The sequence below is a fragment of the Thermophilibacter sp. genome (assembly GCF_966187215.1).
The window spans coordinates 1-50,344 of sequence record NZ_CBIFYV010000072.1 but is presented as its reverse complement, the minus strand read 5'-3'; the positions used below and the strand labels follow the sequence as shown (position 1 = coordinate 50,344).

At 69.2% G+C, this 50,344-nt stretch carries 44 protein-coding genes and 6 tRNA genes; 8 read left to right on the top strand and 42 right to left on the bottom strand.

Annotated elements, in window-relative coordinates; translation table 11 throughout:
• Nucleotides 1-102: 102 nt before the first annotated feature.
• From purN to purE, 6 genes are all read right to left on the bottom strand, one after another.
• Nucleotides 103-735 (bottom strand): phosphoribosylglycinamide formyltransferase, encoded by a 633-nt coding sequence (gene purN, locus ACWTSU_RS06175; RefSeq protein WP_455138996.1) that lies wholly within the window; start codon nt 733-735, stop codon nt 103-105.
• A complete protein-coding gene (gene purM, locus ACWTSU_RS06170) occupies nt 725-1,804 on the bottom strand; it encodes a phosphoribosylformylglycinamidine cyclo-ligase (RefSeq protein ID WP_455138995.1) in 1,080 nt (359 codons plus the stop codon). Before purM ends, purN begins: the two co-directional genes overlap by 11 nt.
• A gap of 238 nt (nt 1,805-2,042) precedes the next feature.
• Nucleotides 2,043-3,011 (bottom strand): hypothetical protein, encoded by a 969-nt coding sequence (locus tag ACWTSU_RS06165; protein WP_455138994.1) that lies wholly within the window; start codon nt 3,009-3,011, stop codon nt 2,043-2,045.
• 378 nt (nt 3,012-3,389) lie between these two features.
• The gene (purF, locus tag ACWTSU_RS06160; protein ID WP_455138993.1) at nt 3,390-4,889 is read right to left on the bottom strand and encodes an amidophosphoribosyltransferase; all 1,500 of its coding nucleotides are present in this window, start codon (nt 4,887-4,889) and stop codon (nt 3,390-3,392) included.
• Nucleotides 4,890-4,900: 11 nt separating this feature from the next.
• The gene (locus tag ACWTSU_RS06155) at nt 4,901-6,001 is read right to left on the bottom strand and encodes a sortase domain-containing protein (RefSeq protein WP_455138992.1); all 1,101 of its coding nucleotides are present in this window, start codon (nt 5,999-6,001) and stop codon (nt 4,901-4,903) included.
• Between the two features lie 36 nt (nt 6,002-6,037).
• Nucleotides 6,038-6,499, bottom strand: coding sequence for a 5-(carboxyamino)imidazole ribonucleotide mutase (purE, locus tag ACWTSU_RS06150; protein ID WP_455138991.1), 462 nt, complete (start codon nt 6,497-6,499; stop codon nt 6,038-6,040).
• Nucleotides 6,500-6,694: 195 nt separating this feature from the next.
• Between purE and ACWTSU_RS06145 the strand changes: the two genes are divergently transcribed.
• A complete protein-coding gene (locus ACWTSU_RS06145) occupies nt 6,695-7,576 on the top strand; it encodes a PfkB family carbohydrate kinase (protein WP_455138990.1) in 882 nt (293 codons plus the stop codon).
• A 63-nt stretch (nt 7,577-7,639) separates the two neighbouring features.
• On the opposite strand, the gene ACWTSU_RS06140 is transcribed toward ACWTSU_RS06145, so the two are convergent.
• The 17 genes from ACWTSU_RS06140 to purH all read right to left on the bottom strand — a co-directional run bounded on the left by ACWTSU_RS06140 (nt 7,640) and on the right by purH (nt 25,042).
• A complete protein-coding gene (locus tag ACWTSU_RS06140; protein ID WP_455138989.1) occupies nt 7,640-9,016 on the bottom strand; it encodes a DUF6273 domain-containing protein in 1,377 nt (458 codons plus the stop codon).
• A gap of 73 nt (nt 9,017-9,089) precedes the next feature.
• Complete coding sequence (locus tag ACWTSU_RS06135) at nt 9,090-9,890, bottom strand: hypothetical protein (RefSeq protein ID WP_455138988.1); 801 nt, start codon at nt 9,888-9,890, stop codon at nt 9,090-9,092.
• Nucleotides 9,891-9,974: 84 nt separating this feature from the next.
• Nucleotides 9,975-11,774, bottom strand: a complete 1,800-nt coding sequence (locus ACWTSU_RS06130; protein ID WP_455138987.1) for an ABC transporter ATP-binding protein — start codon at nt 11,772-11,774, stop codon at nt 9,975-9,977.
• A 217-nt stretch (nt 11,775-11,991) separates the two neighbouring features.
• Nucleotides 11,992-12,672, bottom strand: coding sequence for a hypothetical protein (locus tag ACWTSU_RS06125; RefSeq protein WP_455138986.1), 681 nt, complete (start codon nt 12,670-12,672; stop codon nt 11,992-11,994).
• 93 nt (nt 12,673-12,765) lie between these two features.
• Nucleotides 12,766-13,518 carry an NUDIX domain-containing protein gene (locus ACWTSU_RS06120; protein ID WP_455138985.1) on the bottom strand — a complete coding sequence of 251 codons (753 nt, stop codon included), beginning with the start codon at nt 13,516-13,518 and terminating at the stop codon, nt 12,766-12,768.
• Between the two features lie 17 nt (nt 13,519-13,535).
• On the bottom strand, nt 13,536-13,958 hold the full coding sequence (locus tag ACWTSU_RS06115) for an HI0074 family nucleotidyltransferase substrate-binding subunit (RefSeq protein WP_455138984.1): 423 nt from the start codon (nt 13,956-13,958) through the stop codon (nt 13,536-13,538).
• Nucleotides 13,945-14,238 (bottom strand): nucleotidyltransferase family protein, encoded by a 294-nt coding sequence (locus ACWTSU_RS06110; protein ID WP_455138983.1) that lies wholly within the window; start codon nt 14,236-14,238, stop codon nt 13,945-13,947. Before ACWTSU_RS06110 ends, ACWTSU_RS06115 begins: the two co-directional genes overlap by 14 nt.
• A 52-nt stretch (nt 14,239-14,290) precedes the next feature.
• Nucleotides 14,291-15,586: an ATP-binding protein gene (locus tag ACWTSU_RS06105; protein WP_455138982.1), complete on the bottom strand. Its 1,296-nt coding sequence runs from the start codon at nt 15,584-15,586 to the stop codon at nt 14,291-14,293.
• A 231-nt stretch (nt 15,587-15,817) separates the two neighbouring features.
• Nucleotides 15,818-17,104: a phosphoribosylamine--glycine ligase gene (gene purD, locus ACWTSU_RS06100; protein ID WP_455138981.1), complete on the bottom strand. Its 1,287-nt coding sequence runs from the start codon at nt 17,102-17,104 to the stop codon at nt 15,818-15,820.
• Between the two features lie 52 nt (nt 17,105-17,156).
• A complete protein-coding gene (locus ACWTSU_RS06095; RefSeq protein WP_455138980.1) occupies nt 17,157-18,437 on the bottom strand; it encodes an adenylosuccinate synthase in 1,281 nt (426 codons plus the stop codon).
• 63 nt (nt 18,438-18,500) lie between these two features.
• Entirely contained in the window at nt 18,501-19,883 is a 1,383-nt protein-coding gene (gene dnaB / locus ACWTSU_RS06090) for a replicative DNA helicase (RefSeq protein WP_455138979.1), read from the bottom strand.
• A gap of 461 nt (nt 19,884-20,344) precedes the next feature.
• Entirely contained in the window at nt 20,345-20,875 is a 531-nt protein-coding gene (gene rplI, locus ACWTSU_RS06085; protein ID WP_455138978.1) for a 50S ribosomal protein L9, read from the bottom strand.
• A 35-nt stretch (nt 20,876-20,910) separates the two neighbouring features.
• The gene (locus ACWTSU_RS06080; protein WP_455138977.1) at nt 20,911-21,912 is read right to left on the bottom strand and encodes a hypothetical protein; all 1,002 of its coding nucleotides are present in this window, start codon (nt 21,910-21,912) and stop codon (nt 20,911-20,913) included.
• 30 nt (nt 21,913-21,942) lie between these two features.
• Complete coding sequence (gene rpsR, locus ACWTSU_RS06075; protein WP_455138976.1) at nt 21,943-22,215, bottom strand: 30S ribosomal protein S18; 273 nt, start codon at nt 22,213-22,215, stop codon at nt 21,943-21,945.
• Between the two features lie 42 nt (nt 22,216-22,257).
• Nucleotides 22,258-22,767: a single-stranded DNA-binding protein gene (locus ACWTSU_RS06070; RefSeq protein WP_455138975.1), complete on the bottom strand. Its 510-nt coding sequence runs from the start codon at nt 22,765-22,767 to the stop codon at nt 22,258-22,260.
• 45 nt (nt 22,768-22,812) lie between these two features.
• Nucleotides 22,813-23,103 carry a 30S ribosomal protein S6 gene (gene rpsF, locus ACWTSU_RS06065; RefSeq protein ID WP_455138974.1) on the bottom strand — a complete coding sequence of 97 codons (291 nt, stop codon included), beginning with the start codon at nt 23,101-23,103 and terminating at the stop codon, nt 22,813-22,815.
• A gap of 295 nt (nt 23,104-23,398) precedes the next feature.
• Nucleotides 23,399-25,042, bottom strand: a complete 1,644-nt coding sequence (gene purH, locus ACWTSU_RS06060; RefSeq protein ID WP_455138973.1) for a bifunctional phosphoribosylaminoimidazolecarboxamide formyltransferase/IMP cyclohydrolase — start codon at nt 25,040-25,042, stop codon at nt 23,399-23,401.
• Between the two features lie 80 nt (nt 25,043-25,122).
• Here purH and ACWTSU_RS06055 point away from each other — a divergent pair, with 80 nt between their 5' ends.
• The 4 genes from ACWTSU_RS06055 to ACWTSU_RS06040 all read left to right on the top strand — a co-directional run bounded on the left by ACWTSU_RS06055 (nt 25,123) and on the right by ACWTSU_RS06040 (nt 27,483).
• Nucleotides 25,123-25,773 (top strand): hypothetical protein, encoded by a 651-nt coding sequence (locus tag ACWTSU_RS06055; protein ID WP_455138972.1) that lies wholly within the window; start codon nt 25,123-25,125, stop codon nt 25,771-25,773.
• A 164-nt stretch (nt 25,774-25,937) separates the two neighbouring features.
• Nucleotides 25,938-26,909 (top strand): tRNA glutamyl-Q(34) synthetase GluQRS, encoded by a 972-nt coding sequence (gene gluQRS, locus ACWTSU_RS06050; protein WP_455138971.1) that lies wholly within the window; start codon nt 25,938-25,940, stop codon nt 26,907-26,909.
• Nucleotides 26,910-27,171: 262 nt separating this feature from the next.
• A tRNA-Ser gene (locus ACWTSU_RS06045) sits at nt 27,172-27,263 on the top strand.
• Nucleotides 27,264-27,406: 143 nt separating this feature from the next.
• Nucleotides 27,407-27,483: transfer RNA gene (locus tag ACWTSU_RS06040), tRNA-Arg, on the top strand.
• A 372-nt stretch (nt 27,484-27,855) separates the two neighbouring features.
• Here ACWTSU_RS06040 and deoC read toward each other — a convergent pair.
• The 3 genes from deoC to serS all read right to left on the bottom strand — a co-directional run bounded on the left by deoC (nt 27,856) and on the right by serS (nt 30,300).
• The gene (gene deoC, locus ACWTSU_RS06035) at nt 27,856-28,557 is read right to left on the bottom strand and encodes a deoxyribose-phosphate aldolase (protein ID WP_455138970.1); all 702 of its coding nucleotides are present in this window, start codon (nt 28,555-28,557) and stop codon (nt 27,856-27,858) included.
• Nucleotides 28,558-28,565: 8 nt separating this feature from the next.
• Nucleotides 28,566-28,910: a hypothetical protein gene (locus tag ACWTSU_RS06030; protein ID WP_455138969.1), complete on the bottom strand. Its 345-nt coding sequence runs from the start codon at nt 28,908-28,910 to the stop codon at nt 28,566-28,568.
• A 106-nt stretch (nt 28,911-29,016) separates the two neighbouring features.
• Nucleotides 29,017-30,300 (bottom strand): serine--tRNA ligase, encoded by a 1,284-nt coding sequence (gene serS / locus ACWTSU_RS06025; RefSeq protein ID WP_455138968.1) that lies wholly within the window; start codon nt 30,298-30,300, stop codon nt 29,017-29,019.
• 102 nt (nt 30,301-30,402) lie between these two features.
• Here serS and ACWTSU_RS06020 point away from each other — a divergent pair, with 102 nt between their 5' ends.
• Nucleotides 30,403-30,597 (top strand): DUF6724 family protein, encoded by a 195-nt coding sequence (locus ACWTSU_RS06020; protein ID WP_455138967.1) that lies wholly within the window; start codon nt 30,403-30,405, stop codon nt 30,595-30,597.
• A 308-nt stretch (nt 30,598-30,905) separates the two neighbouring features.
• Nucleotides 30,906-32,036 carry a hypothetical protein gene (locus tag ACWTSU_RS06015; protein ID WP_455138966.1) on the top strand — a complete coding sequence of 377 codons (1,131 nt, stop codon included), beginning with the start codon at nt 30,906-30,908 and terminating at the stop codon, nt 32,034-32,036.
• 287 nt (nt 32,037-32,323) lie between these two features.
• Here the strand turns inward: ACWTSU_RS06015 and pknB are convergent, their stop codons facing one another.
• The 6 genes from pknB to ACWTSU_RS05985 all read right to left on the bottom strand — a co-directional run bounded on the left by pknB (nt 32,324) and on the right by ACWTSU_RS05985 (nt 41,884).
• Nucleotides 32,324-34,288 carry a Stk1 family PASTA domain-containing Ser/Thr kinase gene (gene pknB / locus ACWTSU_RS06010; protein ID WP_455138965.1) on the bottom strand — a complete coding sequence of 655 codons (1,965 nt, stop codon included), beginning with the start codon at nt 34,286-34,288 and terminating at the stop codon, nt 32,324-32,326.
• A gap of 97 nt (nt 34,289-34,385) precedes the next feature.
• Nucleotides 34,386-37,301, bottom strand: a complete 2,916-nt coding sequence (locus ACWTSU_RS06005; protein WP_455138997.1) for an FtsW/RodA/SpoVE family cell cycle protein — start codon at nt 37,299-37,301, stop codon at nt 34,386-34,388.
• 50 nt (nt 37,302-37,351) lie between these two features.
• Nucleotides 37,352-38,635: a Stp1/IreP family PP2C-type Ser/Thr phosphatase gene (locus ACWTSU_RS06000; protein ID WP_455138964.1), complete on the bottom strand. Its 1,284-nt coding sequence runs from the start codon at nt 38,633-38,635 to the stop codon at nt 37,352-37,354.
• Nucleotides 38,632-39,045 (bottom strand): FHA domain-containing protein, encoded by a 414-nt coding sequence (locus ACWTSU_RS05995; protein ID WP_455138963.1) that lies wholly within the window; start codon nt 39,043-39,045, stop codon nt 38,632-38,634. The genes ACWTSU_RS06000 and ACWTSU_RS05995 overlap by 4 nt, the downstream gene beginning before the upstream one ends.
• A complete protein-coding gene (locus ACWTSU_RS05990; protein WP_455138962.1) occupies nt 39,042-40,121 on the bottom strand; it encodes an FhaA domain-containing protein in 1,080 nt (359 codons plus the stop codon). Before ACWTSU_RS05990 ends, ACWTSU_RS05995 begins: the two co-directional genes overlap by 4 nt.
• 5 nt (nt 40,122-40,126) lie before the next feature.
• Entirely contained in the window at nt 40,127-41,884 is a 1,758-nt protein-coding gene (locus ACWTSU_RS05985) for a serine/threonine-protein kinase (RefSeq protein WP_455138961.1), read from the bottom strand.
• A 120-nt stretch (nt 41,885-42,004) separates the two neighbouring features.
• Between ACWTSU_RS05985 and ACWTSU_RS05980 the strand changes: the two genes are divergently transcribed.
• Nucleotides 42,005-42,091, top strand: a tRNA-Leu gene (locus ACWTSU_RS05980).
• Between the two features lie 366 nt (nt 42,092-42,457).
• Here the strand turns inward: ACWTSU_RS05980 and ACWTSU_RS05975 are convergent.
• The 10 genes from ACWTSU_RS05975 to ACWTSU_RS05930 all read right to left on the bottom strand — a co-directional run bounded on the left by ACWTSU_RS05975 (nt 42,458) and on the right by ACWTSU_RS05930 (nt 50,083).
• Nucleotides 42,458-42,533: transfer RNA gene (locus ACWTSU_RS05975), tRNA-Arg, on the bottom strand.
• 102 nt (nt 42,534-42,635) lie between these two features.
• Nucleotides 42,636-43,298, bottom strand: a complete 663-nt coding sequence (locus ACWTSU_RS05970) for an APC family permease (protein ID WP_455138960.1) — start codon at nt 43,296-43,298, stop codon at nt 42,636-42,638.
• Nucleotides 43,299-43,306: 8 nt separating this feature from the next.
• The gene (locus ACWTSU_RS05965; protein ID WP_455138959.1) at nt 43,307-44,188 is read right to left on the bottom strand and encodes a phosphoribosylaminoimidazolesuccinocarboxamide synthase; all 882 of its coding nucleotides are present in this window, start codon (nt 44,186-44,188) and stop codon (nt 43,307-43,309) included.
• 96 nt (nt 44,189-44,284) lie between these two features.
• Complete coding sequence (locus ACWTSU_RS05960; RefSeq protein ID WP_455138958.1) at nt 44,285-45,814, bottom strand: ATP-binding protein; 1,530 nt, start codon at nt 45,812-45,814, stop codon at nt 44,285-44,287.
• 9 nt (nt 45,815-45,823) lie between these two features.
• Nucleotides 45,824-46,546 (bottom strand): response regulator, encoded by a 723-nt coding sequence (locus ACWTSU_RS05955; protein WP_455138957.1) that lies wholly within the window; start codon nt 46,544-46,546, stop codon nt 45,824-45,826.
• An 84-nt stretch (nt 46,547-46,630) separates the two neighbouring features.
• Nucleotides 46,631-47,833 carry a Tat pathway signal protein gene (locus tag ACWTSU_RS05950; protein WP_455138956.1) on the bottom strand — a complete coding sequence of 401 codons (1,203 nt, stop codon included), beginning with the start codon at nt 47,831-47,833 and terminating at the stop codon, nt 46,631-46,633.
• 1 nt (nt 47,834) lies between these two features.
• Nucleotides 47,835-48,101 (bottom strand): TIGR03905 family TSCPD domain-containing protein, encoded by a 267-nt coding sequence (locus ACWTSU_RS05945; protein WP_455137043.1) that lies wholly within the window; start codon nt 48,099-48,101, stop codon nt 47,835-47,837.
• 80 nt (nt 48,102-48,181) lie between these two features.
• Nucleotides 48,182-49,528, bottom strand: coding sequence for an adenylosuccinate lyase (gene purB / locus ACWTSU_RS05940; RefSeq protein WP_455138955.1), 1,347 nt, complete (start codon nt 49,526-49,528; stop codon nt 48,182-48,184).
• 317 nt (nt 49,529-49,845) lie between these two features.
• Nucleotides 49,846-49,921, bottom strand: a tRNA-Ala gene (locus ACWTSU_RS05935).
• 85 nt (nt 49,922-50,006) lie between these two features.
• Nucleotides 50,007-50,083: transfer RNA gene (locus ACWTSU_RS05930), tRNA-Ile, on the bottom strand.
• Nucleotides 50,084-50,344: the final 261 nt, after the last annotated feature.

The following is a 50,344-nucleotide window of genomic DNA, read 5'->3' as shown; positions in this document are numbered from 1 at the left end:
GAAGGGTTTGCTTGGGGTCGCGATGTTGCCCACTGAGGCAGCGCCCCGGGCTCCCGCGCGGTCATCTTGGCCCGCTTCGAGCGGACTGATGAGCCGGGCGGCCTACGCCGCGTCTATCGCCACGGTGCCGTTGTCGCGCACGTGGACGCGGCCGGCGGCGAGAAGCCCCACGACCTCGGGATAGAGCTCGTGCTCGATCTCGTGGATGCGCGCCTCGAGCTCGTCGAGCGTCCAGGCCTCCTCGATGGGCAGCGCGCGCTGCGCGATGATGGGGCCCGCGTCGTAGTCCGCGTTGGCGAAGTGGACCGTCACGCCCGTGACCTTGACGCCGCGCGCGTAGGCGTCGGCGATGGCGTGCGCGCCCGGGAAGCTCGGGAGCAGCGCCGGGTGCAGGTTCACCACGCGGTTGGGGAACGCGGCGAGGATCGGGTCGTGCACCTTGCGCATGTAGCCCGCCATGATGACGTAGTCCACGTCGCGGGCGCGCAGCTCGGCGGCGATGATCTCGTCCGCCTGCTCGGGGTCGGCGTAGATCTCCTTGGAGAGCGTGAGCGTCTGGAGGCCGGCGGCCTCGGCGCGCTTGAGGCCGTAGGCGCTCGGGCGCGAGCTCACCACCAGCTCGATCGTGGCGCTCAGCGAGCCGTCGGCGATGCGGTCGATGATGGCCTGCAGGTTGGTGCCGCTGCCCGAAATCAGCACGCCCAGGCGCAGAGGGGTGCGCGCGCTATCGCTCATCGTCGTACACCACCTTGCCGGTGCCGGGCACGACCTCGCCCACGGTGAACGGCGAGAAGCCCTGCTCCTCGAGGGCGGCGCGGACCGCGGCCTCGTCGGCGGGGGCGCAGACGACGGCCATGCCGACACCCATGTTGAACGTGCGGTACGCCTCGTCGAGCGTGAGGCCCGCGGCCTCGGAGACGTAGGTGATGACGGGCGGGACGTCCCACGCCGGGCCCTTCTCGCCGCCGCGATGGACGAGCGCGTCCAGGTTGTCCGGCATGGCGCGGTCGAGGTTCTCGGTGATGCCGCCGCCGGTGATGTGGGCCATCGCGTGAATGGGGGCGCCGGCGCGCAGCGCGGCCACGAGGCCGCCCGCGTAGATGGTGGTCGGGCGCATCACGGCGTCGGCCAGCGACTCGCCGCCGAGCTCGGGCAGCGGGCGCTCGAGCTCCTCGACGCTGCGGCCCTCGACGCAGACCTTGCGTACGAGCGAGTAGCCGTTGGAGTGGATGCCCGAGCTGGGCAGGCCCAGGATGACGTCGCCCTCGCGGACCTTGTCCGGGCCGATCATCTTGGGGCGGTCCACCACGCCCACCACGAAGCCCGCGAGGTCATAGTCGTCGGCGGCCATGACGCCGGGGTGCTCGGCCATCTCGCCGCCCACGAGCGCGCAGCCGGACTTGCGGCAGCCCTCGGCGATGCCGCCCACGATCTTGGCCACGTGCTCGGCGCGGAGCTTGCCGATGGCCACGTAGTCGAGGAAGAACAGCGGCTCGGCGCCCATCGGGACCACGTCGTCCACGCACATGGCGACGAGGTCCTCGCCCACGGTCTCGTGACGGTCGAGCAGCTGCGCGATCGCGAGCTTGGTGCCCACGCCGTCGGTGCCGGAGACGAGCACCGGGTCCTCCATGTCCTTGAGCGCGGCCGCCGAGAAGCACGATCCGAAGCCGCCCAGGCCACCGATGACCTCGGGGCGGTTGGTGGTCGCCACGGCCGCCTTGATCGCGTCTACGGCGCGGGCGCCCTCGGCGGTGTCGACGCCGGCGTCGGCGTAGCTCACATGTGCGCTGTTCTCGGCCATCTTGGTCCCTTCCTTGTGACGTGCGCGCCTCGTGTGCGCCCATTATATCGGGGCGTGAGGGAGCCCGTGCGCTCGGCAGCGCCGGTTTGCGCCGTGCGCTTCACAAGTTGGGCGGTTTTTGCGGCCCTCCCAAAGTAGCTCAATAATCATCGAGTCGTCTACCAGCACGTTTACATGGACGCTACGACTGGCTACTTCAAGGCTCCGTGAAAAACCGCCCAACTTGTGAAGCCCTCACTCAGAAGAGCGTACGATGCGAGTCGTTGAGCCATTCGTACAGGTCAAACTGGAGCGCGCGCTCGCGCCGATCATAGACGGGGTGCTCGCGACCAACGCGCTCTTCAAACAGCCACGTGAAGTCGTCGAACATCTGCGGGGTGCAGATTTGCCCGTGCGTTGCCGAGACGGTCTTCACGCGCATCGCCTCGAGCACGTTCCGTCGCGCCTGCGTGTGATCAAGCCGATAGCAGCCCGTGTGGAACAGCTCGCTGTCGTATTCGAGGTCACACCCGTACTCCGGCATGCAGAGATCCCCCACCAGATAGCGAGAGCCCAGAAGGCGCTGTGCGTGCTCGTCGATGTGGATGAGCTGGTTGGCGACGATGCGAATGGGCCCGCGGCCGCCAAGCTCCGGCGGCAGGCCATAGTGCATCACCAGCCGCACCTCCATCGGTGAGGCGGTCGCCTCCACCACGTAGCCGAGGGCGCAACGGGCGCGGCGAGCCCCGTAGGTCTGCGGAGGGAGCTCGTCCAGGTACCGGGCAAGTCGCTCGTATGTGAGCAGCTGCTCGCGCTTGCCCGCATAGTCCCTCCCCACCTCATCAATCGCAAACGTCGAGCAGAGGTTGCAGCCGATTTCTATGAGGTCCCACAACGGGCGACGCTGCGCCATCTGGAGAAAGGTGAGCTCGGGCGAGGCGACCAGATTGTCGCCACCAAGCCGGCGAAACGATCCCCTTGGGAGCTCGGTGGTGCAAACGTGGGTCACCACGCCGGCACAGCTGCGCTTCAAGGAGTCGTTGGGGACCACGAGATGAAGCGGCCTCTGCGGCGTTCCCCCAAGGGGGAGCCCCGCGGCGCGAACGACCCTGGAGCCCGACTCGGCCGCCCCAAACGATCCGTTCTCCGCCGGGCAAGGAGCCTCCTCGCCCGCGCGTTTCGTGAGCCAATACCGAAGCGCGGTATCAAAACCCAGGCACACTCCCATGACGCGCCCCTCCCCACGAACTCCGCTGGCGAGAGGGTAGCAAGGGCGTCTGCCACGAATCTGACACCGAACGCCCCGACGGCTTTCCGCAGGCTGGCCCAGTCCGCTCAGATGACGGCGTCAGACCAGCTCAGGCTACCTGAAGCAAAGGACGACACAAATCGTGGGGCTCCATCGCGGGAGAGCGCCCCCACGCCATTTACACGGAGAGAGCCGCCACAGACTCACAAGTTGGGCGGTTTTTCTTGGACCCCAGAAGCAGCCGGGTAAGACATCGTCGCAAACACGCTGGTAGACGACCTGACGATTATCCGGCTACTCTGGGGGCCCGTGAAAAACCGCCCAACTTGTGAAGCCCTGCGCTGGCACGGAGCGCGGCTAGTCCTGCGTGAGAGTGCGCGCCGCGTCCTCGAGCGGCATCTGGGAGGTGGGGCTCGCCTCGGCGAGGTTGTGCGGCTCGTTGCCGGGCAGGAAGCGCTCCTCCCAGTACGAGCGCGGAATCTCGACCGGGTACTCGCCCGTGAAGCAGGCGGTGCAGTAGCCCGCCTCCGGCACGCACTCGAGCAGCCCCTCGGTGGACAGGAACCCCACCGAGTCGGCCTCGATGTGCGCGCGAATCTCCTCGAGCGTCATCTTGGCGGCGATGAGCTGGTCCTGGTCGCCCGTGTCGATACCGTAGAAGCACGGCCACTTGACCATCGGCGACGCGGAGCGCACGTGCACCTCGGTGGCGCCGGCAGCCTTGAGCATGCGGACGATCTGGCGCGACGTGGTGCCGCGCACGATGGAGTCGTCGACCATGACCAGGCGCTTGCCGCGCACCACGTCGGGCAGGGCGTTGAGCTTGAGGCGCACGCCCATCTGACGCAGCTCCTGCGTGGGCTGGATGAACGTGCGCGCCACGTAGCGGTTCTTGATGAGGCCCGTGCCAAAGGGGATGCCCAGCTCCTGGGCAAAGCCCTCGGCCGCCGGCGTGCCGGAGTCCGGCACCGAGATCACCAGGTCGGCGTCGACGGGCGTCTCGCGCGCGAGCCGACGGCCCATATTGTGGCGCATCAGGTAGAACGAGGAGCCGTCCTTCACCGAGTCGGGCCGCGAGAAGTACACGTGCTCGAAGATGCAGTTGGCAGGCGACAGGCACGCGCAGCCGCGCTCGGAGCGAATGCCGTCGTCGGAGACGCGGATGATCTCGCCGGGCTCGACCTCGCGCACGAAGGTCGCGCCGGTGATGTCGAGCGCGCAGGTCTCGCTCGCCACGACCCAGCCGTCGTCGCCCAGCCGGCCGAGCACCAGCGGACGGATGCCGTGCGGGTCGCGGAACGCGTAGAGCGCGTTCTCGCGCACGAGCACCATCGCGTAGCCGCCCTCGAGCATGCGCATCGTGTGCGCGATGCCGGTGCGCAGGCGGTGGCTCTTCTGCGTGAAGTAGCCGATGAGCTTCGCGGCGACCTCGGAGTCGGTGTTGGAGCGGAAGGGCACGCCCATCTCGATGAGCTCGCGGCGCAGGTCGTCGAAGTTGACGAGCGTGCCGTTGTGGGCCAGCGCGACGATCACGTCGTTGATGGTCGAGAGGTGCGGCTGGGCCGACTCCCAGCCCTTGGCCCCCGCGGTCCCGTAGCGCACGTGGCCGCACGCCACCTTGCCGGGCATGGCCGTGAGGTCGGCGTCGGTGAAGACCTGGGTGACCAGGCCGAGGTCCTTGCGCACGAGCACGGTTCGACCGTCGCCCACCGCGATGCCGGCGGACTCCTGCCCGCGGTGCTGCAGCGCGCGCAGCGCGAAGTACGTCATGCGGGCCACGTCACGCCCCGGCGCCCATACGCCGAAGACGCCGCACTCCTCGTGGAGCTTATCGTCGCGCTCGTTGTGGTTCGTCACCTGGGGCCTCTCTACTCGGTGGTTGTCGCGGCGTCCGCCGGGGCGGAGCCGTCGCTGGCGGCCGTGCCGTTTGCCTCGTCCTTGGGCACGCAGACGAGCAGCGTGCGGCCGTTGTCGCCGTGGTCATAGTTGCAGGTGCACAGCGTCAGCACGTGGCTGGTCCGGCTGATGACGTCAGCGGCGTCCGCGCGGCTCGTGACCGCCTTGCCCAGAAGGCCGCTCAGGTAGTCGTGCAGCTCGTCGTCGGAGGCAAACGTGAAGCGGCGCGCCTCGGGGTCGCTGGCGTCGGTCTCGTAGACCAGCAGGGGCTCGAGCTCGTAGGTGGCGTCCTCGGTCACGTACCAGACCGTGCCCACGCCGTCGAACATCTCCTGGTTGGTCATGTCCGAGACGGTCTTGAACATGGTGCCGTTGCGCATGTGGTGCCCGTAGATGAGGCTCTGGCCGTCCACCATGCCGGGGGGCGTGTTGGCGTAGTCCATGAAGATCTGGCCGCCCACGGCGTAGCCGCCCTCGGCGCTCTGGTTCAGGTACTTCTCGTTGTCGGACGCCTGGTAGACGGGGAAGTTAACCACGGTGCCGGGAATCTGCACCCATCCGACGACCTCGTCGTTGATGGCCTTGAGCCCGGCCCAGTCGACCTGGGGCGGTGTGGTCCCGTTGTCCGAGACGTCGGCGAAGGAGGCCAGCTCCTCGTTGATGCGGTCCTGCTCGTGATACTGCCACTGGTTGTAGATCCACATGCCCGCGGCGGTGGCGATGAGCGCTATGCCCACCACGAACAGGAGCACCGAGACGATGCGCGCCGCGCGCTTGCGCGGGTCCCTGCTGCGGCGCCCCGAGAGGTCGTAGGGGTCGGTCTCCACGAAGCGGGAGCTGCGCCGCGAGCGACCGTCGTCGGGGCCTCCCACCGCCGGGATGTAGGCGGCGTCCGCGCGATGCGGGATGCCCGCGGCGTGCGGGTTGGACGACGGCGCGTGGTAGGACTCGTCCCCGCCGCGGCGCGTACGCACGCCGCCGTCGGAGCGACGGGCGTGCGAGCCGGCCGCCCCCCGCGCGGGACGGTGGGAGCCGGCTCTCTCGTCATCCGTTCGCCTGAAGTGCGAGGCCATGCGTCCCTCCTCGTCCGATCGGCGCCCCGGCGCGGCCTAGGCCTCGGCCATCTGGCGCTTGAGCTCCACGACCCTCTCGCGGTACTCGGGCATCGTGGCGCCGAGGATCTGCGTGGCGTAGATGGCCGCGTTCTTGGCGCCGTTGATGGCCACGCAGGCCACGGGCACGCCGGAGGGCATCTGCACCATGGAGAGCAGCGAGTCCATGCCGCCGAGGTCGGAGGTCTTCATGGGCACGCCGATGATGGGCAGCGGGGTGAAGGCCGCCACCACGCCGCCGAGGTGCGCGGCCTTGCCGGCGGCGGCGATGATCACCTTGAGGCCGCGGTCGGCCGCCGAGCCCGCCCACTCGTGGACCTTGTCGGGGTTGCGGTGCGCGCTGGCGATGACCAGCTCGTACGGGACGCCGAGCTCCTCGAGCTCCTTGGTGCACGCCTCCATGGTGGGCAGGTCGGACTTGGACCCCATGATGATTCCCACGAGCGGCTGGTCTGCCATGATGCTCCTCTCAACCAGTGCGTAACCCATTCAGTATACGCGACCTGGGTCGGAGCGGCGCGTCAACGGCGCGGCGAGAGGGACGGCGCCCAACGGCGACGACGCGCGTCCTCCACCCCGCGCACGACATCCGCAAAAGGGCTATGCTGACGGCCTGTACGCTGGTCCATCAGTCCGCGGACAAAGGAGAATCCCATGAACACAGCCAGCAATCTGCACCTGTACGAGCGGCAGGGCGCCTACCTGCCCCGCGTCGCGGCCGTCCACGACCTGTGCGGCTACGGAAAGTGCTCCCTCGGCGTGGCCATCCCCGTGCTCTCGGCGGCGGGCATCGACGTCTGCCCGATCCCCACGTCGCTCTTCTCGGCGCACACGCGCTTCCCGAAGTTCTACATGCACGACACCACGTCCATGCTGAACGACTACCTCGACGCCTGGCGCGAGGAGGGCATCGAGCTCGACGGCGTGTACTCGGGCTTCCTGGGCTCGGCTGAGCAGGTCGGCGTCATCCAGCGCCTCTACCGCGAGTACCCGGACGCCCTGCGCATCGTGGACCCCGTGATGGGCGACGGCGGGTCCAAGTACCCCACCTACACCGACGAGATGTGCGAGGCCACCAAGGGCCTCGTGGATGGGGCCGACGTCCTCACGCCCAACCTGACCGAGGCCTCGATCATCACCGGGATTCCCTACGAGGGGCAGGACGTGGACGAGGCGTACGTGCGCCGCATGGCCGACGCGCTGCTCGGGATGGGCGCGAAGTCCGTGGTCCTCAAGGGCGTGGTGCGCGGTGACGAGAGGGTCATCCGCAACTACGTGGCCGTGGCGGACGGCGACGGCTCGGTCGAGGAGGTCGCGGGCGAGCTTCTGCCCTACATGCTGCACGGGACCGGCGACCTCTTCGCGTCGGGGCTCACGGCGGCCGTCTTCGCCGGCCTCGACCTGCGCGCCGCCACCGAGTTCGCGAGCCGGCTCGTGCGCGACGCCATGCGCATCACGCCCGAACAGCCCGACTTCGAGGTGCGCGGCGTGAGCTTTGAGAGCGTCCTCGGAGACGTGACAGCCCTGCTCGCCTAGGCGGGACGGGGTCGGAGAGAGCGCGACGGGGCGGCGCGGCGGGCGACGCCCCGTCGCCGTGCGTCAGAGGCAGAACGAGACGAGCACCGCGTGGTTGGCGGTGGGACGGAAGCGCCAGCCGAGCGTGCCGTCGTCCAGGACGACGAGATAGCGTATGTCGCTCGTCCGGTCGGGGCTCCGCAGCCACCAGTTGGTTCCCGTCGCGAGGGCGCTCGTGTCCCCGCCCCAGCGAATACCCAGGTCGGAGAAGAGCTGGTACTGGCTTCCCTCCGGATCGTACGACCCGTAGAACTCGGCGCCGGGCCCGAGCGCGCCCACCACCTCGGAGTACGAGGGGATCCACAGCGTGTCGGCGGTGACCTTCTGGCCGCCCACGCTCGGGGGCGTGTTGGTGCGCTTGTCCACCTGGACGATGACGTTCGAGAGGTCCTCGGGCAGCTCGTCGACGAGCTCGCCGTTCATCCACGCCCGCAGGTCGGAGTCGACCCAGCCGGACCCGAGGTCGTCGGACGACCCCATCGGTCGCAGGAGGGAATCGTTGCCCGCGATGAGGGTGATGCCCGCCACGCCCGAGCCATCCGAGCGCTCGTCGGCCCTGAACGCCGCGACGCGCATCTCGAGGGTGGTCCCGTCGGAGAGCTCGAGCTCCTTGGTCTGCGTCCCGTCGAGCGTCCCGTCGGACGCGCAGAGGTTGTAGCGCTCCGCCACCTCGAGGCCCTCCTCGTCGGTGTCGGCCGCGGCGATGAGCGCGGAGATCTGCGACAGCTCGTCCCAGGAGTAGTCCTCGACGGCCTCGCGCACGGCCGGGCCCTCCTCGGCGGGCTCGTCCTCCTGAGCCGGCTCCTCGTCGTCCGCGGTGATGGGCGCGATGCTGCCGTCAGAGGGCTCCTGCACCCGCGGCGCCTCCCCGGCGGGAGGGGCGAACGGCCCGAACCAGCTCGTCGAGACGCTCACCAGCACGAAGATCATGGCGACCACGAACACGGCACCGGCGACGGGCACGCCCCAGGGCACCCGCGACGCGGCGATGCGCTCGCGCGCGCCCGCCAGACGCTCGCGCACGGAGCGACGGCTTACGGACGGGCGGTCGGGGCCCACCTCCGACACGTGCGCGCGGGTGGAATCCTCGTCCGGCTCGGCGCCCGTCGGGTCCTCGCCCGCGGGGTGCTCGGCCGAGTCCGGGGCGTGCCGGCGCTGCTCGGCGACCGAGGCGGCGGTCCCGGGGTGAGCCGGGCGCGACGCGACCCGCGCGGAGCGCGGCTCGATGCGCAGCGCGCGCGGGGGCGGGGCGACCGGCACCATGGGCACGGCCCCGGCCGCCATAGGGTCGAGCGGCTCCTCAAGACGGTGCGGGGCGGGAACGTCCTCAACGGGCTCGCCGCACACGAAGCAGTACCGCGCGCGCTCAGGCAGCTCCTCGCCGCACCTCTTGCACCTCATCGACGACCTCCTTCGCACTCATGCGACCTTATGAAGATAGCATGAAGCCCGGACGCCGGTGTCGTTGAGCGCGCTACTCGTCGCCCGAGCCCAGGGAGACCGGGGTGAGCGACGTCGTCACCTGGTCACGGAGTTCCGCCTGGACCTTATCGTTGATGCCCGCGATGGTGCACGAGAAGTTGACGCCCGTCGCCGACTGGGTCTTGGTCCAGACGAAGGTGACGAACGAGGTCACGTCGCCCGTGGGCTTGAGGAACCCGAAGAGCTCGGAGCGCTCCATGTCCCCGTTCTCGTTGGCATGGACGTTGACGTGGTAGACCACGGTGTTGATGTCGGGGTTGAGCAGCGCGTTGACCGCGAGCGCCGTGGCCTGGACCTGGGCGGTCGAGAAGCACTCGAGCGCCCCCGACGAGCTGGTGTCGATGACCGTGACCTCGATGCGGCCGGTGTTCTCGTCGGCCTCCTGCACCGAGAAGTCCTGCGGGAACTGCGTGAAGCCGCCGCCCCACTCCACCCCGCCGCGCAGGGCGTCGGCCACGGTGCTCACGGTTGCCTCGTCGGACAGGTTGGCGGTGTTGAAGCGCCTAATCAGGCCGAAGGCCACCTGCCCCGCCACCACGATGACGAGGAAGATCAGCACGAACGCCACCGCGGTGCGGGTGATGGTGCGGTCCACGTTGGAGCCGGAGGGGTCGTCGCCCGAGAGCGGGTCCACGTCCAGCGAGACGCCCTTCTCCCTGCGGTGCGCGCGCTGGCGGCGGGCGCGCTCCTCGTCGGAGTGGCCCGAGTGATCGACCGTCGAGAACAGCTCCTCGGCCTCCTCGGCCGTGAGCGCGCCCTTCTGCGTGCGGGCGTTCACGCGCTTCTTAGCCATGCTCTCTCTTCTCGCCGGCCCGCGGGCGAGAAGGGCCGCGGGCATGACTGACCAGCCCAGTATAGGCGAACCGCCCGGACCCTCTCAGAGCTTCTCAGGGTCTCCAGGGAGCGCGGGGGCCGCGTCGGCCGAGCCGGCCGCGTCGCCGCCGGCGAACTGCATGCGGTAGTAGCGCGCGTAGGTGCCGCCCCGGGCGAGAAGCTCCTCGTGGGTGCCGCGCTCCACCACGCGGCCGCCCTCCATGGTGACGATCTCGTCGGCGCGGCGGATCGTGGACAGGCGGTGCGCGATCACGAGCGTGGTGCGGCCGCGCGACAGCTCGGCCAGCGACGCCTGGACCGCCTGCTCGGACTCGTTGTCGAGCGCCGAGGTGGCCTCGTCGAGGATGAGAATCGGCGGGTTCTTGAGAAAGACGCGCGCGATGGCGATGCGCTGGCGCTGGCCGCCCGAGAGGTGGCTGCCGCGCTCGCCGACCTGCGTCTGGTAGCCCTCCGGCAGGCTCTCGACGAACGCGGCGATGTTGGCGCGCCGGGCCGCCTCGCGGATCTGCTCGTCCGTGGCGTCGGGCGTGCCGTAGGCGATGTTCTCGGCGATGGTGCCGTCGAAGAGGTAGACCTCCTGCTGCACCAGGCCGATGGCCTCGCGCAGGCTCCGCTGCGTGACGGAGCGCACGTCCTGGCCGTCGATGCTGACGGAGCCGGCGTCCACGTCGTAGAAGCGCGGCAGCAGGGCGCAGGTGGTGGACTTGCCGCCGCCGGAGGGGCCGACCAGGGCGACGGTGGTCCCCGGCTCGATGTCCAGGTCGAGGCCGCGGATGACCTCGTCGTCCTTCTCGCCGTCGGGCCCGGCGTAGGCGAAGTGCACGTCACGGTAGCTCACGGCGCCGCGGGTCACGGCGAGGTCGGGCGCGCCCGGGGCGTCGCGGACGTCGGGCTGGGCGTCGAGCACCTCACAGAAGCGGCGGAAGCCCGCCACGGCCTTCTGGAAGGTCTCGGTGAAGTCGAGAATCTGCTGGATGGGCGTGGTGAACAGCGAGATGTAGAGCGCGTAGGTGGCCAGGTCGATGGCCTCCATCCGGCCCTGCGCGATGAGCCAGCCGCCGCCGACCACCACCACGGTGTTGAGCGCGCCCATCATCACGGCCACGGCCGCCTGGTAGCGCCCCATCGCGCGGTACATACGGGTCTTGGAGTCGAGGTAGGCGTCGTTGGAGCGGCGGAACTTGGCGCGCTCCGCGTCCTCCGCGGCGAAGCTCTTGACCACGCGCATGCCGCCGAGCGAGTCCTCCAGGCGCGAGTTGACGCCCGAGATGCGCACGCGGTTCTCGGTGTAGACCGCGCGCATGCGCCAGTTGGCGAGGACGTTGAAGGCCACGAGCACGCACGCGATGAGCGCGAGCACGGCGGTGAGCGGGGCGTTGATCGAGCTGAGGATCACAAAGGAGCCCACGATCTCCACCGCGCCGATGATCAGGTACTCGGGCCCGTGGTGGGCGGCCTCGGAGATGTCGAAGAGGTCCGAGACCAGGCGGCTCATGAGGTCGCCCGACTTGTTGTTGTCAAAGTAGGAGAGGCTCTGGCGGCAGTAGGCGTCAAAGAGGTCCTCGCGCATGCGGCTCTCCATGCGGGCGCCCATGACGTGGCCCCAGAAGATCACGAAGTAGCGGCAGACGAAGCGCAGGGCGTACATGGCCACGAGGCCCACGGCCAGGTAGGCCAGGGCGCCCATGATGGCGCCCGCGCCCTCGGTGAACAGGCCACCCGTGAGGCTGCGCAGGATCTGCGGGAACGCGAGGTCGATGCCCGCCACGGCGAGCGCGGCCAGCGTGTCGATGACAAAGAGGTGCAGCTGGCCGCGGTAGTAGGTCAGGAATCGCTTGAGCATTGCGGCTCCGTTGGTCGGGGTCTTGGTCCGGCGCACTAGGGTAGCACGTGGGGCAGGGCGCCGGCGGGCGCCGGGCGCCGATACCGCTCTTCTCGATTAACCAGCAAAATCTGACAATCGCGATTTTCTTTCCTGCAAATATATGATTATCGAATCATTTTTTGCGGGTTGTTTGGGCAAGGAGCGAGAAGAACGCGGACGTCGGGCCGTCGTACATCTACCGGGCTTGGATCGCCGCCTGGATGGAATCTTCCTCGACCAGGTAGACCAGCACGGTGACCGTGGGGGACGTCGCGTCCTCCGACCCGTCCACCGCGACGAACCACTGGCTCGGGAACTTGTCCTCGCCGTGGTCGAGAAGCCCCACCACCTGGGCCCTGTCGGACGTATCGAACTCGTTGACGCGATCGGCGTCGAGGCCAAACGCGGAGACCGCCTCCTGGCGCAGCTCCTCCGTCGAGCCGCCAGCCGCCAAAGGCACACTTAGGGCCGCGCCCTCGGTAAGGGTTTTGAGCGCGGAGACGTACTCGCTCGGCCCCATCGAGGCTTCGTACGAGACCGTGTACTGAACGACGATTGTCCCATCCGGGAGATTGGCAAGAGAGCTCACCTCGTTCATGCGCTGATCATCGCCAGGTTGGAGACCGAGCGCCGCAGGGTCCGCGAGCACGAGAACCGTGATGTGCACCGTCTTGTCCGAGGCATCGCTCTGCCCCGGGAGCGGCGCGGCAAGCGTGCCCGTAAACTCGACGGACACGCCGCCCGTGTAGGACGCCCTGCTGCCAGTAATCGTGAACCCGGCGTCATCGAGGGTCTTCTGGAGGGTCGCGAGGTCCACGTAATACGTGCCCGGTGATATGAGGGGGACGCTTCCCACCGAGACGGGACCCGTTGGCATGTCCTCGAGCTCCGCCCAGCGGGAGTTGTCGGCCGACACCACGATGCCGGCCTTGCCGGCGAGCGCCTTCTGCGGCCGGATGCTGCCTGCGCCCTACTCCCGCGGCTCGGGCGTCAGGCGGCGCATGATGGCGTCGCACACGAGCGCGCCTACCACGGTCTTGGCATCCTCGATGCGGCCGTCGAGCACCGCGTCCACGAGCTGCTCGAGCGGCACCAGGTCCACGTTGATGAACTCGTCGGCGTCAGGGTCGGAGCGCGAGAAGGACAGGCCCGTGGCCATGTAGAGATGGATGAGCTCGTCGGTGAAGCCGTCGGAGGTCGCGATCGTGGTGAGGAACGCGATCTTCTCGGCGGACATGCCGGTCTCCTCCAGAAGCTCGCGGCCCGCGCACTCCAGCGGGTCCTCGCCCGGGGCGAGCTTGCCGGCCGGGACCTCGACGGTCACGCGGCCGAGCGCGGTGCGGTACTGGCGCACCAGGCAGATGCGGCCGTCCTCGGTGAGGGCGACGATGGCCACCGCGCCCGGGTGGCGCACCACGTCGCGGATGGCCTCGCGGCCGTCGGGCAGCGCGACGCGGAGGCGGTCCACGTTGAAGATGCGGCCGGTCCAGGCCACGTCCTCGGTGAGCGGACGCTCGGCGAGGGAGGCGTCGCGCGGGTCATCGTCGCCGAGGACAAGGTCGCGGCGCTCGGGCTCGCCCGAGACGTGGGTCGCGGCAGAGCGGTCGCCGTCGTAGGTGTAGGCGGTGACGGACGCGCGCATGTCGTCGAGGGCGGCGGCGCGGGCGTCATCGGCCGCGGCGTCCTGCTCGGCGTCCTTCTCGATGTCAGGGTCCTGGGACATGGGTGATCCTCCTTGGTCTAGTGGTCGCACGACGCGTCCGGGGCCGTCAGCAGCTCCCCGTAGCGCGCGAGCAGCCCGGCGCGCAAGCGTCCGAACTCGGGAATGTAGCGATCGATGACAGTCGCGACGAGCCGGCGGGCGGCGCTCTCGTCGTACACATGAGCGGTGTTGTTGCGATCGCGCAGCATGGAGAGCCAGGTCGCCTCGTTCATGAAGTCATAGTAGCGGTGCGCCGCCTTGATGATGTCGCGTGGGGAGCCCGTTGCGGCGACCGCGTCCCCCTCGTAGGCGAGCAGCTCCTTGAGGAGCTTCCAGCCGAGCTCAAACTGCAGGGTGAACTTGTCGATGACGCCACTTTGAACGAACTCGTTGCTCAGATCCTGCTCGGGGGCACGCATGAGCACGTCGAGCGCCGACGAGAAGTTCTCATACTTCCTCATAGAGCACCCTTCCGTCACGAGCTATATCGGCGCGCAGGGCATCACTCAAGGGCGCGTCCAGGTTAACGACGTCCAGCTCAAGCAGGGACCAGAGCTCGTTCTGGAGGCGGTCCTCCAGCGCGTCGAAGTCCGGGCAACCCTCCACGGCGAGGTCGATGTCACTTTTGGGCTGGTTGGTGCCGCGAGCGCGCGAGCCGAAGAGCATGACGCGCCGCGCGCCCGCCTCGCGCGCGAACTCCGCGATCTGCTCGTAGACCTGCTCGATGGGCACCTCGGACATGCGAACCTCCCGGCTCCCATGATAGGTCATCGGGCGCGGCGGCTTTCAGAGCCTACGCCCCCAGCGCGCGAATGGGCACCACGTACACACCATCTGGTCGGCGATACGCCGCCTCCCCGACGCCAACGAGCACGGCGAGGAACGCGGGCTCCTTGGTGCGAGACCCAGGTTTCGCGACGAGCTTCTCGCGAATACGGAGCAGACTCTTGGCGGCGGCATCGACCTTCTCCATGCTCATTTTGATCTCAAATGCCCCCCAACTCCCGTCGGCTCGTTCGATGACGGCGTCTGCCTCGAGGTCGGAGTCATCGCGGTAGTAGCGTATGGGATGCGCGGTCGCATCCGGGAGCGCGCGGGCATACACGTCGAGATCGCGCATGCAGAGGTTCTCGAACACCAAGCCAAACGTCTGCCAGTCCCTCAGAAGAGCCTCCGACGAGAGCCCCAGCAGCGCGACGGCCATGGAAGGGTCAGCGAAGTAGCGCTTGGGCTTCACCCGCATGCGCTTGGGGCTGCGCGAAGCAGGAACCCAGCCTGGCACCTCGTCAATCAAATAGGCCTTGCTCAACATGCCGAGGTAACGAGACACCTCGTTGAGCTCCGCGGGACTTGCCTCGGATGGCTTGGCATGGGCAAACACGTCCGCGGCGAGCACGGGACCCGTGGCCGCCTGACCGAGGTTACGCGCGAGCGACGTGGACAGGCGCCGGGCTATGTCCGCGTCGCCGCCCAAAGCGGGGATGCTCTGCTCGAAAACAGCGGAGAGGTACTCCCTCGTCACAACAAGTGAGTCATCGGGACCGTCCGCGACGTGCTCCGGCCAGCCCCCGCGCGCGCAGACGGCTGCCAGTGAGACGATGTCAGATGGGCACGAGACCGGACTAAATGATCCTTCGAAGAGGCCGGACAGGCTGACGGACGCGGTCGAGTCTCCGGACTCCTGCAGCGTCATGGGGTGCATGCGGATTCGGCCGATGCGGCCCGCGCCGCTGTGCGCCACCTCGTCCTTGCGTGGGGTTGACGATCCCGTGAGAATCCACTGTCCCCTCGCCCCTCCGAGCTCGTCGACGGCATGGCGAACGGTGTCCCAGACCGCTGGCACACGTTGCCACTCGTCAATCACATGGGGGGCCTCCCCCGCAAGTGGATAGGAGGGGTCAGCTTGGGTAATCGCAAGGTTTGGCCCGCGGTCCACATATGTGACGCTGCGCGCGTGGGCGAGCGAGGACCACGTCTTCCCACACCACTTTGTTCCCGAGACCTCGATGGCTCCAAATAGCCCGAGGTAGCGCTCAATCTGAGCGTCCACTATACGTGGCCGATAGTTCTTTGGGCGAACACCTGCCATGACAGCCTCCTCTCAGAGAGCATATTAGCAGCAGTTATGAGGAATCCGAAAGTTTGTATATGAGGAATCCGGATATGTTGTCATGAGGAATCCGAATGTCCTGGACCCGCGTGCGCAGATAACGCGCAGAATCGGACATGCGCGTTATTTTGACCTGCGGATATAGAAAGTTGTGCTTGATTCTGCGCGTTATCCGGCCCACACATCGCGGGCCGGATAACGCGCCGCGTCCTACTGCCGGACGGCGCGCATGCCGATGTCGCTGCGATACGTCTTACCCTCGAAGTCGATGAGCTCGCACGCGGCGTAGGCGCGCTCGCGCGCCTCCTCGAAGGTGGGCGCCACGGCCGTCACGTCGAGCACGCGCCCGCCAGCCGTGACCAGCTCGCCGTCGCGCTCGGCGGTGCCGGCGTGATAGACGGTCACGCCCGGGAGCTCCTCGGCCTTCTCGATGCCGGTGATGACCTTGCCCTTCTCGTAGGCGCCGGGGTAGCCGGCCGAGGTCAGCACCACCGAGACGGCCCAGTCGTCGCCCCACGAGACCATGTCCTCGCTGAGCGTGCCGTTGTCGCACGCCAGGAACACGTCCACGAGGTCGGCCTTCATGCGCGGCAGGACGACCTGCGTCTCGGGGTCGCCGAAGCGCGCGTTGAACTCCAGGACCTTGGGGCCCTCGGACGTGAGCATGAAGCCGCCGTAGAGGCAGCCGGAGTAGGTGATGCCCTCGCGGGCCAGCTCGGCCACGACCTTGCGCTCGATGTCCACCATCGCGGCCAGCTCGTCGGCCGAGACCAGGTGCTCGGGCACCGGCGAGTAGACGCCCATGCCGCCCGTGTTGGGGCCGCGGTCGCCGTCGAGCGCGCGCTTGTGGTCCTGCGCGGTGGCGAGCGGCACCACCGTGGCGCCGTCGGTGAGCGCGAGCAGCGAGCACTCCGGGCCGTCGAGCATCTCCTCGACCACTACGGTCGCGCCCGCGTCGCCGAAGGCGCCCGAGAAGCACTCGTGCACGCCGGCCAGCGCCTCGTCGGTGGTCTTGGCCACGATGACGCCCTTGCCGGCGGCCAGGCCGTCGGCCTTGATGACGATCGGCGCGCCCATCTGGCGCACGTGGGCGGCGCAGGCCTCCTCGTCGGTGAAGCTGCGGTAGGCCGCCGTGGGCACGCCCGCGCGGCTCATGACCTGCTTCGCGAACTTCTTGGAGCCCTCCATCTGGGCGGCGGAGCCGTTGGGGCCGAAGCATGCGATCCCGGCAGAGCGCACCGCGTCGGCCACGCCCGCCACGAGCGGCGCCTCCGGGCCGATGACCACGAGCCCGATGCCGTGCTCGCGCGCCCAGTCGGCCACGGCGACGGGGGACTCCGCGTCAAGCTCCACGGGCTCGGCCTGCGCGCTCATGCCGCCGTTGCCCGGCGCCACGTAGATGCGGCCCGCGCGCGGCGACTCAGCCAGCTTGACGAGAAGCGCGTGCTCGCGCCCGCCCGAGCCCAGCAGCAGGATGTCGATCTTCTCGGTGCTCATGATGCCTCCTTCTTCGGGGCCCCGCGGGGTCGCGTCTGTCGCGTCGCGTCCGTTAGTGCCAGTAGCGGTCGATGGTCTGCTCGCGGTCCGGGCCCACCGTGATGATGGACACGCGGACGCCGGCGAGCTGCTCGAGGAAGTCGATGTAGTCCTTGGCTTCGCGCGGGAGCTGGTAGAAGTTGCGGATGCCCGAGATGTCGCACTTCCAGCCGGGCAGGGTCTCGTAGACCGGCTTGGCGTGGTAGAAGACGCTCTGGTGCTCGGGCACGGTGTGGTACTCCACGCCGTCGCACTCGTAGGCCACACAGACCTTGATCTCGTCCAGGCAGCCGAGAACGTCGAGCTTGGTGATGGCAAGGTCGGTGAGGCCGTTGACGCGCGCGGCGTAGTTCACGACCACGGCGTCGTACCAGCCGCAGCGGCGCTTGCGCCCGGTGGTCACGCCGTACTCGTGGCCCACCTCGCCGAGCTTGTCGCCGATCTCGTCAAAGAGCTCCGTGGGGAACGGGCCCGAGCCCACGCGGGTGAGGTAGGCCTTGGCCACGCCGAGCACGCGCGAGATGTTGGTGGGGCCCACGCCCGAGCCGGTGACGGCGCCGCCGGCGGTGCAGTTGGAGCTGGTCACAAACGGGTAGGTGCCGTGGTCGATGTCGAGCATCGTGGCCTGCGCGCCCTCGAAGAGGATGTTCTTGCCGGCCTCGAGCTGCTCGTTGAGGAACAGGCTGCTCTCCACGATGTAGGGACGGATGCGCTCGGCGTAGGGCAGGTAGGTCTCGCAGATCTGGTCCACGGTGTAGATGGGCAGCTCGTAGACCTTCTCGAGGATGGGGTTGGTGTAGGCCAGGGCGCTCTCGAGCTTCTGGCGGAAGATCTTCTCGTCGAGCATGTCCTGGATGCGCAGGCCCGTGCGGTTCATCTTGTCCATGTAGCAGGGGCCCACGCCGCGCTTGGTGGTGCCGATGAGGTTCTTGCCGAGCTTCTTCTCGTGCGCGCCGTCGAGGTCCTTGTGGTAGGGCATGACGATGTGCGCGTTGCCGGAGATCTTGAGCTTGTCGGCCGAGATGCCCTGCTCGGCGAGCATGTCGATCTCGGAGAGGAGGATCTCGGGGTCCACGATGCAGCCATTGCCGATCACGGGGTAGGTGCCCTCGTACATGACGCCGGAGGGGACCTGGTGCAGCGCGAGCTTCTTGCCGTTGGCGATGACCGTGTGTCCGGCGTTGGCGCCGCCGGCGTAGCGGCAGACCACGTCGAAGTCGCCGGAGATGAGATCGGTTACCTTGCCCTTGCCCTCGTCGCCCCACTGCGTACCCACGAGCACCGATGCCGACATGTGCGCCCCTTCGTCGCGATTCACATACGGGTTCATTATACGGCAGCGCGGTGAGCGCGGCGCCTAGTCGTGGAAGCCGTCGACCTCCACGAACTTGGTCGAGCCCGGCAGGAAGGTCAGCGGGATGTCGGCCAGCGCGCCCGAGCGGTTCTTGGCGATGATGAACATGGTCTCGTTCATGTTGGGGCGGTCCTCGCGCGCGGCCTCGTCCTCGTTCATCGAGCGGTCGAGCAGGGCGACGATGTCGGCGTCCTGCTCGATGGAGCCGGACTCGCGCAGGTCGGAGAGCTGCGGGCGCTTGCCCGTGCGGCTCTCGACGCCACGGTTGAGCTGGGAGAGGGCCACCACGGGCACGCCGAGGTCCTTGGCCATGATCTTGATGCCGCGGCTCATCTCCGAGACCTCGGTCGCGCGGCTGTCGGCGCGGCGCTGCCCGGCCGGCGGCGAGATGAGCTGCAGGTAGTCCACGACCACGAGGCCGAGCTTCTTGCCGTGCAGGATGCGGCGCGCCTTGGCGCGGATCTCGGTGACGGTGGTGCCGGGCGTGTCGTCGATCACGATGTCGAGCTGCGAGAGGTCGTTGGTGGCCTGGAGGATCTGCGGCCACTGCTCGTCGCGGATGCGGGCCGAGCGGATCTCCTGCAGGCCCACGCGCGCGTTGGCGGCGAGCAGGCGCTGGGCGATCTCGACCTTGGACATCTCGAGCGAGAAGAGCGCCACGGACGCGCCCGCGAAGGCGGCGTTGGTGGCGAGGTTGAGCGCGAACGACGTCTTGCCCACGCCCGGGCGGGCGCCGATGACGATCATCTGTCCGGGGCGCAGCCCGAGCAGGCACTCGTCGATGCGCGGGAAGCCGGTGGAGACGCCGAGGGTGCGCTCCTGGTTGGCCGCGTTGGCGCCCAGCTCCTCGTAGAGGTCGGCCATGATCTGCTCGAGGGGCTGCTCGGCCTCGCGCACGTCTCGGTTGGTGACGTCGAGCAGCAGGCGCTCGGCGCGGTCCACGACCTCCTTGGTGTCCTCCGGGGCGTCATAGGCGAGCGCCGTGATCTGCGCGGCCGCGTTGATCATGCGGCGCAGCGTGGTGTCGCGGTGCAGCATCTCGACGTGGCGACGCCAGCCCACGAGCGCGAGCGAGTTGTTGCCCAGGCCCAGCAGGAAGCTGCGGCCGCCCACCCGCTCGAGCTCGCCGGTGGACTTGAGGTAGTCGGCGAGCGAGATGGTGTCGATGGGGAGGTTCTTGTCGAACATCTCCCGCATGGCCGAGAAGACCGTGCGGTTGGACGGCAGGTAGAAGTCGTCGGGCTCGAGGTCGATCAGGCACTCCTGGAGGGCGTCCTCCGAGACCATCATGGCCGAGAGGACCGACGCCTCGGCCTCGGGGTCCTGCGGCATGGCACCGCCGCCGCCCGCCGTCATCCTCGTGGGGTTCACGTCATAGTCGCTCATGCGGGCGGGCCCTCCTCGTCGCGTCGTCGTCCGCCCATTCTAGCGCGGCCGCCCACGGGACGCCCCTCGCGAGCGGGACCACCTCTTTTCGCGCGGTGTCAAGGGGTCAATGTGAGGGCGAGCCGTCTTCTACACCCGAAGTTTGTTTCGCGCGGCTCCTGAACGGGCGGTTTGCCGGTTTTCTACGTTTTCAACAAATTTTGCTCGTCCGGTTTTCGAGAGTTTTCAACGAGTTATCGACAGCTCGGCGCGCTTTTCGACGCGTCCCGGGGGAGGGACAATTTTGTATATCAGGGTGTTCATCAGTTACAAAAGCGCAGGTCATAGGTGGTGTCAGATTCGCAGCCCATGAAAAGGGCCCCGGACTCGCACTGAGTCCGGGGCTCTTCATTACAAGGTGCTGACCTGCAGTTATTGTAGAAACTCGCAGCTCAGTGTTGGAGCCGTTGAAAAGTGCGCGGCTACTCGGCGACAGCCTCGTCGGCCTGCTCGACCTCGGCGGCCTGCTCGACCTCGGCGGTCTCCTCGGCCTCGGCGGCCTCGGCCTCGGTCACGCCCACCAGGACGTTGACCGTGGCGGAGATCTCACGGTAGAGGTTGACCTCGACGGGGTGGGTGCCGGAGGTCTTGATGTTGTTGCCACGGCCGACGCGCTTGCGATCGACCTCGACGCCGAGCTGGGCCTGGATGGCATCGGCGATCTGGGCGGGGGTAACGGAGCCGAAGAGCTGGCCCTCCTCGCCGATCTTGGCGTCGACGGTCACCGACTTGCCATCGAGGGCGGCCTTGGTGGCCTCGGCGTTGGCGATGCGCTCCGCCTCGCGCTTCTCGATGTTGTGACGGCGCTCCTCGAGCTGCTTGATGTTGCCCGGGGTGGCGGGCTGGGCGATCTTGTTGGGGAACAGGTAGTTCTCCGCGTAGCCCTGAGCGACGTCGACGACGTCGCCCTCGCCTCCCTTGCCCCGGAGCTCACTCAAAAGAATGACCTTCATGTGACACTCCTTCGGACGGTCGGCCGGAGCCGACCCTAGTCTTGCTTCGCGTCTCCCGCGACGCCGGCCTTCCCGCCCCTGACGAGGTGACGGAAGTTGGCCCACACGTCCACGAGACCCGCGACGGTCAGAACAAAGAACTGCGCCTCCAGATAGAGCGCGGCCACGCCGAGCAGCGTGGCGACGGAGGAGCCGGCGCCCCTCGACCGGACGAACCAGACGAGGACGGCCAGGCCCTGCACCGCGAAGGCGAACCTCAGCGCCATGGCCACGTTGGCCGAGACCATGAGCACCATGCCCGGGACCGCGTCGACCGTGAGCGCGGCGGCGAGCCCCGCGGCCGACGCCACGAGCGCGGCGACGACCCAGAGCGGCACGTCAAACGAGACGAGCCGCGGGGGACCGGGCAGCGCGCCCGCCGAGCGGTCCGCCGCGAGGCGGGACCCGAGCAGCGCGGTGAGGCACTCCACCACCGAGGTGGCCACGTAGGCGACGGGCCACAGGAGCGTGACCGCCGCCCTCAGCGACCGAGCGAGCGCGAGGTCGCCGAGCCCTCCCAGGTACGCGTCGAGAAGCCCGTTGAGCAGCGCGGGCACCGTGGTGCCGACCGAGGCGGCGACGAGCGCGTCGACGCCCAGGCGCGCCGCGCCGGCAGCCACCACGACCGCGCAGGCGGCACCGGCCGTGAACCTCCCGCGCGCGACCAGCTCCGACGCGGCCACGGCCACGAGACAGCTGACGAGCGCCGAGGCGACGGACGCGAGGCCGAGCGAGGCGCTCAGCGCCGCCGCGGGAACGAGCGCCGCGACGAGCGCGCCCACGCGTCCGCGAGCGCCGTCCGTGATGGAGAAGCCATAGCCGTAGGCCACCAGCGCGGGCGCGAGGGCCGCGAGCGACGTGCTCGCGACGGCCCCGCCCAATGCGCAGAAGAACAGGCGCGCGGGGACCGAGAGGGTCGCGGGACCCTTGGGTCCGGTCGCGCCCGCCGGCACGATGCCGCGCTCTTCTCGCCCCGTGCTGTTGGGCCAGATGGCCATGGTCAGCGCCCTGATCCGGAGTGCCGCGGACTAGCCGCGGTTGCGCCCGCCGCGGCTGGAGACCACGGGGACGGTGTAGGGGAGAAGCGCCATCTCACGGGCGCGCTTGATGGCAAGCGCGATGTCGTGCTGGTGCTGCGTGCAGGCGCCAGTGACGCGGCGCGGCTTGATCTTGCCGCGGTCGGTCATGTACTTGCGAAGGAGCTGCGTGTCCTTGTAGTCGATGTACGCAGTCTCCTCCTTGCAGAACTGGCAGAACTTGCGACGCGGCTGGCGCTGATAGTCTTGCTTCTGCTGAGCCATGTCTTCTTGCCTTTCTTTGGGCGGCCCGGGGCCGCCGCGTGGTTAGAACGGGATGTCCTCGTCGTAGACGTCAGCCGACGGCGGGGTCTGGACGGCGCCGTAGGCCGGCTGGGCCTGCGGCTGCGGCGCGGCGGCCACGGGACCGCCGTAGCCGGGTGCCGCCGCCTGCGGCTGGGCCTGGCCACCGTACTGCTGGTAGCCCTGGCCGCCGGAGGCCTGGTTCCTCGGGGAGAGGAACTCCACCTCGTCGACCACGACCTCCAGCTTGCTGCGGCGCTGGCCGTCCTTCGTCTCCCAGGAGCTGTACCGAAGCTTGCCCTCCACGGCAACCTTCGAGCCCTTGGAGAGGAAGCGGGAGAGCGGTTCGGCGCGGGCGCCGAAGACCACGCAGTCGACGAAGTTGGGATAGTCCTCCCACTCGCCCGACTGCTGGTTGCGGCGGCGGTCGTTCACGGCGACGCCGAACGAGAGAATCTGCGTTCCGCCGCCGGTGACGCGGAGCTCGGGGTCCCTCGTGAGGTTGCCCGAGATGTTCACCCTGTTGATGCTCATGGTCTCACTCCCTCTCGCGCGGGCGCGGGCCCGCGGCTTCCATGCCTAGTCCTTGTCCGGACGACGCACGACCATGTGGCGCTTGACGGCGTCGTTGATGCGCAGGACGCGGTCGAGCTCGGCGATCTGCGTGGGATCAGCGTGGAAGTTGATGAGGGTGTAGTCGCCCTCGGTAAGGTCGTCGACCTCAAAGGCGAGCTTGCGCTTGCCCCAGTCCTCGACGCTGTCGACCTTGGCACCCTCGCCAAGAGCGCCCTCGATGCGCTTCATGACAGCGGCGCGGGTCTCCTCGTTGCACGTGGGGTCGACAAAGTACAGCAGTTCATAGGCCTTCATGTGGTTCACCTCCTCTGGGCTGATGGCCCCGGGACGTGAAGGTCGCCCGGAGCAGGAAAGGTTCGGCGTAGCATCATATCACATAACGATTACCTGCAGAAACCTTCCACGAAACCCAGGGTCGATGGTAGCAGGGTCACCTGACACGAACCTTCCCGCGGGCTTTCGGCTGGCTGACCGCGGGACGACATCGGGCCAGCTCGCGGGGCGTTTCCGCAAGAAAAGGGGCGCCCGTCGTCATGACGGACGCCCATGCGCTCTCCACAATGTGGAAAAGGGACTGTCCCCTTTCCACCTAGTGGCGGAAGTGGCGCGCGCCGGTAAAGACCATCGCGATGCCGTGCTCGTTGCAGGCCTGGATGCTCTCGTCGTCGCGCTTGGAGCCGCCGGGCTGGATGATGCAGGTCACGCCGTGCGCGGCGAGCGTGTCCACGTTGTCGCGGAACGGGAAGAACGCGTCGGAGGCGCAGGCGTAGCCGCCCTTCTCGACGCCCATTCGCTCGCAGGCCTCGTCGGCGCGCTCGCAGGCCAGGAGCGCGGAGTCCACGCGGTTGGGCTGGCCCGGGCCCATGCCGATACCGGCCTTGCCCTTGGAGACCAGGATCGCGTTGGACTTGACGCCCTTGCAGACGCGCCACGCGAACATGAGCTCGTCCATCTCCTCCGGCGTGGGCTTGCGCTCAGTGGGGCAGGTGAACGTGGCCGGGTCCTCGCTCACGGAGTCGACGTTCTGGAGCAGCACGCCGCCGTCGATCGAGCGCAGCTCGAAGGCCGCGTGGCTGCCGGCGCCGCCGGTGGCGAGCACGCGCAGGTTGGGCCGCTTGGCCATGCGCTCCAGGGCCTCGGCCGAGAAGGACGGCGCGATGATGACCTCCACGAACTGGCCGTTCTCGTCAAACGCGTGCTCGACCAGCTCGTAGGGCACCTCGCGGTTGCAGGCGATGATGCCGCCGAACGCGCTCTTGGGGTCGCACGCGAAGGCCCGGTCGTAGGCGGTCGTGACGTCGTCGGCCACGGCGGAGCCGCAGGGGTTCTGGTGCTTGAGGATCACGCAGGCCGGCTCGTCGAACTCGCGCACGAGGTTCCAGGCGGCGTCCGCGTCCAGGTAGTTGTTGTAGCTGAGCGGCTTGCCCTGGACCTGCTCGGCACCCACGAGCGGGTGCTCGGAGCTGCCCAGCGCCACGAAGTCGTCCGCGAAGCGGTAGACCGCCGCGGTCTGCTGGGGGTTCTCGCCGTAGCGCAGGTCGTCGACCTTGGTGAGGTAGAGGCCCAGCTCGTCGGGGGTGGAGGCGTCGTCTGCGGCGTCCTCCTCCTCGACCTGGTCGGGGAAGTCCTCGACGTAGCGGTCGGCCAGGTAGTCGGCGATGGCCGCGTCGTAGGCCGCCGTGGTGTCGTAGACCTTGAGCTGCAGGTAGCGACGCAGCGCCAGCGTGGTGCAGCCGTCGTTGGCGCGCATCTCCTCCAGGACCTCGTCGTAGTCCGCCGGGTCGGAGACCACGGTCACCGAGACGGCGTTCTTGGCGGCGGAGCGCAGCATGGAGGGGCCGCCGATGTCGATGTGCTCGATGGCGTCGTCAAAGGTGACGTCGGGCTTGGCCACGGTCTTCTCGAACTCGTAGAGGTTCACGCAGACCAGGTCGATCATGCCGATGCCGTGCTCAGCCGCCTCGGCCATGTGAGCGGGGTTGTCGCGCCGGGCGAGCAGCCCGCCGTGCACCTTGGGGTGCAGCGTCTTGACGCGGCCGTCCATCATCTCGGGGAAGCCCGTGTACTGCTCGATGGGGACCACGTGGACGCCGGCCTCCTCGAGCACGCGCGCGGTGCCGCCGGTGGAGATCACCTCGACGCCGAACTCGTCCTCGAGCGCCTTGACGAACTCGACCACGCCCGTCTTGTCCGTGACCGAGACGAGCGCCCGCTTGATGGGTGTGTCTGCCATGGCCCCTCCTTCTGGGTTTCCTTTGAAACGCCGCCTGATGCGGTACCGTCTTTTCTACGATACCGCAGCGAGGAGGACGCATGGCGCAGACCGACAACTTGACGTGGCGACCCTTCGAGGACGCCGACTTCGAGCCGCTGGCGGACGTGCTGGCGCGCACGTGGCTCACGGAGTTCCCGGACGAGCCGGGGGCGGCGGCCAGCCGCGTTGAGCTGGCGCGCTACCTGGCGCTGTCCACGTGGTCGCTCGTGGTCGCGCGCGGCGGCGAGGTGCTGGGCGCGGTGCTTCTCGCCGAGGACGCGGGCGGGCGCGTGGGCACGCGGGACTGGGCCGCGCTCGAGGCGAGCCTGCGCGCGGACGCCGAGAAGGACCCGGCGCTCGCGGAGGCCGTGCGCGTGGAGATGAGCGGCGTGGAGGAGGAGGCCGAGCTCGAGGCGGCGTACGCGGCCACGGGCGCGGTCGGCGCGGGCACTGCCGTCAAGCTGCTGATCGTCTCGCCGGATGCCAAGGGGCTCGGCCTCGGCGGACGGCTCTTCTCGGCCGCGATCGAGCGGGTGCGCCAGACCGGGGCGCCCGGCTACCACCTGCTCACCGACGATAGCTGCGACGTGGGGTTCTACGAGCACAAGGGGCTCACGCGCGCGATGGAGCGCCGGTCGCGCGCGTACTGGCCCGGCGTCGACCCGACCACGGACGACTTCCGCGTGTACGTGTACGAGCAGGCGCTCTGACGGCCGCGGGGGCACGCGCGGGCTTCTCGCCGCGCCGCCATTGCGGACCGCACGGGCAAATAACGCGCAGAATCAGACATGCGCGTTATTTTTACCTGCGATTATATGAATATGAAATCGTTTTCTGCACGTTAATCGAGCTGTGAGCAAGCGGATGGAGGGCCATGGGCGAGAAGGACCGCGCGGTGAGGGGGCGCTTCGCGCCCACGCCGTCGGGGCGCATGCACCTGGGCAACGCTTTCTCGGCGCTCATGGCCTGGCTCGCCGCGCGGTCGGCGGGCGGCGAGATGGTGCTGCGCATCGAGGACCTCGACCCGCGCGCGCGGAGCCGAGAGCGCGCCGAGGCGCTGATCGACGACCTCACCTGGCTCGGGCTCGACTGGGACCTGGGCCCCGTCTTCCAGAGCGAGCGGGGCGGGCGCTACGACGTCGCCCTCGCGCGCCTGGCCGACGCCGGCCTCACCTACCCCTGCTTCTGCACGCGCGCCGAGCTCCACGCGGCCTCGGCGCCGCACGCCTCCGACGGCACCCCCGTCTACCCCGGCACATGTCGCGGCCTCTCCCCCGACGAGGTGGCGAGAAGGTCCGCGACCCGGCCGCCCGCCACGCGCCTGCGCGTTCCCGACGCGAGCGACCCCGCGGGCACGATCGAGTTTCGCGACCTGGCGTGGGGCCCGCGTCGCGAGGTCCTGGCACGCGAGTGCGGCGACTTCCTCGTGCGGCGCAGCGACGGCGTGGTGGCCTACCAGCTCGCCGTGGTGGTGGACGACGCGGAGATGGGCGTCACGCAGGTGGTGCGCGGGCGCGACCTGCTGGGGTCGTGCGCGCGCCAGATCTACCTCGCGCGGCTGCTCGGGCACGAGCCGCCCACGTTCGGGCACGTGCCGCTGCTCGTGGCGCCGGACGGCCGCCGCCTCTCCAAGCGCGAGCGCGACCTCGACCTCGGCGCGCTGCGGGCGCGCGGCGTCCGGCCCGAGCGCGTGGTCGGTGCGCTCGCGGCGGCGGTCGGACTCGTCTCCCCCGGCACCGACGCCAGTGCCTCCGAGCTGATCGGGACCTTCTCGTGGGACGCGCTAACCGCGCATCGCGGGGACGTGGTCGTGGACGACGCCCTTCTCGGCCTCCTGGCGGGGTAGGGCCGGCGTCCCGAGCACGAGATACGTACACTCGTCGCGGATACGTACACTGTCGTGCTGCCAGCTTTTGCTGAGGCAACGAGAAGCCCCAGCTCAGAGATGTGCTCGACTCGATATCAAATATCGCTCTGTGTACGTAACCACGATCGGTGTACGTATCCGGACGAGCCGCACCGGCCCCGCGGGGCGCCGGGGGCACGATGGGAAACGCGAATGTTGTGGCCGGCGGCGTTGTGGGGTATGATGCACAGGCACCACTCACGGAGAGCTGACCGAGAGGCCGAAGGTGCTCGCCTGCTAAGCGAGTATAGGATGCAAATCCTATCTGGGGTTCGAATCCCCAGCTCTCCGCCAGCACATGACGAGGCCCGTCCCGCCGCGCAGGCGAGGCGGGCCTCTTTTTTGTGCGTCGTGGACGGGCCTCCGTCACGTCTTCGACATATTTTGTCCCGACGCTTGACGGGACCCCGGCATCGTGGCAACATATCCAACTGCACGCGGCGTTACCTCAGCTGGATAGAGGACCTGACTACGAATCAGGGCGTCATAGGTTCGAATCCTATACGCCGCACCACGCAAGCAAACGGCGGTTCCTTCGGGAGCCGCCGTTTTTGCGTTTGCGCCCGCGCGGCGGATCAGAACTTGGCGGGCGCGCTCTTCTCGCTCACCCTTCTCGCCTCCCCTGCCTGTCTCGCTCCGTTAACCCGCAAAAAAATGATTTCATATTCATATAATCGCTGGATTGGATTTCTGAAAAGTCAGAAATTGCGGGTTGTTTGTGGCACGGGTTGCGAGCACGGGACACGGGTCGCGGGGCGCAAGCCACGGGGCGCGGGTCGTGGGCGTGGGACCGCGGACAGCGACCCGCAAGCCGCCCACAAGCAAAAGCGCCCGAGGCGAGAAGCCCCGGGCGCCACAAGCCGCCAACCGCAACCGCCAACCGCCCCTACGCCTCGACGAAGCCGCCCTCCGCGCGAGCCGTGAGCTCGCGCATGATGGGGATGCCCGCGCTGCACCCGATGCGCTCGGCACCCGCCCCCACCATCGCAAGGAAGGCGTCCGCCGTGCGGATGCCGCCCGCAGCCTTGACCTTCACGCTCGGGTCAACGTGCTCGCGCATGAGGCGCACGTCCTCCACCGTGGCCCCGCCCGTGGAGAAGCCCGTTGAGGTCTTCACGAAGGTGGGGCGCACCTGGCTGGCGACCTCGCACAGCCTGATCTTCTCGTCACGCGTGAGCAGGCAGTTCTCGAAGATGACCTTGGAGATCGCCCCGGCCTCGTTGCAGACGGAGACCACGCGCTCCATCTCGTCGGTCACGTAGGCCCAGTTGCCGGCCTTGACCTCGGTGAGGTTGACCACGTAGTCGATCTCGTCCGCACCGGCCGCGAGGGCGTCGCGCGTCTCGAAGACCTTGGTGGCCACGCTCGTCTGCCCGAGCGGGAACGATATGGCCGCGCCCACATGGACGCCGGATCCCGCGAGCAGCTCGGCGCACAGGTGCGTCTGCACCGAGTTGATGGCCACCATCGCGAAGCCCCACTCCCGGGCCTCCGCGCACAGCCGCTCCATGTCAGCACGCGTGGCGTCCGCGTGCAGGTTCGTGTGGTCGACCATACCCGCGAGGTCGGCCAGAGCGTAGCGCGTCATGCTGCCTCCTATCGGCGAATGCTGATGCCGCTCTGCGACCCGACGCTCGCGAACGAGTAGCGCAGCTCGCGCGCGTCGCAGAGGTCCATGAGGTCAACGAGGCCGTTGCCCTCGTCCGCGAGGTAGTCCGCGAGCGACCCCTTGCCGCTCTGCCCCACCACGGCCAGAAGGGTCGGGACCGCGTCCGGCGCGAAGGTCACGCGCAGGCTCATCTCGTCCTCCCCGTAGGCGACGAGCGTCGAGGGGCCCCTGAGGTCCTCGCGCAGCTCGATGCTGCCGTCCTCCCCCTCGAGAAGCGTCATGATCCGGACGTCCCCCGCGTGCTCGAAGCGCGCAACCTCGCAGCCCTGCATGCTGTTCCCTTCTCGCCGAGTCTCCGCTGCCACCACTATAGCCAAACATGTGTTCGAATGCACACTCGTGTGGTGGTACACAGATTCTCCGCACGAGATGGGGCCCCTAGGCGGGTCGGATGACCTCCACGCCGCCCATGTAGGGCACGAGCGCCTCGGGCACCGTCACGGAGCCGTCGGGGTTCTGGTAGTTCTCGAGCACCGCCGCCATCGTGCGGCCCACGGCCAGGCCCGACCCGTTGAGGGTGTGGACGTAGCGCGTGCCCTTGAACTCGGACGCGTCGCGGTAGCGGATGTTGGCGCGGCGGGCCTGAAAGTCCCAGCAGTTGGAGCAGGAGGAGATCTCCTTGTAGGCGTTGTAGCTGGGCAGCCAGACCTCGAGGTCGTAGCACTTGGTGGCCGAGAAGCCCAGGTCGCCGGTGCAGAGCTTGACCACGTGATAGGGCAGGCCCAGCGCCTGGAGCACGGCCTCGGCCTCGGCGACCATGCTCTCGAGCTGGTTCATCGAGTCCTCGGGGCGCGCGAACTTGACCATCTCGACCTTGTCGAACTGGTGCACGCGGATGATGCCGCGCGTGTCGCGCCCGGCCGAGCCCGCCTCCTCGCGGAAGCACGGCGTGAAGGCGGTGTACCACAGCGGGAGCTGCGAGCCGTCGAGCACCTCGTCGCGGTGCAGGTTGGTGAGCACGACCTCGGCCGTGGGGATGAGGTAGAGGTCGGGGTTGACGTGGTAGAGGTCGTCCTCGAACTTGGGCAGCTGACCGGTGCCGAAGAGCGTCTCGTGGTTGGTGATGATGGGCAGCCACCACTCCTTGAAGCCGGCCTTGACGTGCATGTCGATCATGAACGCCGCCAGCGCGCGCTCGAGGCGGGCGCCCAGGCCGCCGAGCACGTAGAAGCGCGTGCCCGCGAGCTTGACGCCGCGGTCGAAGTCGATGATGCCCAGGTCGGGACCGAGGTCCCAGTGCGCCTTGGCCTCGAAGTCAAACTCGCGCGGGGTGCCCCAGCGGCGCACCTCGGGGTTGTCGGAGTCGTCCACGCCGTAGGGCACGGACTCGTGCGGGATGTTGGGGATGGCGGCCACCAGGTCGAAGAGCGCCTGGTCGACCTCGTCGCGCTTGTCGTTGAGCTCGGCGATGCGGTCCTTGTTGGCCGCCACGCGCGCCTTGGCGGCCTCGGCCTCGTCGCGCTTGCCCTCGCGCATGAGCTGGCCGATCTGTTTGGAGACGGCGTTGCGCTCGGCCTGGAGCTTCTCGACCTCGGCGATGACGGAGCGGCGCTCGGCGTCGAGCTCGAAGAAGCGCTCGCGGTCCCAGTGCGCGTTCTGACGTGACGCGCAGGCCTTGTCCACGGCGTCGGGGTTCTCGCGGACGAACTTGATGTCGAGCATGACGGTGGCTCCTCGCTCTTGGGTGTGTGCGGACCGCGCGTTCGGCGCGGCGCTCCAAGTATATACTTGTGCGAGTTGGCCGAGACGCGCTCAGGAGGCAGCATGCAGGCGATCGCAGACTTCTTCACGTGGCTGTTCAGCGACAAGATGGGCGTGGTCTGCCTGATTGCCGGCGGCATCGTGCTGTGCCTCATCATCGCGTTGCTGATGGAGCGCACCACCAAGCGTCGCTACTTCAACCACGAGAAGAGCGAGGGCGACTGGGACCTCTTCGGCGACGACGAGGACGACGAGTAGCGGGGGCTCTCGCCGCGGGCAGCGTTCCCTCTCGCGGCGGGCAGCGTTCCCTCTCGCGGCGGGCGCGCGGCCTTCTCGCCGCGGGCGCGCGACCCGCTTGCCCCTCTCCGCCCCTCTCGCCGTGTCGACACGCTCCTCTCGCCGGCGTTCTCTCCCCTCTCGCCAAACAATCCGCAAAAACTGACTTTTCAGAAACCCAATCGTGCGATTATATGGTTATGAAATCATTTTCTGCGGGTTAATGGCCGGACGGAGGCCAATGGCCGGACGAGAAGGACGTCGAACCCGCCGCGTGGAAGGGAACCGCCATGCGCATCACGTTTGACCTGCTGACCGCGCTCCGGGCGCTGCGCGTCTTCCGCGCCACGGGACGCCCGCTGCCGACCGAGCGCACCACGATGCCCGCGCCCGACCCGAGCCCGCAGAGCCGCTGGACCGCCCGACTCATCCCTCGGGCACGCCTCGGCCTGGGCGCCCCCGACGAGGGCGACGCCCCACTCGACGTCGCGGTTCCCTCCCCCGCCCAGCGCGTGGAGGCGTCGTGCTTCTCGTGCTCCGTCCGCTCGCGCGTCGCGGGGCGGGAGCTCTTCGTGGACCTGGGCGACGGCGTCTTCATCCCCTGCCCGGAGCTGCTGTTCTACGAGCTCGCCGACGTCATGACCCCCGAGGCGCACGCGCTTCTCGCCTACGAGCTCTGCGGCACCTACGCCCGCGACGCCGCCGACCCGCGCCTGGGCGAGACCACCTACGGCGTCTCGCCCGTAACCAGCGTCGAGCGCCTGAGCTCCTTCATCGAGACGCAGAGCCGCGCGAGCCGCGTCACCATGAAGGCGCGCCTCAACCTGCGCCGCGCCGCCGACAACGCGTGGTCGCCCATGGAGGCGGTCGTGGCCCTGATGCTGCGCCTGCCGGTGCACGAGCTGGGCTACGAGTTCGGCGAGGTCGCCCTCAACCGCCGGCACGAGGCGACGCCCGAGCTGGTGCGCGCCGGGGCGCGGGGCTCGCGCGTGCCGGACATCGAGGTCGTTGGCACCCACGTGGGGTTCAACTACGACGGCAGCGGCCACCTCGACCTGGAGTCCATCGCCGAGGCGGCGCTGCGCGGCGAGGAGCGAGACGCCATCAAGAAGGTGCGCGAGAAGCACCGTGACGACATCAGGCGCACGCGCGAGCTGGCGGCACAGGGGTGCGTGGTGTTCCCGCTCACGGCCGCCGACCTCTACGCGCCGGGCGCGCTCGACGCGGTGATGCTCGAGGCGGCCATGACGATGGGCGAGCTCGACGGTCGTTCGCTGGGCGAGATGCGCGTCGCGCTGATGCCGGGCCGGCTCGCCGACACGCGCCAGCAGCTCATCTGGTCGCTGCTGCCCTGGCCGAGCGGGCGGCGCTACGCCCGCGAGCTGCTCCGTCGCTCCCCGTGGGGCTCGACGTCGCTCTGACGCCCCTCGGACGCGATGGCGCGGGCGCCGGGGCTTCTCGCTGCCGGCGCTCGCGTTTTGCCGCTTGTCTGTCCCTCCGTTTCAAAATAACCCACATAATCTGACATCCATAAACCTTAATCCTGCGATTATATGATTATGAAATCATTTTTTGCGGGTTAATCGGGCCTGGCTCGGAGAGGCGGGACGAGAAGCACGTGCGCCGAGGCGAGAAACACGCGCGCCAACCGCGGCGCCCGAAACGCGCGGCAAGAAAAACGGCGGGGCCGTGAGACCCCGCCGCGTCGCTACTCGCTCGTGTCGCTCCCGGTGCCGCCGGTCGTGGACCCGCCGCCGGTCGTCGAGCCGCCGCCGGAAGGCGTCGTCGGCTCCAGCTCCTGGCTCTGCGTGGTCAGCGTGATCGTGCTGCCCTCTGGCGCGGACCCCGACGCGGACTGCGACACCACCACGCCGTCCGTGGGACCGCTGATGTTCACCGTGAAGCCGCTGTTCTCCAGCGCCTGCTTGGCCTGGCTGCCCTTCCAGCCCACCACGTTGGTGACGTTGACGTACTGCACGGGCTCCGGCCCCTGCGAGACCGTAATCGTGACCGTGGATCCCTTGGTCGCGGTCTGGCCCACGCCCGGGCTCACGGCCATGACCGTGCCCGCGGAGTACTCGCTCGAGTAGGCCTGGGTGGAGCTCACCTTGAAGCCGGCGCTCTCCAGGCGCGACTGCGCGCTCGACTCGGAGTCGCCCACCACGTTGGGGATGACCTCGCTGCCGCTGCCGGTCGAGATGTGGTAGGTCACCTTGTCGCCCGCGTGGGCGGTGGAGCCCGCCTCGGTGTCCTGCGAGCTCACGCGACCCTCCTCCACGTCCTCGCTCTCCTCGTCGTCGCCGCGGACGGGTATGAGCCCGTACTTGTCGAGAAGGTCAACGGCCTCCTGCTCCGTCTTGTTCGTGAGGTCGGGGACCTCCACCTCGGCCGCCGGCTCGGGGCCGCGCGACACGCGGAAGTTGATAGTCGTGCCGAGCGGCATCTCGCGGTTGGCCGCCGGGTCCTGGTCCACGACGACGCCCTCCTTGACCGTGTCGCTGTAGACCATCGTGGGCTCGCCCGCCGTGAAGCCGGCGGCCACGATGGCATCCTCGGCCTGCTCGGCGGTCAGCGACGCGAGGTTGGGCACCGTCCCCGTCTGGGTGCCGCCGCCCAGCAGCGTCACCAGCGCCACCACGACCACCGCCACCGCGGCGATCGCCCCCACCACGGCCAGCGCGACCTTGCGCTTGTGCTTGCGCTCGCGCTCGGCCTCCTGCTCGGCGGCCTGGTCGGTGGCGCGCTGCGAGGCGCGGGCCACGCGCGGCATCGACGCGGTGCCGCCCGCCGTCCCGCGCTCGAGCTTGTTGGTGGCCTGGGCTGGCAGCATGGCGGTGGCGCTGTTCACGGCCTGCATGCGCCCAGCGAGGTAGTCCCGCAGGGTCCGGTAGAGCTCGTCGGCCGTCTGGAAGCGGTCAGCCGGGTTCTTCTGCATGCACTTGAGGATGATAGACTCAATCTGCGGGTCCACCGCGGGGTTGAGCTGGCTGGGCGGCTTAGGCTGCTCGTTGACCTGCTTGAGCGCCACCGTGATGGCGTCGTCCCCCTGGAAGGGCACCTGGCCGGTGGCCGCCTCGTACATGACGATGCCGAGGGAGTAGATGTCGGTGGTGGGACCGAGCTCCTTGCCCTGCGTCTGCTCGGGGGAGACGTAGTGCGCGGTGCCGAGCACCGAGTTGTCCTGCGTCAGGTGGCTGTTCTTGGCGCGGGCGATGCCGAAGTCCATCACCTTGATGTTGCCGTCGGGCTGCACCATGATGTTCTGCGGCTTGATGTCGCGGTGGATAATGTCGTGCTTGTGGGCCACCGAGAGCGCCTGGGCGATCTGCGAGCCGATCTGCGCGACCTTCTTGCAGTCGAGCGCCCCGTGCTTGCGGATGCCGCTCTTAAGGTCGGTCCCGCGCAGGTACTCCATGACGATGTAGTAGGTGTCGGCGTCCTTGCCCCAGTCGTAGACGCTCACGATGTAGGGGCTCTGGAGCGCGGCCGCGGCCTGGGCCTCCTGCTTGAAGCGGGCGGCGAACGACGGGTCGTTGGCGTACTGGGGCAGCATCTCCTTGATGGCGACGGTGCGGCCGAGAACCTCGTCGAGGCCGCGGTAGACCGTGGCCATGCCGCCCGCGCCGATCTTGTCCTGTACCTGGTAGCGTCCGCCGAGCACCATCGCTGACATCGTCTCTCCCATTCCACGCGGTCGCCCGCGTTATCTCTGAGCGGTCCCGACCGGTCCCGCGACTTGTCCCTCTCGCCCGCCGAGCGGCGGGCCCCTCTCAGCTTCCCGCGCCGGCCGCCTGCACGCGCAGCGCCGCCGCCAGCACCCTGCCGGCGATCCCGGCGGCCTCGCCCTCGACGTCCGTGCCGTGACCCTCCACGCACACGGCGATCGCGAGCGTGGGGCTGTCGTAGGGCGCGAAGCCCACGAACAGCGAGTTCACGTTGCCGCCGCCGACCTCGGCGGTGCCGGTCTTGCCCGCCACGCGCGTGCCCGAGACCCGCGCCGAGACGCCGGTGCCGTTCTCGACCACGCCGAGCATGGCCTCCTTGACCTGGTTCGCCGTGTCGGCCGAGACCACCTGTCCGAGCGAGCGCGGCGTGGTCTTGGACGTGACCACGCCCTCGGGCGAGAGCACGTGGTCGACCACGTACGGGTCCATCGCCACGCCGCCGTTGGCCATGGCCTGCGCCATCACCGCGAGCTGCATGACCGTGGCCTGCGGCCCCGCGGGGCTGCTGTGCTGGCCCACGGGCTGGCCGCAGGCGGCCCAGGCGGTCTCCCACTCCGTCATCTCGGACGGCTCGGGCATGAGCGACGCGAGGGTCGAGAAGTCCTGGCCGATCTGCGTGCCGAAGCCGAACGCGTTGGCGTAGCTCACCAGGGTGTTCGCCCCCACGCGGTCGCCCACCTGCGCGAACGCGGTGTTCGAGGAGAGCTCGAACGCGCGCTCGAGCGAGACGCTGCCGAAGTCGTCGCCGCCGTAGTTGGTCACGTCGGCCCCGCCGATCTGGATCGTGGACGGCGCGGAGTAGGTGTCCGTGAGCGACGACGCCCCGGAGTCGAGCGCGGCGGCGAGCGTGAGCACCTTGAAGGTGGAGCCCGGGGCGTAGAGCGCCTGCGTGGAGCGGTCGAGCAGCTCGCCGCCCGAGCCCGAGGAGATGATGTCGCCGAGCTGGTCCACCGTGTAGGTGGGCGACGACGCCTTGGCGAGCACCGCGCCCGTGGACGGGTCGAGCACCACGATGGCGCCCGTGTAGCCGTCGAGCGCCTGCTCGGCGGCGCGCTGGATCTGCGAGTTGATGGTCAGCGCCACCGTGGAGCCGGGCTGCGCCACGCCGGCCATCGAGTACAGGGCGCTCCGCCAGTTGGAGTAGTCGCGCCGGCCGGTGAGCGTCTCGTTCATCGACGCCTCGACGCCCGCGCTGCCGTACTGCGTGGACAGGTAGCCCACCGTGTGGCGCGCGAGCGTGCCCTGCGGGTAGGTGCGCGCGTAGGTGCCGTCCTCCTGCTGGACGCTCTCGGCCAGCGTCACGCCGTCGGAGGTGATGATCGCCCCGCGCTGCACGTAGGCGCTCCGCGCGATGGTGTGGTTGTTGCTGGGCAGGTTCTGGATGCGCTCGGCGTCCACCTGCTGCAGGTAGGTCAGGTTGGCCACGAGCGCGGCAAAGAGCAGCGAGAAGACCGTGATGAGGCTCGTCAGGCGCTTGCCCAGCGCCACGCGGCCGAGCACGCCGGACTCGGCCGTGGTGAGGCCGAAGTGACCGCGCGCGTGGCTGCCGTGGACCACCGAGGCGGCGTGGGCGCCGACGGCGGACATCTGGCCGGTGAGCGCGAGCACCGGGTCCCGGCCGGAGCTCTCGGAGTCGCGCGCGCTGCGCATCTCGGTCTCGCGGCCCGTGCCCTCGTCGCCGGCGCGCAGGAGCAGCCCCACGATGAGGAAGCTGGCGAGAAGCGACGTGCCGCCCTGGCTCATGAAGGGCAGCGTCACGCCCGTGAGGGGCAGCAGCTTGGTGACGCCGCCCACGATGAGGAACGCCTGGAACGAGATGGCGCAGGTCAGGCCGACCGCCGCGAAGGCCGAGCAGTCGGACTTGGCGCGGGCGGCGGTGGCCAGGCCGCGGACCGTGAAGAGCAGGAACAGGATCAGGATGGCCGAGGACCCCAGAAGGCCCATCTCCTCCGCGATGGCCGAGAAGATGAAGTCGCTCTCGACGACCGGGATGAGCGTGGGGAGGCCCTTGCCGATGCCGGTCCCCACCAGCCCGCCGTCGGCGATCGAGTAGAGCGACTGCACGATCTGGTAGCCGCCGGTGGCGGCCGACGACCATGGGTCGATCCAGATGTTGACGCGGTTCTGGACGTGCCCGAAGAGGTGGTAGCAGGCCACGCCGCCCACGGCGAGCAGGAGCAGGCTCACCACCACGTAGCTCGCGCGGCCGGTGGCCACGTAGAGCATGATGACGAAGAAGCTGAAGAACAGCAGGGCGCTGCCGAGGTCCGTCTCGAAGACCACGATCAGCAGGCTCACTCCCCACATGACGAGCAGCGGCAGCAGCATCCGCACGCGCGGGACGCTGAACGGCCCCACCCGACGCATCGACGCCGAGAGCGCCTCGCGGTTGGTGGCCAGGTAGAAGGCCAGGAACAGCGCGATCAGGATCTTGGCGAACTCGCCGGGCTGGAAGCCGAAGCCGCCGATGTAGATCCAGAGCTTGGAGCCGCCCTGCTCGGTGCCCACGATCATGGGCAGGACGAGCAGGACCACGCCTATGAGCCCGAGCGTGTACTTGTAGTCGGCGAGCGCGTCGAGGTCGCGCACCACCACGAGCACGCCCACCATCGCCGCGACCGAGAGGAACAGCCAGATCACCTGGTTGACCGCCAGGTCGGGCGAGAGGCGCGTGAGGAACGTGATGCCCACGCCCGAGAGCAGGAAGACGATGGGCAGCATCGCCGGGTCGGCGCCCGGGGCGAGGAAGCGGATGGCCACGTGCGCGGCGGCGAACGCGGCGAACAGCCCCAGCGGCACGCCCAGCGTGGAGAGGGTGAGCGGCGCGTTGGAGTTCATCACGTAGAGGGCATAGAGCAGGACCACCGGCACGGCGGCGAGGCACAGCAGGAAGAGCTCGGTGTTGCGGCGCCCGTGGCCGTGGGCGGCCGGGGCCGCCGAGGGCGCGGGGGCCGAGACCATCGCCTCCACGGCGGCGCGCGACTGCGCGCCCACGCGTCTCATCCTGCGCATCACTGGCCACCCCCCTCGCCCTGATCGGCCGGGGCCGCGTCGGCGGTGCCGCCGTCCTGGCCGCTCGCGACGACGTCACCGTCCGTCTCGGAGCGGGCCGTCTCGGCGACCTCGGCCGCCTGCGTCCGCTCGTAGTCGATCTGTGTGTGGTAGGCGTCGATGGCCTCACGGCCCGCCTCCTCGCTCTCCACGCGGATGCCCGAGCGGAGCTGGTCCTGGACCGAGGTCGGGAGGTCCGCCAGCTCGACGGCGCTCGTCCCCACCAGCTCGCTCAGTGGGATGCCCAGCACCTCCCCGCTGATGCCGCGGTACAGGCCCACGGTCGAGCCGTTGACGCCGAGGTACCACTCGCTGCGGATGAACACGAACGAGCTCACCACCACGACCGCCAGCACGGCCGCGATGACGCCCGTGACGCCGAGCGCGCGGCGCAGCAGCCGCCGGCGCTGCGCCTCGGCGACGCCGTCGTCGAGCACGTCGACGACGACCACCGTGACGTTGTCCGAGCCGCCGGCGGTCAGCGCGGCGGCCACGAGGTTGTCGGCCGCCTGCTGCGGCGTGGCGCTCGACACCGCGAGCGCCTCGATCTCGCTGTCGGGGATCATGGACGAGAGGCCGTCCGAGCACAGGATCACGCGGTCCCCGTCCGTGACCTCGAGCGTGAAGTGGTCGGCGTACATGTCGGGGTCCGACCCCAGCGCGCGGGTGATGATCGAGCGCGAGGGGTGCGTGCGCGCCTCGTCGGCCGTGATCTGGCCCGAGTCCACGAGCTCCTCCACGTAGGAGTGGTCGTGCGTCACGCGCACGAGGGTGCCGTGGTGCAGGACGTAGGCGCGCGAGTCCCCCACATGCGCCACGGCCATGCGGTTGCGCTCGAAGAGCACGGCGGTGGCGGTGCACCCCATGCCCGGCTTGCCGATGCCCTCCTCGGCCGCGTGGATGACCGCGTCGTTGGCCGCCTCCACAGCCGCGCCAAGAAGCACGTCGTCAGCGGTGCCGGGGGCGCGCCCGCCGATGGTCTCCACGGCGATCGAGCTCGCGACCTCGCCGGCCGCGTGGCCACCCATGCCGTCGGACACCACGAACAGCGGCGCCTGGAGAAGGAAGGAGTCCTCGTTGTGCCCGCGGACCAGGCCCACGTCGCTGCGGGCGCCCCACGACACGAAGCCGTTGGCGCCGCTCACGGCGTCGGCGCCCGCGCGGCCCTCCACGGACATCTCCGCGCGTCCGGGGGCGTTGGCGGGCTCCTGCGAAACGACCGTCTGCTCCTCGGGCGCCGTCATCCGCGGCTCACTCGCATGATGGTGTCGCCCACCTGGATCTCGTCGTTCTCGCGCAGGGTGACGGGCTGGTCGATGAGGTGCCCGTTGACGAGGGTGCCGTTGGTGGAGCCGAGGTCCTCGAGGACGAGCGCCGGACCCTGGAGCGCGAGGCGCGCGTGCGTGGACGAGACGTACGGCTCGTCGATCACGATGTCCGAGGACGGGGAGCGACCCACGACCACCGGGCCGAGGATGTCCACGTGCAGGCCGCGGAGCTGACGGGTGCCCTTCTCGACGTCAACCGCCCAGATGGCCGCGTCCCGGCGCTGCCCGCGCACCAGGCCCACGCCGGTGCGCATGCAGGCGAACAGGAACAGGTACAGGACGACGACGAGGAGCACGCGCCCCGCGAACAGCACGAGGTCGATCATCGCGGGTTCTCCCTGAACTCGAGGTTCACGAGGCCGAGGGTGATGAGGTCGCCGTCACGCAGGATGCAGTCGCGGACGTCGACGTCGTTGACGAGGGTGCCGTTGGTGGAGCCGAGGTCGGTGATGCGCCAGTCACGCCCGTCGAAGCTGAGCTCCGCGTGGCGGCGGCTGACGTTGGGGTCGCGCAGGACCACGCCGGCCTGCGAGCGCTCGCGGCCGATGACGGTCGACGGGGCCTGGGCGGTGTAGGTGCGACCGGTCTGGCGGTCGATGAGCAGGCAGGACGCCGCGCGGGCGGCGGCGTGCGCGGGCTGGGCCGCGACGTGGGCAGGCTGGGCCGCGCGGGGGTTCACCAGCGGCACGTTGCGGCGCTGGGTCTGTGGCACGGGCACCGCCCCGGGGCCCGCCGGCGCCACCACGGCGGCGGGGTCGGCAAGCGGCAGCGGCATCGGCGTGGACTCGGACGCGGCGGCCACGGGCATGGGCTCCGCCAGGTCGGACGGCATGACGTCCAGGCCGTTGGGCTCCTCGGGCACGGACGGGACCGTGAGGGGCACGAGCTCCGGCTCGACGGGCGCCGGGATCGGGGCGGGCGCGGGGGCCTGCGCGGGCGCGGCGGAGCGGCGCGAGCGCGGGTGGACCTGGGCCGCGGCGCCGCCGGCGCTTGAGTTGCCCGCCAGGAAGGCGCGCTCCTCCTCGCGCAGGCGCGCGAGCGTGCCGGCGTCGACGTTCTCGGCGAAGACCGCGAACTTGCCCGACTTGAGGCCCGGGTCGACCATGAAGCGCACGAGCGGCTCGCCCACGAAGGCGTAGCCCCTCTTCTGGGCCTGCGCGGTCACGAACGACGCGGTCTCGTAGGTGATCTGCTCGTAGAGCGGGCGCATCAGCGAGTCGTCGGTGGCCGAGACGAGCACCGTGTAGAGCGCGGGCGCGGTGTCCACGCCGTCGATCTCGAAGGTCTCGTTCTCCATCTCGCGCGCGGCGCGCTTGGCGAGCTTCTTGAACGAGAAGGGCTCGGTGTATCCCTGCGGCGCGGCACCGAAGACGGAGCCGATGCGCGCCTCGAAGTCACTCATAAAACTCATGTGAACATGCCTTCCTGGTCCTCGTAGAGCGGGCCTCTCAGGACTGTCGCTACGCACAGAAGCACACTTAAGAGTACCGCAAGCACCACCACGACCCCGTCGGGGGCGGCCCATATACCGCCATTCTCCACGCCGGCGGCCACAGCGGCGGCGCCTATCAGGCACGCGGCGCCCAGGACCTGGCCCGCGATGCCGGCCGCGACCGAGCCCCGCAGCGCCACGGCGGACGACGCGGCGGCGCACGCCACCGACCCGGCGAGAAGCGCCCAGAAGCCGGGGTCACCGGCGTCGGCAGCGAGCGCGGGGAGAAGCGCGGCGGGCGAGAAGCCCAGCGCGACGGCGTGGCGGAAGAGCGCGCCCACCACGTAGCCGACCGCGGCCGTGGCCGCCGCCGGGCCGGGGTCGAGCGCGTAGCCCGCCAGCGCGGCGCCGCTCGTCGGCGACGGCAGGCAGCACGGCAGCAGCAGCGCGAGCGAGCCCAGGCGGTCGCGCAGCCCCGCCGCGACCCACCACGCACCCGTGGCCAGGGCCACCGCGAGCGCCGGGACAAGGGCGGCGGCGGTCCCGCCCGGGGCCGAGGTGACCAGCGCCGCCACGAGCGCGGCCGCGAGCGCCGGGGCGGCGAGCGGGGTCCACAGGGCGCTCGCGAGCGCGACGACGACCGGGGCAGCCGCGGCGACCGGGGCCGGGAGCCCGACGATCGCCGGCACCACGAGACGCAGGGTCGCAAACGCGGCGAGCGCCGTGGCGGCGCGGGCGGCGGCCCCCTCCGGGAGGCGCACGACCCTCGGCTCGCGCGGACGCGCGACGAACGGGCGCACGTCCTGCTCGTCGTCCCGCTCGGCCTGGCCCACGAGGTCGCGCAGGGACGCGGCGCCCGCCTCGGCGTCGCCGAGCAGCGGGGCGAGCTCGTCCACCAGCGCCGCGGCGTCGGCCGTTCGGGCGGCCGGCGCGGGCGCGAGCTGCTCGGCCAGGAGCGGCTCCACCCCGGGGTCGAGCCCGGGGCAGAGCTTGGAGAGCCGGCCGGGGCCGCGCGCGATGCGCTTGAGGGACTCCTCGGCGGTTCTCGCCAGGAAGGGGTCGCTCCCCGTGAGCGCCTGCCACACGACCACGGCCAGCGAGAACACGTCGGTGCGCTCGTCCACGAGGTCGCCCTCGATCTGCTCGGGGGGCATGTAGCCCACGGTGCCCCCGCGCGCGTCGCCGTAGCCGGCCGCCGAGGCGAGCGAGGCCATGCCAAAGTCGGCCAGCTTCACCGTGCCCTGGCGGTCGATCATGATGTTGGTGGGCTTGATGTCCAGGTGCAGCACGCGGTTCTCGTGCGCGTAGGCCAGCGCGCGACCGACCGAGGCCGCCACGTGGGCGCACTCGTCGGGGGTGAGCCGGCCGCCCTCCACGCGGGCGAGAAGCTCCGCGAGGTTGAGGCCGTCGACGTACTCCATGACAAGGTAGGCGTAGGTGCCGTCGGCCTCGAAGTCGTAGACGGCGACGATGTTGGGGTGGCCCAGCATGCAGGCCGTGCGCGCCTCGGAGAGCGCCTCCTCGGCCGTGGTGGGCGCGGCGCCCGCGAGCGGCATGCGCTTGATGGCCACGCGGCGCTGCAGGCGCAGGTCCCAGCAGGTGCACACGGTGCCGAAGCCGCCGGTGCCGCGGCGTTCGAGCACCCGGTAGCGGCCGAGCAGGACCTCGTCGCGCGGCTGGTCGTCGTCGGGCGCGCCCGGCGCGGTGCGTACCCTGGTGGGGTCGTCGCTCAAGCTCCCTCCTCGACGTCGGTGGCATGGAACGGCGGTTGATGGGGACATTCTACCCCCGTGGGCTCGCGGCAGAAAAATTGGTTGGCATCGGGCGGGGGATGCGGTAAGATATCCCAGCACGCGGGCGTGGCGGAATTGGCAGACGCGTACGGTTCAGGTCCGTATGGGGGCAACTCCATGAAGGTTCAAGTCCTTTCGCCCGCACCATGAGAGAACGGCCCCGACCTCGGTCGGGGCCTTTTTCATGCCGCGGCGCACTGCATGCCCCGTGACCCCTCGCGCGTCCTTCTCGCCGGCACACAATTCGTGTATTTGTGTGCCGCCTCGCCCAAATAACCCGCAAAAATTGATTTCATAATCATATAATTGCAGGATTAAGGTTTGTGAATGTCAGATTTTGCGGGTTAATGGAAGAGGAGGGGTCCGGCGAGGGCGGGGTCGGGAGGCACAAGGGCGGGGCGGCAGGGGCAGGACCGGAAGGAGCGAGGATGGGGACCGAGGCCGGCAGGGGTGAAAGAGCGCGCAAAACAAAGCAGGTCAGAGGCGTTTACCACCTCTGACCTGCTAATTTTCTGGTGCCCCCGGGCCGATTCGAACGGCCGACACCCGCTTTAGGAGAGCGGTGCTCTATCCCCTGAGCTACGAAGGCGTGTGGGCCATTCTAACACCACCGCGCGGGCGGCGAGAAGGGCGCCCCGTCAAGAAGGGCGCCCGGTCGAGAAGCCCGTCCCGCGCACCCCGGCGCGGTGCCCTACTTCTTCCGCGCGGCCTTCCTCTCGGCACGCTCCGCGGCATGCTTCTCCTCCGCCGCGCGCTCGCGCTCGTAGAGGTCGAGCAGCTTCTTGTCCGTGAGCCCCGACACGCGGGCCTGCGCCTGCTTGCGGAACGGGCGGCGCTTGGCGAAGTCGTAGACGATGCCCGCGATGATGAACACGTACGCCAGGACGAGCGTGCCCGCGCCGGCGGCGCCCGCCGGACTCGAGATGTCGGTCGTGCCGCCGGTGGCCCAGTTGATCGCCAGCGAGATGACCGCCAGGCCAAAGCCCACGCCCACGAAGACCCAGAAGGTGCGCTCGGTCTTGCGGTAGCCGTCGATCCCACGCAGCACGGCGTCGTAGACGCGGTTGCGCAGGTCGGACTCCTCGCGCTCGCGGCGCTTGCGCTCCTTCTTCTGCTCCTTGGTCTCGCCGGCGCCCCCGAAGAGCCCGCCGCCGGCGCCCGCGGACGACGAGCTCGCCGTGCGCACCGACGACGCGGCCTCGCGCGCCGGGCGCGCCTTGGCGGCGGAGCTGCGCGAGAACCCGTGCCTCTCGTCCTCGCCGCCGGTCACGGCCTCGGCCTCCTTCTTGGGGCGGCCGACGACGTTGCCCTCGGCCTCGCGGCGGGCACCCTCGATGGTATCGCGAAGTGACATGACTCTCCTTAGCCCCTGACGGGCGCGAACTCGGTTCCGGTGATGATCTTGAAGGCCTCCTCGTAGCGCGCGGAGGTGCCGGCGATGACCTCGGCCGGGATGCGCGGCGGCTCGCCGGTCATGTCCCAGTTGGCGCGCAGCCAGTCGCGGACGTACTGCTTGTCGTAGCTCGGCTGGACCTTGCCCTCCTCGTAGCCCTCGACGGGCCAGAAGCGGCTTGAGTCCGGCGTGAGGCACTCGTCGATGAGCGTGAGCTGCCCGTCGATGAAGCCGAACTCGAACTTGGTGTCGGCGATGATGATGCCCTGCTCGGCGGCGTAGTCGGCCGCGGCCTTGTAGATGGCCAGCGAGGCGTCGCGCAGCTGCTCGGCCACCTCGGTGCCCACGATCTCGCAGCAGCGCTCGAAGGAGATGTTCTCGTCGTGGTCGCCCAGCTCGGCCTTGGTGGACGGGGTGAAGATCGGCTCGGGCAGCTTGGAGGCCTCGGTCAGGCCCTCCGGCAGCTTGATGCCGCAGACGGTGCCGTCCTCGTCGTAGGTCTTCTTGCCCGACCCGGTGAGGTAGCCGCGCACGATGCACTCGATGGGCACGGTCTGCGCCTTCTTGACCAGCATGGAGCGGCCGGCCAGGTAGTCGGCGTAGGGCGCGAACTCCTCGGGCAGGTCGGCCACGTCGCAGCTGATCATGTGGTTGGGGATGAGGTCGGCGAAGCGCTCGAACCAGAACGCCGAGATGCGCGTGAGCACCTCGCCCTTGTGCGGGATCTCGTCGGGCAGGATGAAGTCGTACGCGCTGATGCGGTCGGACGCCACCATGAGCAGGCGGTCCCCGCAGTCGTAGATGTCGCGCACCTTGCCGTGCGAGTCAGGGCGAAGTTGCATCTCAGCCATCCCGGCCACCTTCCGTCGGATTTTCACTCAACGTACGAGTATAGCGCGGCGAGAAGGACGGCTGGGCCGGCGAGAGGCGCCGGGCGCGGCGCGCCCTCACTTCTCCTTGGACCGCTCGCGGCCGCGGCGCAGCGGGATGCGCAGCGTGAAGGTGGTGCCCCGGCCGAGCTCGGACTCCACCAGGATCGTGCCGTTGTGGCGGTCCACGATCTCCTTGGTGATGGCCAGGCCCACGCCCAGGCCGCCCGACTCGCGCTCGCGGCTCACGTCCGAGCGCCAGAAGCGCGCGAACGTCTGCGGGATGTCCTCCTTGGCGATGCCGATGCCGGTGTCCTGCACGGCGATGAGCGCGTCGGAGTGGTCCTGGCGCAGCGAGACCTTCACCCAGCCGTCGGCGTTGGTGTAGCGCATGGCGTTGCTCATCAGGTTGACGATGGCCTCGCGCAGCAGGTCCGGGTCCACGTCGGCGCTGAGCTCGCCGTGGGGCGTGTCGTCCACGAAGCGCAGGTGGAGGCCGCGCTCGTGGAAGAGCTGGTGCTGCGAGGTCACCAGGTTGCGCACGAGGTACACCAGGTCGGTGCGCTCGACCTTGAGCTCGGTGGTGCCGTTCTCCAGCCGCGACAGCTTGAGCATCGCGTCGATGAGGCGCGAGAGGCGGCGCACCTCGCCGGCCACGACCTCGAGGTGCTCGTCGTCGGCGGGGAGCACGCCGTCCTGCATGGCCTCCACGGTGGCCTGCATGGCCATGAGCGGCGTGCGCAGCTCATGGGCCACGTCGCCGGTGAGGCGGTGCTCGAGCTTGAGGTCGCGCTCGATGGTGGTGGCCATGTCGTCGAACGTCTCGCCGAGCTGGCCCACCTCGTCGGGTCCGGTGACCTGCGAGCGGGCGGTGAGGTCGCCGTTTCTGATCTGCCGCGCCGTGGAGGTGATGCGCTGGATGGGCCGCGCGATGCCGCGCGAGACGAAGTAGCCGATCACGCAGGCGATGAGGGCGGCGATGGCTGCGGCCGTGGCCACGGCGCCGTAGGAGTTGGAGCGGAACGCCGAGTCGCTCTTGGTGAGCAGGGCCTCGGAGCCGAGCGCCCACATGCTCACGGTGCCCACCACCTCGCCGTCGGGCGCGGTGATGCTGGCGCTCACGAGCGCGTCCTCCGAGGTGGGCGCAACGGCGGGCACGCGCGCGGGCGCGCGGCCGGAGGACGAGGGCGCCGTCGCCCAGGTGTCGTCATAGAGCACGGTGCCGTCGGCAGCGGTGACCTGCACCACGATGTCGGCCGAAAGCGCCGAGGCGGACTCGGCCGCCGCGGCCACCTCCTCGTCGAGCTCGCCGCGCTGCGCGTAGGCGGCCGAGATGGACGCCGCCGTGGAGTCCGCGATGTCCTGCATGTTCTGGCGCGTGTAGGCCATGAACTGGCCCTCCCACACAAACGCCAGCACCACGGCCAACACGAGCGCGGTCATGATGGCCGTGAGCGCGAAGGCCATGGTCAGGCTCGTCACGTAGTGACGGCCGCCCTTGGGACGCGGCTTGATGGTGTTCCAGGACGCAGACGACGAGGGCGAGGTGCGGCCCTCGGGCGGCTCGTCGGAGCCGGGGCCGTCGCCCGTGACGAAGCGCGCGGACAACGCGGCGCCCTACTTGGACGCCTGCTCGGCGGGCTTCTCGGACGCCTCGAAGCGGTAGCCAACGCCGTGGACGGTGTAGAGCCAGCGCGGGTTGCGCGGGTCATCGCCCAGCTTGGCGCGGAGGTTCTTGACGTGGGAGTCGATGGTGCGCTCGTAGCCCTCGAAGTCGTAGCCGAGGACCTTCTCGACGAGCTCCATACGCGTGTAGACGCGGCCCGGGTAGCGCGCGAGGGTGGTGAGCAGCTTGAACTCGGACGCGGTGAGGTCGACCTCGCGGCCCTCCACGAGCACCTTGTGGCCCGAGATGTCGATCACCAGGTCGCCGAAGTCGAGGGTCTCGAGCGCGGGCTCGGCCTCGGTGTGGGCGCGGCGCAGCAGGGCGCGCACGCGGGCCACGAGCTCGCGCGGCGAGAAGGGCTTGATCAGGTAGTCGTCGGCGCCGAGCTCCAGGCCGATGATGCGGTCCTCCACCTCGCCCTTGGCGGTGAGCATGATGATGGGGACGTTGGAGGTCTCGCGGATGGCGCGGCAGACGCGCTCGCCCGAGAGCTTGGGGAGCATGAGGTCGAGGATCACGAGGTCGAAGCTGTGCTTCTCGAACTCCTCCACCGCGCTCTGGCCGTCGCCCACGCCGCGCACGATGTAGCCCTCGCGCTCGAGATAGGCCGCCACGGCGTCGCGGATGGCCTTCTCGTCCTCGACCAGCAGGATCTTCTTCTCGTCCGAAGCCATCTTGGCCTCCCATGCGTCTTCTCGGTGCCGGAACCCAACCGGAACGGCTCTAGTGTACCCCACCCATCCGCCGGGGATGCGCGCTCACAGGCGGAAGGTCCTCACGGACACGGAAGCGGGGTAGCCGGTGTCGGCGTCCTTGACCGTGGCGAAGGTCGCAAAGAGGTCGCACTCGCCGGCGCGCGCCGGGTACTCGCCGTAGTCCACCGAGCGGTCGGCCGAGGCGAGCGTCGCGTACTGGCGCTTGGCGAGGTCGATCACGAAGTAGGAGGCGTTGCTCTTGATGACGAAGACGTCCCCCTTGCCGCAGCCCCCCTCGGAGGGCTCGCGGTTCAGCCGGAAGAAGCCGCCGTCCGAGGTGCCCATGTAGGTGCCCATCTGGCCGAGGAGCCCGCCGGTGCTGTAGCTCGCCTCAACGGAGACGAGGAAGCGGTCGCCCACGCGGCTCGCGCGGAACGGGCGCACGGACTGTGGCATCACGAGCTGGTCGACGCGGGTCGCCAGGTCGTCCGAGACCGAGTACGCCGTCACCCCGTAGTAGACGCCCTCGTCCGCACGGACGCGGGGCGTGAGCACCACGTTGTCCCCGGACACCGTGGGCGTCGTCGCAAAGCGCCCCGGCGACTCGACCACGGCCTGCGCCTGGTCGTCACCGGTGTGCCAGACGTAGCAGTGGGAGCTCTCGCCGGTGCGCGAGCCGGAGGCCGAGGGCTGGACCTGCCAGATGACCGTGTCGCCCGAGACGGCGAGCGGGGCGGGATCGTAGTTGGCGTCGCCCTCCCACAGCGTGGAGACGTCGGAGTCGAGCTCGCCGCCCGAGAAGGACGCGGCGTAGAGCTTCCAGGCGCGCGTGGTGAGGTCGAGCTCGACCCAGGCGTAGGCCCTGTCGGAGCAGCGCACGTCGAGAATGACCGTGTTGGCGCCGGGGCCCACGGGGGCCGAGACCACCTCGGAGAGCGCGCCCGAGACCAGCGAGAGCGCCGAGCCCTTGACCATCGGCGTGGCGGACGAGCCCGCCGTGGTCACGGGGACCCAGCTGCCCTCGGCTGGGTGCAGGACGTTGCCCACCGGCAGCGTCCAGCTGGCCTCGACGGCGGGCGCGATGTCGGCGGCCTCGAACGTGTCAAGGACGCTCTCGGCGGAGTCCGCGTCCACGACCACCGGGTCGGAGGTCTCCTCGTCGGCCGTGTGCGTGCAGCCCGAGAGAACGCCGACGGCGGTGGCGACCGCCGCGCCGGCGGCGGCCGTCTTGAACAGCGAGCGCCTGGTGAGCCGCGGCGCGCGCACGCTAGGCCCCCGCGCTCTCCGTGGCCGCCACGAGCGCCTTGGAAAGCTGGTCGGCGCAGGAGGTCTTGCGCGGGCCGCAGGTGTTGCCCGCGAGGATGCCCACGATCTCGTCTACGGGGTGGCCGGCCACGAGCTTGCCCACGGCCTTGAGGTTGCCGTTGCAGCCGCCCTCGAACGACACGTGCTCGATGGTCCTGCCGTCGTCCGACAGGTCGATGTGGATGGCACGCGAGCAGACGCCGCGCGGCGTGTAGTCAAAGTGACGCATGTGCTCCCTCTCTTGTTGCGGTCCCACCAGTATACCCAGCCGCCCCGCGGGCGCGGCGGGATGCGACGCGGGGAGGGGGCCTACTCGAAGCTGAGCTCCTCCAGGCGCTTGAAGACGGTGTCCACGCGCGAGAGGAAGCTCCAGGGGTCAAAGATGCGATCAAGCTCCTCGGAGCTCACCGTGCAGCGCGGGTCCGCCTCGAGCTTCTCGCGGAACGTGGTGCCGCCGGCGCACTGCTGCACCTCTCGCCATGTAGCCATGGCGTTCTCCTGCACGATGGCGTAGGCCTCCTCGCGCGTGATGCCGGTCTCCACCAGGGCGAGCAGGACCTTGGACGAGAAGATCAGGCCGCGGGTCTTGTTGAGGTTGGCCTTCATCTGCTCGGGGTAGAGGATGAGGCCGTCCACCACGCGGATGAGGCACTGGAACATGTGGTCGAGGGCGATGAAGCTGTCGGCCTGGGCCACGCGCTCGGCGGAGCTGTGGCTGATGTCGCGCTCGTGCCAGAGGGCCACGTTGTCAAAGGCCACCTGCGCGTTGGCCTTCACCACGCGGCTGAGGCCGCAGACCTTCTCCATGGTGATGGGGTTGCGCTTGTGCGGCATGGCGCTGGAGCCCTTCTGACCCTTCTTGAACGGCTCCTCGGCCTCCAGGGTGTCGGTCTTCTGGAGGTTGCGGATCTCGGTGGCGATGCGCTCGCAGGTGGCCGCCGTGGTGGCGAGCACACCGGCCAGGTAAGCGTGGTGGTCGCGGCTGATGACCTGCGTGGAGAGCGGGTCGTGAACGAGGCCCAGGTGCTCGCAGACGTACTCCTCCACGAACGGGTCGATGGAGGAGTAGGTGCCCACCGCACCCGAGATGGCGCCAAAGGCCACGTTCTTGCGCGCGTCGATCAGGCGGTCGAGGTCGCGCCTGAGCTCCCAGGCCCAGCTGCCGAACTTCATGCCAAAGGTCATGGGCTCGGCGTGGATGCCGTGCGTGCGGCCCACGCAGAGGGTGTCACGCTCCTCGAAGGCGCGGCGCTTGCAGATCTCTCCGAGCTTGCGGACGTCCTCGATGATGAGGTCGCACGCCTGGGTGAGCTGGTAGCAGAGGGCCGTGTCGCCGAGGTCCGAGGAGGTCATGCCAAAGTGGACCCAGCGGCTGGGCTTGGGCTCGCCCTCGGGGACGTCGCGGTCGATGTACTCGCCCATGTTGGTGAGGAAGGCGATGACGTCGTGGTTGGTGACGGCCTCGATGGCGTCGACCTCCTCCTTGTTGAAGTCCGCGTGCTCGCGGATCCACGCGGCCTCCTCGCGCGTGATGCCGATCTTGCCCATCTCGGCGTGCGCCTCGCAGGCCAGGACCTCGATCTCCTGCCAGATGCGGTACTTGTTCTCAAGCGAGAAGATGTGGCCCATCTCGGGACGGGTGTAGCGGTCAATCATTGAGGCCTCCTCGGCGTCTGCGGCGAGTACGAGTTCGATTCTACCGCACGCCGGTCGCACGCCCTTCTCGCCGCGCGTTTCTCGCTCGCTCTTCTCACCCGTCCTTCTCGATAACCCGCAAAAACTGACATCCACAAACCTTAATCCTGCGATTATATGAATATGAAATCATTTTTTGCGGGTTGTTTGGGAAGGACGGCACACAATTCGTGCATTTGTGCGCCGTCGAGAGGGACCCGGATGATGAGAAGGACCGCGCGGCGAGAGGGGCGGCCCGAACAGAAACGGCCGGGCACGTGACCCGGCCGAAACGATCCTGGTGGAGACGATGGGGTTCGAACCCACGGCCTCAGGCTTGCAAAGCCCGCGCTCTCCCAGCTGAGCTACGTCCCCTCTGGGTCCAGCGGGCACGCCGCCGGAAAATAATAATCGCCCCAGCGGCGACTCGGCTAACGCTGGGGCGACTATTGTCAGGAAGTGGTGGGCCTGACAAGGTTCGAACTTGTGACCTCCCGGTTATCAGCCGGACGCTCTGACCAACTGAGCTACAGGCCCAACGCAAGGAGATATATTACACAGGCCGGCGCCCGCGGTCAACGACTTTTTCGATTTCTCGAACAAGTTTGCTCGAGCGTTGCGCGGGACCCGTGAATGGGTAGGATATGCGAGCAAGGAATCGAAAGGGGTCACGTGCTGAGAAGGATGGACATAGAGAGCGTCGTCGTCGGAGGGGGCACGGTGGCCTCGCTGGTGGTGCTGTAGGCGGCGGGACAGGCGGGAAAAAGGGGAGTTATGACGATTCCCTCCCTTATTTGA

What these genes read in the sequence shown, in the direction of transcription:
- purH (WP_455138973.1), bottom strand. Translation starts at nt 25,042, where the DNA reads ATGGCAGACACACCCATCAAGCGGGCGCTCGTCTCGGTCACGGACAAG.
- ACWTSU_RS06080 (WP_455138977.1), bottom strand. Translation starts at nt 21,912, where the DNA reads ATGGCCATCTGGCCCAACAGCACGGGGCGAGAAGAGCGCGGCATCGTG.
- ACWTSU_RS06135 (WP_455138988.1), bottom strand. Translation starts at nt 9,890, where the DNA reads ATGGCTAAGAAGCGCGTGAACGCCCGCACGCAGAAGGGCGCGCTCACG.
- purE (WP_455138991.1), bottom strand. Translation starts at nt 6,499, where the DNA reads ATGGCAGACCAGCCGCTCGTGGGAATCATCATGGGGTCCAAGTCCGAC.
- pknB (WP_455138965.1), bottom strand. Translation starts at nt 34,288, where the DNA reads ATGTCAGCGATGGTGCTCGGCGGACGCTACCAGGTACAGGACAAGATC.
- purD (WP_455138981.1), bottom strand. Translation starts at nt 17,104, where the DNA reads ATGAGCACCGAGAAGATCGACATCCTGCTGCTGGGCTCGGGCGGGCGC.
- ACWTSU_RS06110 (WP_455138983.1), bottom strand. Translation starts at nt 14,238, where the DNA reads ATGTCCGAGGTGCCCATCGAGCAGGTCTACGAGCAGATCGCGGAGTTC.
- ACWTSU_RS06055 (WP_455138972.1), top strand. Translation starts at nt 25,123, where the DNA reads ATGGCGCAGACCGACAACTTGACGTGGCGACCCTTCGAGGACGCCGAC.
- ACWTSU_RS06030 (WP_455138969.1), bottom strand. Translation starts at nt 28,910, where the DNA reads ATGCAGGGCTGCGAGGTTGCGCGCTTCGAGCACGCGGGGGACGTCCGG.
- ACWTSU_RS06145 (WP_455138990.1), top strand. Translation starts at nt 6,695, where the DNA reads ATGAACACAGCCAGCAATCTGCACCTGTACGAGCGGCAGGGCGCCTAC.
- ACWTSU_RS05990 (WP_455138962.1), bottom strand. Translation starts at nt 40,121, where the DNA reads ATGAGTGACTTCGAGGCGCGCATCGGCTCCGTCTTCGGTGCCGCGCCG.
- ACWTSU_RS06125 (WP_455138986.1), bottom strand. Translation starts at nt 12,672, where the DNA reads ATGCCAACGGGTCCCGTCTCGGTGGGAAGCGTCCCCCTCATATCACCG.
- ACWTSU_RS05970 (WP_455138960.1), bottom strand. Translation starts at nt 43,298, where the DNA reads ATGTCACTTCGCGATACCATCGAGGGTGCCCGCCGCGAGGCCGAGGGC.
- gluQRS (WP_455138971.1), top strand. Translation starts at nt 25,938, where the DNA reads ATGGGCGAGAAGGACCGCGCGGTGAGGGGGCGCTTCGCGCCCACGCCG.
- dnaB (WP_455138979.1), bottom strand. Translation starts at nt 19,883, where the DNA reads ATGAGCGACTATGACGTGAACCCCACGAGGATGACGGCGGGCGGCGGC.
- ACWTSU_RS05965 (WP_455138959.1), bottom strand. Translation starts at nt 44,188, where the DNA reads ATGGCTGAGATGCAACTTCGCCCTGACTCGCACGGCAAGGTGCGCGAC.
- ACWTSU_RS06105 (WP_455138982.1), bottom strand. Translation starts at nt 15,586, where the DNA reads ATGGCAGGTGTTCGCCCAAAGAACTATCGGCCACGTATAGTGGACGCT.
- ACWTSU_RS06115 (WP_455138984.1), bottom strand. Translation starts at nt 13,958, where the DNA reads ATGAGGAAGTATGAGAACTTCTCGTCGGCGCTCGACGTGCTCATGCGT.
- rpsR (WP_455138976.1), bottom strand. Translation starts at nt 22,215, where the DNA reads ATGGCTCAGCAGAAGCAAGACTATCAGCGCCAGCCGCGTCGCAAGTTC.
- ACWTSU_RS06130 (WP_455138987.1), bottom strand. Translation starts at nt 11,774, where the DNA reads ATGCTCAAGCGATTCCTGACCTACTACCGCGGCCAGCTGCACCTCTTT.
- ACWTSU_RS06070 (WP_455138975.1), bottom strand. Translation starts at nt 22,767, where the DNA reads ATGAGCATCAACAGGGTGAACATCTCGGGCAACCTCACGAGGGACCCC.
- ACWTSU_RS06015 (WP_455138966.1), top strand. Translation starts at nt 30,906, where the DNA reads ATGCGCATCACGTTTGACCTGCTGACCGCGCTCCGGGCGCTGCGCGTC.
- purB (WP_455138955.1), bottom strand. Translation starts at nt 49,528, where the DNA reads ATGATTGACCGCTACACCCGTCCCGAGATGGGCCACATCTTCTCGCTT.
- rplI (WP_455138978.1), bottom strand. Translation starts at nt 20,875, where the DNA reads ATGAAGGTCATTCTTTTGAGTGAGCTCCGGGGCAAGGGAGGCGAGGGC.
- ACWTSU_RS06165 (WP_455138994.1), bottom strand. Translation starts at nt 3,011, where the DNA reads ATGGGAGTGTGCCTGGGTTTTGATACCGCGCTTCGGTATTGGCTCACG.
- ACWTSU_RS05995 (WP_455138963.1), bottom strand. Translation starts at nt 39,045, where the DNA reads ATGATCGACCTCGTGCTGTTCGCGGGGCGCGTGCTCCTCGTCGTCGTC.
- purN (WP_455138996.1), bottom strand. Translation starts at nt 735, where the DNA reads ATGAGCGATAGCGCGCGCACCCCTCTGCGCCTGGGCGTGCTGATTTCG.
- ACWTSU_RS06020 (WP_455138967.1), top strand. Translation starts at nt 30,403, where the DNA reads ATGCAGGCGATCGCAGACTTCTTCACGTGGCTGTTCAGCGACAAGATG.
- ACWTSU_RS06155 (WP_455138992.1), bottom strand. Translation starts at nt 6,001, where the DNA reads ATGGCCTCGCACTTCAGGCGAACGGATGACGAGAGAGCCGGCTCCCAC.
- ACWTSU_RS06005 (WP_455138997.1), bottom strand. Translation starts at nt 37,301, where the DNA reads ATGGTCTCGGCCCCCGCGCCCTCGGCGGCCCCGGCCGCCCACGGCCAC.
- ACWTSU_RS06000 (WP_455138964.1), bottom strand. Translation starts at nt 38,635, where the DNA reads ATGACGGCGCCCGAGGAGCAGACGGTCGTTTCGCAGGAGCCCGCCAAC.
- serS (WP_455138968.1), bottom strand. Translation starts at nt 30,300, where the DNA reads ATGCTCGACATCAAGTTCGTCCGCGAGAACCCCGACGCCGTGGACAAG.
- ACWTSU_RS06095 (WP_455138980.1), bottom strand. Translation starts at nt 18,437, where the DNA reads ATGTCGGCATCGGTGCTCGTGGGTACGCAGTGGGGCGACGAGGGCAAG.
- ACWTSU_RS06140 (WP_455138989.1), bottom strand. Translation starts at nt 9,016, where the DNA reads ATGAGGTGCAAGAGGTGCGGCGAGGAGCTGCCTGAGCGCGCGCGGTAC.
- ACWTSU_RS05945 (WP_455137043.1), bottom strand. Translation starts at nt 48,101, where the DNA reads ATGCGTCACTTTGACTACACGCCGCGCGGCGTCTGCTCGCGTGCCATC.
- ACWTSU_RS05955 (WP_455138957.1), bottom strand. Translation starts at nt 46,546, where the DNA reads ATGGCTTCGGACGAGAAGAAGATCCTGCTGGTCGAGGACGAGAAGGCC.
- ACWTSU_RS06120 (WP_455138985.1), bottom strand. Translation starts at nt 13,518, where the DNA reads ATGTCCCAGGACCCTGACATCGAGAAGGACGCCGAGCAGGACGCCGCG.
- purM (WP_455138995.1), bottom strand. Translation starts at nt 1,804, where the DNA reads ATGGCCGAGAACAGCGCACATGTGAGCTACGCCGACGCCGGCGTCGAC.
- deoC (WP_455138970.1), bottom strand. Translation starts at nt 28,557, where the DNA reads ATGACGCGCTACGCTCTGGCCGACCTCGCGGGTATGGTCGACCACACG.
- rpsF (WP_455138974.1), bottom strand. Translation starts at nt 23,103, where the DNA reads ATGAAGGCCTATGAACTGCTGTACTTTGTCGACCCCACGTGCAACGAG.